The 57,671-nt window shown below is 61.1% G+C and carries 48 protein-coding genes and 1 pseudogene (1 of these 49 running past the window's edge); 28 read left to right on the top strand and 21 right to left on the bottom strand.

The window, feature by feature from the left end; all coding sequences use genetic code 11:
• Nucleotides 1-749, bottom strand: partial view of an aconitate hydratase AcnA gene (acnA, locus tag AC19YT_RS20240; RefSeq protein WP_095107621.1) — the 5' portion only. It extends 1,993 nt beyond the left edge of the window; 749 of the gene's 2,742 nt are visible here — the first part of the coding sequence; its start codon is at nt 747-749; its stop codon lies off the left edge, out of view.
• Between the two features lie 200 nt (nt 750-949).
• Between acnA and rlmM the strand changes: the two genes are divergently transcribed.
• On the top strand, nt 950-2,026 hold the full coding sequence (gene rlmM / locus AC19YT_RS20235) for a 23S rRNA (cytidine(2498)-2'-O)-methyltransferase RlmM (protein WP_095107622.1): 1,077 nt from the start codon (nt 950-952) through the stop codon (nt 2,024-2,026).
• Nucleotides 2,027-2,149: 123 nt separating this feature from the next.
• The gene (gene tusA / locus AC19YT_RS20230; RefSeq protein ID WP_095107623.1) at nt 2,150-2,401 is read left to right on the top strand and encodes a sulfurtransferase TusA; all 252 of its coding nucleotides are present in this window, start codon (nt 2,150-2,152) and stop codon (nt 2,399-2,401) included.
• Here the strand turns inward: tusA and AC19YT_RS20225 are convergent.
• Nucleotides 2,398-3,795, bottom strand: a complete 1,398-nt coding sequence (locus AC19YT_RS20225; RefSeq protein WP_500610882.1) for an MATE family efflux transporter — start codon at nt 3,793-3,795, stop codon at nt 2,398-2,400. The two genes, tusA and AC19YT_RS20225, sit on opposite strands and share 4 nt — an antisense overlap.
• A 158-nt stretch (nt 3,796-3,953) precedes the next feature.
• On the opposite strand from AC19YT_RS20225, the gene pdxB reads away from it, so the two are divergent.
• Entirely contained in the window at nt 3,954-5,096 is a 1,143-nt protein-coding gene (pdxB, locus tag AC19YT_RS20220; RefSeq protein ID WP_500610881.1) for a 4-phosphoerythronate dehydrogenase PdxB, read from the top strand.
• Between the two features lie 75 nt (nt 5,097-5,171).
• Here the strand turns inward: pdxB and AC19YT_RS20215 are convergent, their stop codons facing one another.
• Nucleotides 5,172-5,351 (bottom strand): PA1571 family protein, encoded by a 180-nt coding sequence (locus AC19YT_RS20215; RefSeq protein ID WP_500610880.1) that lies wholly within the window; start codon nt 5,349-5,351, stop codon nt 5,172-5,174.
• Between the two features lie 257 nt (nt 5,352-5,608).
• Between AC19YT_RS20215 and AC19YT_RS20210 the strand changes: the two genes are divergently transcribed.
• A complete protein-coding gene (locus AC19YT_RS20210) occupies nt 5,609-7,381 on the top strand; it encodes an ABC transporter transmembrane domain-containing protein (protein WP_176465055.1) in 1,773 nt (590 codons plus the stop codon).
• A 70-nt stretch (nt 7,382-7,451) separates the two neighbouring features.
• Here the strand turns inward: AC19YT_RS20210 and AC19YT_RS20205 are convergent, their stop codons facing one another.
• The gene (locus AC19YT_RS20205) at nt 7,452-9,380 is read right to left on the bottom strand and encodes a transglycosylase SLT domain-containing protein (RefSeq protein WP_500610879.1); all 1,929 of its coding nucleotides are present in this window, start codon (nt 9,378-9,380) and stop codon (nt 7,452-7,454) included.
• A 212-nt stretch (nt 9,381-9,592) separates the two neighbouring features.
• On the opposite strand from AC19YT_RS20205, the gene AC19YT_RS20200 reads away from it, so the two are divergent.
• Complete coding sequence (locus tag AC19YT_RS20200) at nt 9,593-11,506, top strand: ATP-binding cassette domain-containing protein (protein WP_500610878.1); 1,914 nt, start codon at nt 9,593-9,595, stop codon at nt 11,504-11,506.
• A gap of 73 nt (nt 11,507-11,579) precedes the next feature.
• Here the strand turns inward: AC19YT_RS20200 and AC19YT_RS20195 are convergent, their stop codons facing one another.
• Nucleotides 11,580-12,017: a universal stress protein gene (locus AC19YT_RS20195; RefSeq protein ID WP_095107630.1), complete on the bottom strand. Its 438-nt coding sequence runs from the start codon at nt 12,015-12,017 to the stop codon at nt 11,580-11,582.
• A gap of 105 nt (nt 12,018-12,122) precedes the next feature.
• Between AC19YT_RS20195 and AC19YT_RS20190 the strand changes: the two genes are divergently transcribed.
• From AC19YT_RS20190 to AC19YT_RS20160, 7 genes are all read left to right on the top strand, one after another.
• The gene (locus AC19YT_RS20190) at nt 12,123-12,560 is read left to right on the top strand and encodes a hypothetical protein (RefSeq protein ID WP_500610877.1); all 438 of its coding nucleotides are present in this window, start codon (nt 12,123-12,125) and stop codon (nt 12,558-12,560) included.
• 373 nt (nt 12,561-12,933) lie between these two features.
• Nucleotides 12,934-15,081 (top strand): fatty acid oxidation complex subunit alpha FadB, encoded by a 2,148-nt coding sequence (gene fadB, locus AC19YT_RS20185; protein WP_095107632.1) that lies wholly within the window; start codon nt 12,934-12,936, stop codon nt 15,079-15,081.
• 28 nt (nt 15,082-15,109) lie between these two features.
• On the top strand, nt 15,110-16,285 hold the full coding sequence (gene fadA, locus AC19YT_RS20180; protein ID WP_095107633.1) for an acetyl-CoA C-acyltransferase FadA: 1,176 nt from the start codon (nt 15,110-15,112) through the stop codon (nt 16,283-16,285).
• Between the two features lie 97 nt (nt 16,286-16,382).
• Nucleotides 16,383-16,619, top strand: a complete 237-nt coding sequence (locus AC19YT_RS20175) for a DUF1653 domain-containing protein (protein ID WP_095107634.1) — start codon at nt 16,383-16,385, stop codon at nt 16,617-16,619.
• Between the two features lie 114 nt (nt 16,620-16,733).
• Entirely contained in the window at nt 16,734-19,355 is a 2,622-nt protein-coding gene (gene topA / locus AC19YT_RS20170; RefSeq protein WP_500610876.1) for a type I DNA topoisomerase, read from the top strand.
• A gap of 179 nt (nt 19,356-19,534) precedes the next feature.
• Nucleotides 19,535-20,059: a DUF6586 family protein gene (locus tag AC19YT_RS20165; RefSeq protein WP_095107636.1), complete on the top strand. Its 525-nt coding sequence runs from the start codon at nt 19,535-19,537 to the stop codon at nt 20,057-20,059.
• 132 nt (nt 20,060-20,191) lie between these two features.
• Nucleotides 20,192-20,425, top strand: coding sequence for a hypothetical protein (locus AC19YT_RS20160; RefSeq protein ID WP_176465056.1), 234 nt, complete (start codon nt 20,192-20,194; stop codon nt 20,423-20,425).
• A gap of 65 nt (nt 20,426-20,490) precedes the next feature.
• Here AC19YT_RS20160 and sulA read toward each other — a convergent pair whose 3' ends face one another.
• Entirely contained in the window at nt 20,491-20,958 is a 468-nt protein-coding gene (sulA, locus tag AC19YT_RS20155; protein WP_500610875.1) for an SOS-induced cell division inhibitor SulA, read from the bottom strand.
• Nucleotides 20,959-20,968: 10 nt separating this feature from the next.
• Nucleotides 20,969-21,577 carry a transcriptional repressor LexA gene (gene lexA, locus AC19YT_RS20150; protein ID WP_095107639.1) on the bottom strand — a complete coding sequence of 203 codons (609 nt, stop codon included), beginning with the start codon at nt 21,575-21,577 and terminating at the stop codon, nt 20,969-20,971.
• A gap of 252 nt (nt 21,578-21,829) precedes the next feature.
• On the opposite strand from lexA, the gene AC19YT_RS20145 reads away from it, so the two are divergent.
• The 3 genes from AC19YT_RS20145 (at nt 21,830) to AC19YT_RS20135 (ending at nt 24,450) form a co-directional block, all read left to right on the top strand.
• A complete protein-coding gene (locus AC19YT_RS20145) occupies nt 21,830-22,537 on the top strand; it encodes a TetR/AcrR family transcriptional regulator (protein ID WP_095107640.1) in 708 nt (235 codons plus the stop codon).
• A gap of 164 nt (nt 22,538-22,701) precedes the next feature.
• Nucleotides 22,702-23,700, top strand: a complete 999-nt coding sequence (nagZ, locus tag AC19YT_RS20140) for a beta-N-acetylhexosaminidase (protein ID WP_500597538.1) — start codon at nt 22,702-22,704, stop codon at nt 23,698-23,700.
• Nucleotides 23,701-23,712: 12 nt separating this feature from the next.
• Nucleotides 23,713-24,450, top strand: a complete 738-nt coding sequence (locus tag AC19YT_RS20135; protein ID WP_500610874.1) for an S-methyl-5'-thioinosine phosphorylase — start codon at nt 23,713-23,715, stop codon at nt 24,448-24,450.
• Nucleotides 24,451-24,543: 93 nt separating this feature from the next.
• On the opposite strand, the gene AC19YT_RS20130 is transcribed toward AC19YT_RS20135, so the two are convergent.
• From AC19YT_RS20130 to mfd, 3 genes are read right to left on the bottom strand one after another with little or no spacing between them, the layout of a single operon-like run.
• Nucleotides 24,544-27,231: an SNF2-related protein gene (locus AC19YT_RS20130; RefSeq protein ID WP_500610873.1), complete on the bottom strand. Its 2,688-nt coding sequence runs from the start codon at nt 27,229-27,231 to the stop codon at nt 24,544-24,546.
• A gap of 10 nt (nt 27,232-27,241) precedes the next feature.
• Nucleotides 27,242-27,808 (bottom strand): CsiV family protein, encoded by a 567-nt coding sequence (locus AC19YT_RS20125; protein ID WP_500597456.1) that lies wholly within the window; start codon nt 27,806-27,808, stop codon nt 27,242-27,244.
• Nucleotides 27,809-27,818: 10 nt separating this feature from the next.
• Nucleotides 27,819-31,268, bottom strand: coding sequence for a transcription-repair coupling factor (gene mfd / locus AC19YT_RS20120; RefSeq protein WP_500597455.1), 3,450 nt, complete (start codon nt 31,266-31,268; stop codon nt 27,819-27,821).
• A gap of 168 nt (nt 31,269-31,436) precedes the next feature.
• Between mfd and AC19YT_RS20115 the strand changes: the two genes are divergently transcribed.
• From AC19YT_RS20115 to sthA, 3 genes are all read left to right on the top strand, one after another.
• Nucleotides 31,437-32,900 (top strand): glyceraldehyde-3-phosphate dehydrogenase, encoded by a 1,464-nt coding sequence (locus AC19YT_RS20115; protein WP_095107646.1) that lies wholly within the window; start codon nt 31,437-31,439, stop codon nt 32,898-32,900.
• A 130-nt stretch (nt 32,901-33,030) separates the two neighbouring features.
• On the top strand, nt 33,031-34,032 hold the full coding sequence (locus tag AC19YT_RS20110; RefSeq protein WP_500610872.1) for an FAD:protein FMN transferase: 1,002 nt from the start codon (nt 33,031-33,033) through the stop codon (nt 34,030-34,032).
• A 187-nt stretch (nt 34,033-34,219) separates the two neighbouring features.
• Entirely contained in the window at nt 34,220-35,614 is a 1,395-nt protein-coding gene (gene sthA / locus AC19YT_RS20105) for a Si-specific NAD(P)(+) transhydrogenase (protein WP_095107648.1), read from the top strand.
• Nucleotides 35,615-35,656: 42 nt separating this feature from the next.
• Here the strand turns inward: sthA and AC19YT_RS20100 are convergent, their stop codons facing one another.
• A complete protein-coding gene (locus AC19YT_RS20100) occupies nt 35,657-36,379 on the bottom strand; it encodes a glycerophosphodiester phosphodiesterase (RefSeq protein WP_095107649.1) in 723 nt (240 codons plus the stop codon).
• A gap of 2 nt (nt 36,380-36,381) precedes the next feature.
• Nucleotides 36,382-36,975, bottom strand: coding sequence for a PilZ domain-containing protein (locus tag AC19YT_RS20095; protein WP_095107650.1), 594 nt, complete (start codon nt 36,973-36,975; stop codon nt 36,382-36,384).
• A 94-nt stretch (nt 36,976-37,069) separates the two neighbouring features.
• Here AC19YT_RS20095 and AC19YT_RS20090 point away from each other — a divergent pair, with 94 nt between their 5' ends.
• The 3 genes from AC19YT_RS20090 to AC19YT_RS20080 are packed head-to-tail and all read left to right on the top strand — an operon-like array spanning nt 37,070 to nt 40,308.
• Nucleotides 37,070-38,320 (top strand): lipoprotein-releasing ABC transporter permease subunit, encoded by a 1,251-nt coding sequence (locus AC19YT_RS20090; RefSeq protein WP_095107651.1) that lies wholly within the window; start codon nt 37,070-37,072, stop codon nt 38,318-38,320.
• Nucleotides 38,321-38,327: 7 nt separating this feature from the next.
• Entirely contained in the window at nt 38,328-39,011 is a 684-nt protein-coding gene (gene lolD, locus AC19YT_RS20085) for a lipoprotein-releasing ABC transporter ATP-binding protein LolD (protein WP_176465057.1), read from the top strand.
• Nucleotides 39,012-39,063: 52 nt separating this feature from the next.
• A complete protein-coding gene (locus AC19YT_RS20080; protein ID WP_095107653.1) occupies nt 39,064-40,308 on the top strand; it encodes a lipoprotein-releasing ABC transporter permease subunit in 1,245 nt (414 codons plus the stop codon).
• A gap of 86 nt (nt 40,309-40,394) precedes the next feature.
• Here AC19YT_RS20080 and AC19YT_RS20075 read toward each other — a convergent pair whose 3' ends face one another.
• Nucleotides 40,395-41,753, bottom strand: coding sequence for a heavy metal sensor histidine kinase (locus tag AC19YT_RS20075; protein ID WP_500610871.1), 1,359 nt, complete (start codon nt 41,751-41,753; stop codon nt 40,395-40,397).
• Nucleotides 41,753-42,433, bottom strand: a complete 681-nt coding sequence (locus tag AC19YT_RS20070) for a heavy metal response regulator transcription factor (RefSeq protein ID WP_095107655.1) — start codon at nt 42,431-42,433, stop codon at nt 41,753-41,755. Before AC19YT_RS20070 ends, AC19YT_RS20075 begins: the two co-directional genes overlap by 1 nt.
• Before the next feature lie 154 nt (nt 42,434-42,587).
• Here AC19YT_RS20070 and copI point away from each other — a divergent pair, with 154 nt between their 5' ends.
• Complete coding sequence (gene copI, locus AC19YT_RS20065) at nt 42,588-43,103, top strand: copper-resistant cuproprotein CopI (protein ID WP_095107656.1); 516 nt, start codon at nt 42,588-42,590, stop codon at nt 43,101-43,103.
• A gap of 56 nt (nt 43,104-43,159) precedes the next feature.
• Complete coding sequence (gene queF, locus AC19YT_RS20060) at nt 43,160-43,990, top strand: NADPH-dependent 7-cyano-7-deazaguanine reductase QueF (RefSeq protein ID WP_500597442.1); 831 nt, start codon at nt 43,160-43,162, stop codon at nt 43,988-43,990.
• Between the two features lie 45 nt (nt 43,991-44,035).
• Here the strand turns inward: queF and tal are convergent, their stop codons facing one another.
• From tal to AC19YT_RS20040, 4 genes are all read right to left on the bottom strand, one after another.
• Nucleotides 44,036-44,962, bottom strand: coding sequence for a transaldolase (tal, locus tag AC19YT_RS20055; RefSeq protein ID WP_500610870.1), 927 nt, complete (start codon nt 44,960-44,962; stop codon nt 44,036-44,038).
• Between the two features lie 163 nt (nt 44,963-45,125).
• The gene (gene dusA / locus AC19YT_RS20050; protein ID WP_500597438.1) at nt 45,126-46,136 is read right to left on the bottom strand and encodes a tRNA dihydrouridine(20/20a) synthase DusA; all 1,011 of its coding nucleotides are present in this window, start codon (nt 46,134-46,136) and stop codon (nt 45,126-45,128) included.
• Nucleotides 46,137-46,712: 576 nt separating this feature from the next.
• Entirely contained in the window at nt 46,713-47,090 is a 378-nt protein-coding gene (locus AC19YT_RS20045) for a hypothetical protein (RefSeq protein WP_500610869.1), read from the bottom strand.
• A gap of 2 nt (nt 47,091-47,092) precedes the next feature.
• Nucleotides 47,093-48,544 carry a PAAR domain-containing protein gene (locus AC19YT_RS20040; RefSeq protein ID WP_500610868.1) on the bottom strand — a complete coding sequence of 484 codons (1,452 nt, stop codon included), beginning with the start codon at nt 48,542-48,544 and terminating at the stop codon, nt 47,093-47,095.
• Nucleotides 48,545-48,776: 232 nt separating this feature from the next.
• Here AC19YT_RS20040 and AC19YT_RS20035 point away from each other — a divergent pair.
• Nucleotides 48,777-49,097 (top strand): annotated as a pseudogene (locus AC19YT_RS20035) (DUF4113 domain-containing protein); the annotation flags it as partial.
• 540 nt (nt 49,098-49,637) lie between these two features.
• Here AC19YT_RS20035 and AC19YT_RS20030 read toward each other — a convergent pair.
• Entirely contained in the window at nt 49,638-50,156 is a 519-nt protein-coding gene (locus AC19YT_RS20030) for an RNA polymerase factor sigma-70 (protein ID WP_500610867.1), read from the bottom strand.
• Nucleotides 50,157-50,254: 98 nt separating this feature from the next.
• Here AC19YT_RS20030 and AC19YT_RS20025 point away from each other — a divergent pair, with 98 nt between their 5' ends.
• The 4 genes from AC19YT_RS20025 (at nt 50,255) to AC19YT_RS20010 (ending at nt 55,235) form a co-directional block, all read left to right on the top strand.
• Nucleotides 50,255-51,325: a FecR family protein gene (locus tag AC19YT_RS20025; RefSeq protein ID WP_500610866.1), complete on the top strand. Its 1,071-nt coding sequence runs from the start codon at nt 50,255-50,257 to the stop codon at nt 51,323-51,325.
• Between the two features lie 98 nt (nt 51,326-51,423).
• Nucleotides 51,424-53,802 (top strand): TonB-dependent siderophore receptor, encoded by a 2,379-nt coding sequence (locus AC19YT_RS20020; RefSeq protein ID WP_095107665.1) that lies wholly within the window; start codon nt 51,424-51,426, stop codon nt 53,800-53,802.
• A 93-nt stretch (nt 53,803-53,895) separates the two neighbouring features.
• Nucleotides 53,896-55,047, top strand: coding sequence for a PepSY-associated TM helix domain-containing protein (locus AC19YT_RS20015; RefSeq protein ID WP_095107666.1), 1,152 nt, complete (start codon nt 53,896-53,898; stop codon nt 55,045-55,047).
• Nucleotides 55,044-55,235 (top strand): hypothetical protein, encoded by a 192-nt coding sequence (locus tag AC19YT_RS20010; RefSeq protein WP_095107667.1) that lies wholly within the window; start codon nt 55,044-55,046, stop codon nt 55,233-55,235. Before AC19YT_RS20015 ends, AC19YT_RS20010 begins: the two co-directional genes overlap by 4 nt.
• A gap of 169 nt (nt 55,236-55,404) precedes the next feature.
• Here the strand turns inward: AC19YT_RS20010 and AC19YT_RS20005 are convergent, their stop codons facing one another.
• Nucleotides 55,405-56,025: a tyrosine-type recombinase/integrase gene (locus tag AC19YT_RS20005; protein ID WP_500610865.1), complete on the bottom strand. Its 621-nt coding sequence runs from the start codon at nt 56,023-56,025 to the stop codon at nt 55,405-55,407.
• 87 nt (nt 56,026-56,112) lie between these two features.
• Nucleotides 56,113-57,318: a chromate efflux transporter gene (chrA, locus tag AC19YT_RS20000; protein WP_500610864.1), complete on the bottom strand. Its 1,206-nt coding sequence runs from the start codon at nt 57,316-57,318 to the stop codon at nt 56,113-56,115.
• Between the last annotated feature and the right edge of the window lie 353 nt (nt 57,319-57,671).

Here is a 57,671-nt window from a genome sequence, read left to right as displayed (position 1 = left end):
ATCACTTCCGGGATCAGCATCGACACCGGTTGGCCGAGCATCGCCGCTTCGGCTTCGATGCCGCCCACACCCCAGCCGAGCACGCCGAGGCCGTTAATCATGGTGGTGTGGGAGTCGGTGCCGACCAGGGTGTCGGGGAAGGCGTAGGTGCGGCCGTCTTCGTCTTTGGTCCACACGGTGCGCGCCAGGTATTCCAGGTTGACCTGGTGGCAGATGCCGGTGCCCGGCGGCACGACGCTGAAGTTGTCGAAGGCGCTTTGGCCCCAGCGCAGGAAGGCGTAGCGTTCGCCGTTGCGCTGCATTTCGATATCGACGTTTTGCTCGAAAGCGCTGGCGGTGGCGAATTTGTCGACCATTACCGAGTGGTCGATCACCAGGTCCACCGGCGAGAGCGGGTTGATGCGCTGCGGGTCGCCGCCGGCCTTGGCCACGGCGGCGCGCATGGCGGCCAGGTCGACCACGGCGGGCACGCCGGTGAAGTCCTGCATCAGCACGCGGGCGGGGCGGTACTGGATTTCCCGGTCGCTGCGCCGTTCCTTGAGCCACCCGGCCAGAGCCTTGAGGTCTGCGCCGGTGACGGTTTTGCCGTCCTCCCAGCGCAGCAGGTTTTCCAGCAGTACCTTGAGCGACATTGGCAGCTTGTCCAACTCGCCCAGGGTCTGGGCCGCGTGCGGCAGGCTGAAGTAGTGGTAGGTTTTGTCGTCGATTTCTAATGTTTTTAGGGTGTTCAGGCTATCGAGGGACGGCATTGCATTGACTCCTTTTATCCGCACGGTGGCGGATCCAATGAGACGAACAGAGCCCTTAACCTAGCTCTGTTTGAGGGGTAAGGCTAATCACTGGACTCTACGGGCAAGTTCAAGGTTCCGAACTCCGCTATCATGCGCGGGTTTTCGTGACAGGCTTTGCTACAGGGCAAGTTTGCGCGCCGTATTGCCCAGGAGAATTGATGAACACCCTTTTTATGCACTGCCGGCCGGGTTTTGAGGGCGAGGTGTGCTCCGAGATCGCCGAGCACGCCGCGCGCCTGAATGTGGCCGGTTACGCCAAGGCCAAGGCCGGGAGTGCCTGCGCCGAGTTTGTCTGCACGCAAGACGATGGCGCCGAGCGACTGATGGCCGGCCAACGTTTCGTCGATTTGATATTCCCGCGTCAGTGGGCCCGTGGGCAGTTTGTCGACTTGCCGGAAACCGACCGCATCAGCGTGATCCTTGCCCACATGGCGCAGTTTCCGGTGTGCGGCAGCCTGTGGCTGGAGATGGTCGATACCAACGACGGCAAGGAACTGTCGAACTTCTGCAAGAAATTCGAGGGGCATTTGCGCAAGGCGCTGCTGGCCGCCGGCAAACTGGTGGAAGACGCGAGCAAACCGCGCCTGCTACTGACCTTCAAGAGCGGCCGCGAAGCCTTTATCGGCTTGGCGCCGGCCAACAATTGCGCGATGTGGCCCATGGGCATCCCACGGCTGAAGTTCCCCCGCGAGGCGCCGAGCCGTTCCACCTTGAAGCTGGAAGAGGCCTGGCACCACTTCATCCCCCGCGAGCAGTGGGATGAGCGTTTGCACAGCGACATGACCGGTGTGGACCTGGGCGCCGCGCCTGGGGGGTGGACCTGGCAATTGGTCAACCGCGGCATGCTGGTGACTGCCATCGACAACGGCCCGATGGCCGAGAGCCTGATGGACACGGGCCTGGTCCAGCACCTGATGGCCGATGGCTTTACCTTCAAGCCCAAGCAACCGGTGGACTGGATGGTCTGCGACATCGTTGAGAAACCGGCGCGCAATGCCGCGTTGCTGGAAACCTGGATCGGCGAAGGGCATTGCCGCGAAGCGGTGGTCAACCTCAAGTTGCCGATGAAGCAGCGTTACGCCGAGGTCAAGCGTTTGCTGGAGCGTATCGAAGAGGGCTTCAAGGAGCGCGGTATTCGCGTCGAGATCGGCTGCAAGCAGCTCTACCACGACCGCGAAGAAGTGACCTGCCACTTGCGCCGTTTGGATGTTGTAAAAAAGGCCAAGAGCCGCTGAAATCTTGAATTTTTTGCTGAATGAATGTGGGGGCGGGTAGGCCTGGGATGCGGGCGTCACGGTGAGCCAGGGTGACCGTGTCAATGCCATCGCAGGCCAGCCCGCTCCTACAGGGAGTGAGCCATGAATGACGTGAACGATACCGCCGTGGACGGCACGCTGGACGCCACCGGCCTCAATTGCCCGGAGCCGGTGATGATGCTGCACCAGCACATCCGCGACCTGGCCCCTGGTGGCCTGTTGAAGGTGATTGCCACCGACCCCTCGACCCGCCGCGATATTCCCAAGTTCTGTGTGTTTCTCGATCATGAACTGGTGGAACAGCGCGAAGAGGGCGGGACTTACCTGTACTGGATCCGCAAGAAGCTGTCTTAACTCCGGCGGATGCGCTTACGCGCACTGCGTGTCAGGCGCACCGACAGTAGCAGTGCCGCGCAACTCAAGCCCACGATCAAACCCTGCCACAAGCCGCTCGGGCCGCTGGCGGCGCCGAGCCAATCGGTCAGGCCCAGGGCGTAGCCCACCGGCAGGCCGATACCCCAATAGGCGAACAGCGTCAGAATCATGGTCACCCGGGTGTCCTGGTAACCGCGCAGGGCCCCGGCCGCCGTGACCTGGATCGCGTCGGAGAACTGGAACAGCGCCGAGTAGACAATCAGCATCGACGCCACCTGGATCACGATGGGGTCCGGGGTGTAGATGGCGGCGATCTGTTCGCGCAGCAACAGCATCAGGCTCGCCGAGAGGCAGGCATAGGTCAGCGCGGCGCCCATGCCCACACCGGCGGCGAAGCGGGCCTCGCGCGGTTCGCCACGGCCCAGCGCCTGGCCGACGCGCACCGTCACGGCCATGGCCAGGGAGTACGGGATCATGAACACCAGGGAGCTGAAGTTCAGGGCGATCTGGTGCCCGGCCACCACTGTGGCACCAAGGCTGCCGATCAGCAGGGCGATTACGGCAAAGATGCTCGACTCGGCGAACACCGCGATGCCAATCGGCAGGCCGACGCTTATCAGGCGCTTGATGATTGCCCATTGCGGCCAGTCGAAGCGGGTGAACAGCTGGCTGGACCGGTAGACCGGCGCCCAGTGCGTCCAGCCCACCATGCCCAGGGTCATCATCCACATCACGATGGCGGTGGCCCAGCCGCAGCCGACGCCGCCCATGGCCGGCACGCCGAAGTGGCCGTAGATGAACACGTAGTTAAGCGGAATGTTCAGCGCCAGCGCACACAACCCCAGGATCATGCTCGGGCGGGTACGGCCCAAGCCATCGCTGAAACAGCGCAGCACGAAGTAAAACGCCGTGGCGGGCAGGCCGCTGGCGATGCCGTACAGGTACTGCATGCACAGGCCGATCAGTTGCGGGTCGACCTTCATGGCCCGCAGCACCGGTTCGGCATTGAGCAGCAGGCCGGTTGCCATCAGGCCCACCACCAGTGCCAGCCACAGGGCCTGGCGCACCAGCGGGCCAATCTCGCCGTGTTTGCCGGCGCCGAAGCGCTGGGCGACTTTTGGCGTGGTGGCCAGCAGGATGCCGGTCATCAGCAGGTACACCGGAATCCAGATCGAGTTGCCCAACGCCACGGCTGCCAGGTCGCGGGAGCTGTAGCGCCCGGCCATCACGGCATCGACGAAGCCCATGGCCGTGGTGGCCAATTGGCCGACCATGATCGGCAGCGCCAGGACGAGCAGGTCGCGTAGCTCCATGCGTACCCGGGCGGGGCGGGAAATGGGAGCGTTAGAAGGGGTGTCGGTCACGGCATTCACAGGCAGAGCGTCCAGGGGTAAAGGTGCGCAGGGCCGGGCATTCTACGCCTTGACACAGTGGTCAGGAAAAATCCTGTGTTGGGGATTTGTAAGTCGCTGCCCCGGCATCGATGCCCCGCAAGGCGTGTACACTGCCGGTCCGCCAAAAGGAGCCTGCCATGCTGATTGTCGCTGACGAAAACATCCCCTTGCTCGATGCCTTTTTCCAGGGTTTCGGCGAAATCCGCCGCTTGCCGGGGCGCGCCATCGACCGGGCGGCGGTGGCGCAAGCCGATGTGTTGCTGGTGCGCTCGGTGACCCCGGTGGACCGCGTGCTGTTGGCCGGCAGCCAGGTCAAATTCGTCGGCACCTGCACCATCGGCACCGATCACCTGGACCTTGGCTACTTCGCCGAGGCCGGGATTGGCTGGTCCAGCGCGCCGGGCTGCAACGCCCGCGGGGTGGTCGATTATGTGCTGGGTAGCCTGTTGACCCTGGCCGAAATCGAAGGCGCCGACCTGGCCCGGCGCACCTACGGTGTGGTCGGGGCGGGGGAAGTGGGCGGGCGTTTGGTCAAGGTACTGCGCGGCTTGGGCTGGAACGTGCTGGTGTGCGACCCGCCTCGGCAAGCGGCCGGGGACGGAAGCTGCGTGAGCCTTGAGCAGATCATCGCCCAGTGCGACGTGATAAGCCTGCACACGCCCCTGACCCGCGAAGGCGCCGCGCCGACCTGGCACCTGTTCGACCGTGAGCGCTTGAACCGCTTGCGCCCCGGTACTTGGCTGCTGAACGCCAGCCGCGGCCCGGTGGTGGACAACCGGGCGCTGCGCGAGGTGCTGTTGCAGCGCGAAGACCTGCAAGCGGTGCTGGACGTGTGGGAGGGCGAACCGGCGGTGGACGTTGCCCTGGCCGACCTCTGCGTGCTCGCCACGCCCCATATCGCCGGCTACAGCCTCGATGGCAAGCAGCGTGGCACCGCGCAGATCTACCAGGCGTTCTGCCAGCACCTGGGCCAAGCGCCCCAAGTGCGCCTCGAAGATCTGCTACCGGCGCCCTGGCTGAGCCGCATCAGCCTGCACGGCGACTGCGACCCGGCCTGGGCCTTGGCCATGATCTGCCGTGGCGTTTACGACCCGCGGCGTGACGATGGGGATTTCCGTCGCAGCCTGATGGGCAGCGCCGAGGAACAACGCATCGCCTTCGACCTGTTGCGCAAACACTACCCGCCGCGTCGTGAAATCGACGGCTTGACCGTGCAGATCGACGGCGAGGCCCGCGGGTTACGGCAGATGGTCCAAGCCCTTGGCGCCACCGTGGTTTAACGAGGACTATGCCCGCTGGCTACCAGGCAGAAAAAACCCGGCCATGGGGCCGGGTCGGGAAGAGGGGGCGATGTCTTATTCGTGCTCGGCGGGCTTGGCCTGGCGCAGTTCCAGCTCGCGGCAGGCCTGTTGGATCATGTCTTCGGTGATCGGTACTTCACGACCCTCGGCGTCAATGATCGAGCAGCCCAGGGAGGCATGCTGCGGAATGCGGAACACTTCAATCTGGTCGTTGGTGCGGGTGTGCAAGGACATGGCCTGTCTCCTCATCAGGTTGTGTGCTTAATGTAGAACCGCCAGGTGACCAAGCTGTGACAGCTCCCTGTCGATTGGCCGGGCGGTCTGGTGGAGTCCATCAGAAACTGCCTACAAACTCCAGGGTGATGTTAGATCAATAGCCTCTAAGCTCTAGCGGCGGCGGTCATATTTAACCGGACTCATTGTGATTCACGGAAGTTCCACCCGATTCAGCGGGGCTTGGCGCCGCTGCCCTTTCACGATGGTGCTTGCAGATGACTTCTATGCTTTCTTCCCGTCAACGGCGCGCCCTGCGCCTGGCGCTTCACTTTATCGCGCCCTATCGCTGGCAGGCCCTGGGCGCTTTGCTGGCACTGATCGTCACGGCCGGCATCACGTTGTCCATGGGCCAGGGCATTCGCCTGCTGGTGGACCAGGGGTTCATGACCCGCTCACCGCACCTGCTCAACCAGTCCATTGGACTGTTTCTGCTGTTGGTGCTAGGCCTGGCGGCGGGTACCTTCGCGCGGTTTTACCTGGTGTCGTGGATTGGCGAGCGCTGCGTCGCGGACATCCGTCGCCAGGTGTTCAACCACTTGATTTACTTGCACCCAGGCTTTTACGAGGGCAATCGCAGCTCCGAGATCCAGTCGCGCCTGACGGCTGACACCACCTTGCTGCAATCGGTGATCGGCTCGTCGCTGTCGCTGTTTCTGCGCAACGCCTTGATGGTGATCGGCGGCATCGTGTTGCTGTTTATCACCAACCCCAAGCTCACCAGCATCGTGGTCGTGGCCTTGCCCCTGGTGCTGGCGCCGATCCTGATCTTCGGCCGTCGGGTGCGCAGCCTGTCGCGCCTGAGCCAAGACCGTATCGCCGACGTCGGCAGCTACGTCTGCGAAACCCTGGGCCAGATCAAGACCGTACAGGCCTACAACCACCAGGCCCAGGACGAGCAGCGCTTTGCCGGCACCGTCGAGGCGGCGTTCGATACGGCGCGCAAGCGTATCGTCCAGCGTGCCTGGCTGATAACCCTGGTGATTGTCCTGGTGCTGGGCGCGGTGGGCGTGATGCTCTGGGTCGGCGGCATGGATGTGATCGCCGGGCGGATTACCGGCGGCGAGTTGGCGGCGTTCGTGTTTTACAGCCTGATCGTCGGCAGCGCCTTCGGTACGTTGAGCGAGGTGATCGGCGAATTGCAGCGTGCGGCGGGGGCGGCCGAACGGATCGCCGAGCTGCTGCAATCACCCAACGAAATCCAGGCTCCAAGCACTGATAAGGCCCGGTTGCCGCAGCGGGTCAGCGGTGAGTTGGCGTTGCAAGGCCTGCGTTTTTCCTATCCTTCAAGGCCGGAGCGTTTTGCCATTGATGGCCTCGACCTGCACGTTCGGGCTGGGGAAACCCTGGCGTTGGTGGGGCCTTCCGGTGCCGGCAAGTCCACACTGTTCGATTTGCTCCTGCGCTTCTACGACCCGCAGCAAGGGCAGATTTTGCTCGAAGGCCAGGCCCTGACCCAATTGGACCCGCAGGACGTGCGGCGCTGCTTTGCCCTGGTCTCGCAAAGCCCGGCGCTGTTTTTTGGCAGCGTCGAAGAGAACATCCGCTACGGCAACCCGCTGGCCACCCGCGAGCAGGTGGAAGACGCTGCGCGTACCGCCCACGCCCATGATTTCATCCTGCAACTGCCCGACGGCTACCAGACCCACCTCGGTGACGGTGGCCTGGGCCTTTCTGGGGGCCAGCGCCAGCGTTTGGCCATCGCCCGGGCGTTGTTGGTGGATGCGCCGATCCTACTGCTGGACGAAGCCACCAGCGCCCTCGACGCCCAGAGCGAACACTTGATCCAGCAAGCCCTGCCACGGCTGATGCACAACCGCACCACCCTGGTCATCGCCCATCGCCTGGCCACGGTGAAAAACGCCGACCGCATCGCCGTCATGGACCAAGGCAAACTGATCGCCATCGGCACCCACCAGCAATTGATCGCCAGCAATGCGTTGTATGCGCGCCTGGCGGCGCTGCAGTTCAGTGAGCAGGAGGGGCGATAGCCCAAAAAAAACGCCTGCATTTCTCAATGAAGGCGTTTTTTTACTGCAAGTTTGCAGCTTGCAGCTGCCACTACTGATCGTCGAAATAGCGTTCGTGCCAGTCCACCAGTGGTTGCGGCGAGTTGAGCTTTTGCCCGTAGATCACCGAATAAGACAGCACGTTTTGCACATATTGGCGGGTTTCGTCGAATGGGATGCTCTCGACCCACACGTCAAAGCTCAGGTGGTCGGCACCGCGTAGCCATTGGCGCACGCGGCCGGGGCCGGCGTTGTAGGCGGCCGAGGCGAGGACGCGGTTGCCGTTGAACTGGCTGTGGACCTGGCTCAGGTAGGCAGCGCCCAACTGGATGTTCTTGTCCGGCACCAGAACCTGCTGGGGCGAGGCGAGGGGGATGTTGAACTTGCGCGCGGTTTCCTTGGCGGTGCCGGGCATCAGTTGCATTAGGCCGCTGGCGCCGACGCCGGAGCGGGCGTCGTCCATGAAGGCACTTTCCTGGCGCGTGATGGCGAATACCCAGCTCGAGTGCAGGCCACGCACCTTGGCTTCGCGCACCAGGGTGTCGCGGTGGGCCATGGGGAAGCGGATATCCAGGTCGTCCCAGTATTGCGCCTGGCTGATGGTACGGATGGCCGGGAAGTACCACTTCAGGTCGTAGGCCAGTTTGGCCTGGGCGACCATTTCGTCACGGTTGAAGTGGCGGCTGACGTGGTACCACTCGCGGCGCCCGTCAACGATTTGCCCGCGGGCGTGGAATTCCAGGGCGCGGCGCACGCCCGGGGTGTTGCGCACCTTGTTGACCAATTGCTGGCTGAGCACCAGCGGCTTGTTGTTCAACTGGTAGGGCGATTGGGCGCGGTCGGCGGCCAGGAAGCCATAGAAATCGCGCTCGCGGGAGAGGTTTTTGTACAGCGCCTGCACTTGCGGGTTCTGCGGTTGCGCCAGTTCCAGGCTGCGGGCCTGCCAGTAGCGCCAGCGGTTGGTGGTGGCCAGGTCCTGGGGTAAGCGGCGGGTCAGCTCGTAGGCGTCGTCCCAGCGCGCCAGGCGCAACAGTAGGCGCAGGCGCCATTCGGACACGGTGTTGTCGCGCAGTTCCGGGTCGTACTTGGTCATCACGTCCAGGGCCCGACCATCGAAGCGTTTGGCCAGGGTCAGGCCGATTTCCCGGGCGATGGAGACTTTCTCGTCGCGGGAGAAGTGCATGCTGGCGGCATAGCCGTCGAGCAGGGCCATGGCTTTTTGCGGGTCTTGGCGGGCGAGGCGGCGCAGGCCCAGGCCGACCACGTCGGACATGGCTTCGTCCACTGGGGTGAAGCGTGACGGTTGGCTCAGCAGCTCAGGCTTTTGCGCCACATCCACCAGCAGGCGGCCTTGCGGGGCGAGGGTGGTCAGGCCTTTGACCAGGCTGTTGGCCAGGGGGTAGTTGCGTGCATCCGCCGCGAGTTTGGCGCGCTGCCAGCGCTTTTGCTCGGTGAGCTGGCCTTGGGCCGCCCACTGGCCGAACAGCGCATCGCACGCCACCGGTTGGGTTTTGCCGGTGAGCCAGAGTTTTTCGGTGGTGGCGTAGCCTTGGGCTTTGAGGTTGTGGTTCAGTTGGTATTGGCCGTAGAGGCAGTCCAGCTCGGTGAAATTGAGCTTGGGGTCGTAGTACTTGACGAAGGGTTGCCAGTCGCCCCGGTCGGCCAGCCAGCGCAACCAGCGTAGTTTCATCCAGTTGGCCTGGGGCAGGTCGCCATGTTCGGCGAGGAATTTCTCGATTTCGGCGTTGCTTGCGGTTTTCAGGCGCGCGGTCAGTTCGTCGTAGGCCAGGTAGGGCGTCAGCGGGTAATCGCTCAGGGCCTGGCTGTAGCGAAAGTAGGGGCCTGAATCGCCCTTGGCCAGGGCGCGTTTGGCTTCGTCGTAATACTGGCGTTGTTGGGACAGGTCCGCTGCCTGGGCGGTATGAGCGGCGGTGGCAGAAAGAAGCAGACAAGATAAAAAGTTGACAAGGCGACTGCGCATGAGACGTCCGAACAGAGAAAACGTGGCGAGTGCCGAGGTTGCCAGCACTGATTGCCTGTAGCTTAGCCTTTTGCCAGCAAGCGGCGAAAGCTTTGCCGGCCTGTCGGTCTCAGTTCGCGACATTTGTCGGGCACAGTGCGCCGGCAACGAAATTGCCGGCCTTCTGAGGGCGCAAGTCAGGTAGAATGCGGCCCCGGTTTTTGGAGAAGAACATGACCCTGCTCAAATTCAGCGATGTGTCCCTTGCTTTCGGCGCTATGCCGTTGTTGGACAAGGTGTCCTGGCAGATCGCCCGTGGTGAGCGGGTGTGCATCATCGGCCGCAACGGCACAGGCAAGTCCAGCATGATGAAACTGGTCAAAGGTGACCAGAAGCCCGATGACGGCTCCGTGTGGCGTGCCCCGGGCTTGAAAATCGGTGAATTGCCGCAGGAATTGCCGGTGGCCGACGACCGGACCGTGTTCGACGTAGTGGCCCAGGGCCTGGACGGTGTCGGCGAGCTGCTCGCCCAGTACCACCACCTGAGCCAGAACATCGTCACCGACGCCGACCTGGACAAACTGATGCACGTCCAGCACGACCTCGAAGCCCGCGACGGCTGGCGCTTGCAGCAATTGGTCGATAGCACCCTGAGCCGCCTGCAATTGCCGGCGGACAAGACCCTGGCCGAGTTGTCCGGTGGCTGGCGCCGCCGTGTGCTGCTGGCCCAGGCGCTGGTGTCCGAGCCCGACCTGTTGCTGCTCGACGAACCGACCAACCACTTGGACATCGGTGCCATTGCCTGGCTTGAGGAAGCGTTGAAGGATTTCCAGGGCGCGGTGCTGTTCATCACCCACGACCGTTCCTTCCTGCAAAACCTGGCCACCCGCATCCTCGAACTGGACCGCGGTGGCCTGATCGACTGGAACGGCGACTACGCCAGTTTCCTCGTACACAAAGAGGCGACCCTGGCCGCCGAAGAAACCGCCAATGCGCTCTTCGACAAGAAGCTGGCCCAGGAAGAAGTGTGGATCCGCCAAGGCATCAAGGCGCGCCGCACCCGTAATGAAGGCCGCGTGCGTGCACTCAAGGCCCTGCGCGTGGAGCGCAGCGAACGCCGCGAGCGCACCGGCAAGGCCAATCTGCAGCTCGACACCGCTGACAAGTCGGGCAAGCAGGTGATGGTGCTGGAGAACGTCAGCTTCGCCCACCCGGGGGGGCCGCAGCTCATCAAGGATTTCTCCATGGTGCTGCAGCGCGGCGACCGCATTGGCCTGCTGGGCGCCAACGGCACCGGCAAGACCACCCTGCTCAAGCTGATGCTCAACGGCCTCAAGCCCACTGCGGGCACGGTGGAGGAGGGCACGCGGATCGACGTCGCCTACTTCGACCAGTTGCGCCATCAGTTGGACCTGGAAAAAACCGTGATCGACAACGTCGCCGAAGGCCGCGACTTTATCGATATCGACGGCCAGAGCCGCCATGTCCTGAGCTACCTGGGCGACTTCCTGTTCAGCCCGCAGCGTGCCCGCACGCCGGTCAAGGCGTTGTCGGGCGGTGAGCGTGCGCGCCTGCTGTTGGCCAAGCTGTTCAGCAAGCCAGCGAACCTGTTGGTGCTCGACGAGCCGACCAACGACCTGGACGTGGAAACCCTGGAGCTACTCGAAGAAGTGCTGTTGACCTTCAAGGGCACGGTGCTGATGGTCAGCCACGACCGGGCATTCCTCGACAACGTGGTTACCAGCACCCTGGTCTTCGAAGGCGAGGGCAAGGTCCGCGAATACGTGGGTGGCTACCAGGATTGGTTGCGTCAGGGCGGTTCGCCGAAACTGCTGGGCGTGGCCGAGAGTAAATCCGGCAAGGCTGACCTGAACTCGGCGGTGGTAGCCGCAGCGGCGCCCGCGCCCGCCCAGGAAGCGCCGGTGGCGAAGAAGAAGCTCAGCTACAAGTTGCAGCGCGAGTTGGAAGCCCTGCCAGGGGACATCGATGCCAAGGAGCAGCAGATTGCTGCGCTCGAAGCTGAGATGGCCGATTCGGGCTTCTACCAGCGTCCTGCCGCCGAAACGGCCAAGGTCATTGCCCATCTGGAGCAATTGCAGGCCGAGTTGGAGGTGTTGGTGGAGCGTTGGGCCGAGCTGGATGCCTGATCGATCTGCCTGAATCAAAAAAGCCCGGCCTCACTTCAGTGGGGCCGGGCTTTTCGTATGGGCTAGCGCGGGCTCAGCTTTTTACCAGCCTGACCGCCAGTACGTCGCAGGGCGCGCCGTGCAACACGTCATTGGCGGTGGAGCCGAGCAGCAGCGCCAAGCCATGGCGGCCGTGGCTGCCGACCACGATCAGGTCGCAACCCTGTTCCTTGGCCAGATGATGGATTTCCTGGCGCGGCTGACCGTAGGTCAGGTGGCTGTTTTCCTTGGACAGCTCCGGGTACTTGGCCATCAGGCGATCCAGGCGCTCCTTGGCCTGGTCGAACTGCTGTTGCTGCAATTGGGAAAGATCCATCGGTACGTCGCCGCCGAAGGCCATGGCCATGGGTTCGACGATGTGCACCAGTGACAGCTTGGCGCTACCACTGACTGCCAGTTCGCGGGCGCGCTTAATGACCGGGTCGCATTCTTCGGTGAGGTCGACGGCGACCAGAATGTGTTCATAGTGCATGGGGGAGACCTCCAAAGGCTTGCGATAGAAGGGAAGTATGGCTGGTTTCAAGCGGATGGCTTTGCGTCAGGTCAAATCCGCTCATCAAGAATCGGGGGTACACATATGACGGTCTGGATAGTGGTGTCAATCCTTGCGCTGATTCTCAGCCCGCTCGCCTGGCTGCGGCCTTCACGCCAGCAGAGCGGTCGCATGGCCTTGCGCATGGAGGCTCGGCGCATAGGGCTGGCCATGCAATTGGCCCCGCAGGAGTGGCCGCACTGGATGTCGCCGGAGCCGCCCAACCCCTGTGCGCAGTACCATCGCCCCCGGCGCAGTACCCAGCGCCCCTGCTGGAGTTACTGGCAGTCGGCGCCGGGTGTGTGGGTCAACCAATGGCGCGAAGTGTGCGAGGACGAGGCGATGCTGGTGCATTTGCGCACCTTGCCGGCCAATGCCTACAAGGTCGAGGCAGATCAGCAGATGATTACCCTGTATTGGGGCGAGAAGGGTGAGGCGAGCGTCCTGCAGGCCATCGCCGCTGTACTTAAAGCCCTGGCCTGAATTCGATGTTTGGCCGCGCCTGTCAGGTGCAGCGTGGTTTAGGGCGACTTTTCTAATTATTGACTCTATGAATGTTCCGGCATATGCCGCAGGGCGGGCATCCCTGCGTGCTGGCGAAATGACCGTAAAGTCGCGTTCTAGCCCGTGTTTTGGGCGATTGACAATTGTTCGAAATTCCTTGAAGGTGGCGTACCCAAATCAAACGGGCGTATGAATTGAGCGTTTGTATTACAGAGCGTTCCTACGAAACCCGACTATCGCGTTGGCGGGTGTGCCTGGCGGATTGGCGTAGCATCGACGGTGACGTCAGTGCCGAGCCAGAAGTTAGCTTCCGACGTGTACTGTTCAGCTTCCATATCGTGGAGATCAGTTGATGATTTACGAAGGTAAAGCCATCACGGTTAAAGCTCTTGAGAGTGGCATCGTCGAATTGAAATTCGACCTCAAGGGTGAGTCCGTCAACAAGTTCAACCGTCTAACCCTGAACGAACTGCGTCAGGCAGTAGACACCATCAAGGCAGACGCTTCGGTCAAGGGTGTCATCGTCACCAGCGGCAAGGACGTGTTCATCGTCGGCGCCGACATCACCGAATTCGTCGACAACTTCAAGCTGCCGGATGCAGAGCTGGTTGCAGGCAACCTCGAAGCCAACAAAATTTTCAGCGACTTCGAAGACCTGAATGTTCCGACCGTTGCCGCGATCAACGGCATCGCCCTGGGTGGCGGTCTGGAAATGTGCCTGGCGGCGGATTACCGCGTCATGGCCAGCAGCGCGAAAATCGGCCTGCCGGAAGTCAAACTGGGCATTTACCCAGGCTTCGGCGGTACTGTGCGCCTGCCGCGCATCATCGGTGCCGACAACGCTATCGAGTGGATTGCCGCAGGCAAGGAAAACCGTGCCGAAGACGCCCTGAAAGTCGGTGCCGTCGATGCAGTCGTGGCCCTGGACAAGCTCCAGGAAGCCGCACTGAACCTGGTCAAGGGCGCCATCTCGGGCCAGTTCGACTACAAGGCCAAGCGCCAGCCAAAACTGGAAAAGCTCAAGCTCAACGCCATCGAACAAATGATGTCGTTCGAGACCGCCAAGGGCTTCGTGGCCGGCCAGGCTGGCCCGAACTACCCGGCGCCGGTCGAAGCGATCAAGACCATCCAGAAAGCCGCGAACTTCGGTCGCGACAAAGCCCTGGAAGTCGAAGCCGCAGGCTTCGTCAAGCTGGCCAAGACCTCTGCCGCGCAGAGCCTGATCGGCCTGTTCCTGAACGATCAGGAACTGAAGAAAAAAGCCAAGGCCTATGACGAAATTGCCCGCGACGTGAAGCAGGCTGCCGTTCTCGGCGCCGGCATCATGGGCGGCGGCATCGCCTATCAGTCGGCGTCCAAAGGCACGCCGATCCTGATGAAGGACATTAACGAGCACGGTATCGAGCAGGGTCTGGCCGAAGCCGCCAAGCTGCTGGTTGGCCGCGTAGACAAAGGCCGCATGACTGCCGCGAAAATGGCCGAAGTGCTCAACGGCATTCGTCCGACCCTGTCCTACGGTGATTTCGGCCACGTCGACCTGGTGGTCGAGGCAGTCGTCGAGAACCCTAAAGTCAAGCAAGCCGTACTGGCCGAAGTGGAAGACAAGGTCAAGGAAGACACCATCCTGGCGTCCAACACCTCGACCATTTCCATCAGCCTGCTGGCCAAGGCCCTCAAGCGTCCTGAAAATTTCGTCGGCATGCACTTCTTCAACCCGGTGCACATGATGCCGCTGGTGGAAGTGATCCGTGGCGAGAAGTCCAGCGAGCTGGCCGTGGCCACTACCGTTGCCTACGCCAAGAAAATGGGCAAGAACCCGATTGTGGTCAACGACTGCCCTGGGTTCTTGGTCAACCGCGTGCTGTTCCCGTACTTTGGCGGTTTCGCCAAGTTGGTCAGCGCTGGCGTGGACTTTGTGCGCATCGACAAGGTCATGGAAAAATTCGGCTGGCCGATGGGCCCTGCCTACCTGATGGACGTGGTCGGCATCGACACCGGCCACCACGGCCGTGATGTTATGGCCGAAGGCTTCCCGGACCGCATGAAAGATGACCGTCGCTCGGCCATCGACGTGCTCTACGAAGCCAAGCGCCTGGGCCAGAAGAATGGCAAGGGCTTCTACGCCTACGAGACCGACAAGAAGGGCAAGCAGAAGAAAGTCGCCGACCCGTCGGTTCTGGAAGTGCTCAAGCCAATCGTTTACGAGCAGCGTGAAGTGAGCGACGAAGACATCATCAACTGGATGATGATCCCGCTGTGCATGGAAACCGTGCGTTGCCTGGAAGACGGCATCGTCGAAACCGCTGCCGAAGCCGACATGGGCTTGGTCTACGGCATTGGTTTCCCTCCGTTCCGTGGCGGTGCGTTGCGTTACATCGATTCGATGGGTGTAGCGGCCTTCGTCGCCCTGGCTGACCAGTACGCTGATCTGGGCGCGCTGTACCACCCGACTGCGAAGCTGCGCGAGATGGCCAAAAACGGCCAAAGCTTCTTCGGTTAAGCGCCCAACGACTAGAGCGAGAATATTTATGAGCTTGAATCCAAGAGACGTCGTGATTGTTGACTTCGGTCGCACTCCGATGGGCCGCTCCAAGGGCGGCATGCACCGCAACACCCGTGCCGAAGACATGTCGGCGCACCTGATTAGCAAGCTGCTGGAACGCAACGTCAAGGTCGACCCGAACGAAGTCGAAGACGTGATCTGGGGCTGCGTCAACCAGACCCTGGAGCAAGGCTGGAACATCGCGCGCATGGCGTCGCTGATGACCCAGATCCCGCACACGGCGGCCGGCCAGACCGTCAGCCGCCTCTGCGGTTCGTCGATGAGTGCCCTGCATACCGCAGCGCAAGCGATCATGACCGGCAACGGTGATGTGTTTGTGGTCGGTGGCGTGGAGCACATGGGCCACGTCAGCATGATGCACGGTGTCGACCCGAACCCGCACATGTCCCTGTACGCGGCGAAAGCCTCGGGCATGATGGGCCTGACCGCGGAAATGCTCGGCAAGATGCACGGCATCACTCGTGAAGCCCAGGACGCCTTCGGCGTGCGCTCCCACCAGTTGGCCCACAAGGCCACGGTGGAAGGCAAGTTCAAGGATGAAATCATCCCGATGCAGGGTTACGACGAAAACGGTTTCCTGAAACTGTTCGACTACGACGAAACCATCCGTCCCGAAACCACCCTGGAAAGCCTGGCGGCCCTCAAGCCGGCCTTCAATCCAAAGGGCGGCACCGTGACGGCCGGTACTTCCTCGCAGATCACCGATGGTGCTTCGTGCATGATCGTGATGTCGGCCCAGCGTGCCCAGGACCTGGGGATCCAGCCTCTGGCGGTGATCCGTTCCATGGCCGTGGCGGGTGTGGACCCGGCGATCATGGGCTATGGTCCAGTTCCGGCAACGCAGAAAGCCCTTAAGCGCGCCGGCCTTGGCATCAACGATATCGACTTCTTCGAGCTCAACGAAGCCTTCGCGGCACAGGCCCTGCCCGTGCTCAAGGATCTGAAAGTGCTCGACAAGATGAACGAGAAGGTTAACCTGCACGGCGGCGCGATCGCCCTGGGCCACCCATTCGGTTGCTCCGGTGCGCGTATCTCCGGCACGTTGCTCAATGTGATGAAGCAAAATGGTGGCACCTTCGGGGTGGCGACCATGTGCATTGGCCTCGGTCAGGGCATCTCCACCGTGTTCGAACGCGTTTAAGCGATCGGTTACGGAAGCCGGGGCCATGTGCCCCGGTTTTTTGTTTTTAGTCGTTTTTTTACTTTTTATTTTTGATCGTTTGCGTGAGGGCCGAAGCATGTCTGTCCAACCTGGGCTCTATCAGCATTACAAAGGTCCGCAGTACCGCGTTTTCAACGTGGCGCGGCACTCCGAGACTGAAGAAGAAGTGGTCTTCTACCAAGCGCTGTATGGCGATTGCGGCTTTTGGGTGCGCCCCTTGAGCATGTTCCTGGAGTCGGTCGAAGTTGACGGCGAACAGGTCCCGCGCTTTGCTTTGATTCAGGCCGAACCCAGCCTTTTTTCACAGGCTTGAGGGCGGTGCGGGCAAAACCCTGCGCTTGACCTCACCTTGTTGCCACTATATATAGCGGTGCCGCGTCAGGCGCCAACCGCCTTTCACTTCTAGAATTCAGGAATTTTCTGATCCATGGGCAAATCGCTGGTCATTGTGGAATCCCCGGCTAAGGCCAAGACCATCAACAAGTATCTGGGCAACCAATACGTGGTGAAGTCGAGTATCGGCCATATCCGAGACCTGCCCACCAGCGGTTCGGCTAGCGCCAGCAAAGAGCCTGCTGCCAAGCGTGGCAAGGCCGCCGCTGGTGAAGCGCCTGTGCTCTCGCCCAAGGAGAAGGCGCGCAAGCAGCTCGTCTCGCGCATGGGCGTGGACCCCGAACACGGCTGGAAAGCCCAGTACGAGATCCTTCCGGGCAAAGAGAAGGTCATCGAAGAGCTGCGCCGGCTCGCCAAGGATGCTGACACCATCTATCTCGCGACGGACTTGGACCGCGAGGGGGAAGCCATTGCCTGGCACCTGCGCGAAGCCATCGGCGGCGACGACAGCCGCTACAAGCGTGTGGTGTTCAACGAAATCACCAAGAAAGCCATCCAGGAAGCCTTCTCCAAGCCGGGCGAACTGGACATCGACCGGGTCAACGCCCAGCAGGCGCGGCGGTTCCTCGACCGTGTGGTGGGCTACATGGTTTCGCCACTGCTGTGGGCCAAGATCGCCCGTGGCCTGTCGGCTGGCCGGGTGCAATCGGTTGCGGTGAAGCTGGTGGTCGAGCGTGAGCGTGAGATCCGCGCGTTCATTCCCGAAGAATACTGGGAGGTCCACGCCGACCTCGGCACCGCCAAGGGCTCCAGCGTGCGCTTCGAAGTGGCCCGCGAGAACGGCGAAGCCTTCAAACCGCTGAACGAAGCCCAGGCCATGGCCGCGCTGGAGAAACTCAAGTCTTCGGCCTTCACCATCGCCAAACGTGAGGACAAGCCGACCAGCAGCAAGCCGTCGGCACCGTTCATCACCTCCACGCTGCAGCAGGCCGCGAGTAATCGCCTGGGCTTTGGCGTGAAGAAGACCATGATGATGGCACAGCGCTTGTACGAGGCCGGCTACATCACTTATATGCGTACCGACTCGACCAACCTCTCGGCCGATGCCGTGGCGATGGCGCGTACTTACATCGAAGGGGAATTCGGCGGCAAATACCTGCCGGAAACCCCGAACGTCTACAGCAGCAAGGAAGGCGCCCAGGAGGCTCACGAAGCGATTCGCCCTTCGGACGTCAACACCGACCCGAGCAAGCTGTCGGGCATGGAACGTGACGCTGAACGCCTCTACGAGCTGATCTGGCGCCAGTTCGTCGCCTGCCAGATGCTGCCGGCCAAATACTTGTCCACCACTGTCAGCGTCGCCGCCAGCGGCTTCGAGCTGCGTGCCAAGGGCCGCATCCTCAAGTTTGACGGCTACACCCGCGTGATGCCGCAAATGGCCAAGCCAGGCGACGACGACGTGCTACCGGATATGGCTCAGGGCGATGTGCTCAAGCTCATCAAGCTCGACCCGAGCCAGCACTTCACCAAGCCACCGGCACGTTACTCGGAAGCGAGCCTGGTCAAGGAGATGGAAAAGCGCGGTATCGGCCGCCCGTCGACCTATGCGGCGATCATTTCCACCATCCAGGATCGCGGCTACGTGGCGCTGCACAACCGCCGTTTCTATTCGGAGAAGATGGGTGACATCGTTACCGAGCGCTTGTCCGAGAGTTTCTCCAATCTGATGGACTACGGCTTCACCGCCGGCATGGAAGAGAACCTCGACGACGTGGCTCAGGGCGAGCGGGACTGGAAAAGCGTGCTTGACGAGTTCTACGGCGACTTCAAGAAAAAACTCGAAGTCGCGGAAAGCCCGGAAAACGGCATGCGCGCCAACCAGCCGGTCATGACCGACATCCCATGCACCACTTGCGGGCGGCCGATGCAGATCCGCACCGCGTCCACCGGGGTGTTCCTGGGTTGCTCAGGCTACAGCCTGCCGCCGAAAGAGCGCTGCAAGGCCACGGTCAACCTGGTGCCGGGCGACGAAATCGCTGCCGACGACGAGGGCGAGTCTGAATCCCTGGTGCTGCGCGGCAAGCACCGCTGCCCGATCTGCAGCACCGCGATGGATGCGTACCTGCTGGATGAAAAGCGCAAGCTGCATATCTGCGGTAACAACCCCGATTGCAATGGCTATGAGATCGAAGAAGGCACCTATCGGATCAAGGGTTATGAAGGCCCCAGCCTGGAGTGCGACAAGTGCGGCAGCGAGATGCAGCTCAAGACTGGCCGTTTCGGCAAGTTCTTCGGTTGCACCAATGCCGCATGCAAGAACACCCGTAAACTGCTGAAAAGCGGCGAAGCGGCACCGCCGAAGATGGACCCGGTGAAAATGCCGGAGCTCAAGTGCGAGAAGGTTAACGACACCTACATCTTGCGTGACGGCGCGTCTGGCTTGTTCCTGGCGGCCAGCCAGTTCCCGAAAAACCGCGAAACCCGTGCACCGCTGGTGATGGAAATCGTGCCGCACAAGGACGAGATCGATCCGAAGTACCACTTCCTCTGCGCGGCCCCACAGAAGGACCCGGACGGTCGTCCGGCCGTCATTCGCTACAGCCGCAAGACTAAGGAGCAGTACGTGCAGACCGAAGTGGATGGCAAGCCGACAGGCTGGCGCGCGTTCTACGAAGGTGGAAAATGGAAGGTTGAAGACAAGCGCCAGGGCGCGTGACGAAGGCGGGCGGCTGACCTCTCTGTCGGTGCGCCTCTGCCTGATTCGTCCTGGTAGCAGAAAGCCGCATGCGAACCCTCGGGTTGGCCTGCGGTTTTTTTTGGCTTGCGGCGGCTGTGACTGATCCGTGACACTGTTAAGCCAGTACTACGCCCTATTTCGCTGTGGAGAGTGCCGTCATGGCCTTTGAGCTCTATACCCGTACCAATCAGAAAATATACTTCGCCGGGCTGTCGCTAGAGGCGCTGGCCCGGGCTGAAGAGGGGCGGGCGATGAACTCCCTGGCGCTGATCCAGGCAGGTCGCGAGTCCGCGTTGTTTCACCTATACGGGGCCTTACTGGGGTTGTGCCATGAAATTGCCGGTTTCTACCGTTTGCCTCAAGCCAATTCCCCGCGGGCGGAGTTGTTGCTGACCCGAGAGGTGCTAGAGGCGGTGGCTATTCCGGAAATGGCAGAAATGGTGGAGTTGGCCAACAACCCCGAAACCTGGCTGGCGAAGTTGTTGGCGGCTCATGCCGCGTTGTTCCAGCCGCCCCGGGCGCCGCATAAGCCCAAGGGCGACGTCACTCAGCCGTTGATCGTCGCGGTTAATCTCGATGAAGAGCTAGGGCCTGAAGAATTGAGCCGTGAAGAACTGGAGAGCTGGCGGCAACACCTTAAAAGCCTGGCTATTCGCTTTCGCGACGGGCTTAACGAGTGCTAAGCGAGTTAGAGCCAAGCTAGGGTTTTGCCTGACTGGGGAAACAGACCAGTCGCTCATGCATTAGTCGCAACACCAAGCGCATCCGGGCCTATGGCTGATACAATGCCGGCCTTTCGTGGAGAGCAAATTTTTATGCCAACGTCCTTTCTGGAAATTGTTGAGTTGCCTGACGGCCGTATAGAGCTGCGCCGGGCTGAGGACGAGGGTTCTCTGGTGACTTTGGATTTTTCTGAAGATGCCAAGGTGTTTCTGCAAGGCCAACATGTCGAAGTAGCCAAGGCGATGTTGAGTGTTGGCGTGCAGATGGCAGGCCGTCTCGCTGAAGGTGAGCTGGAGAAGGAAAGCGGGCCGCGGGTGCTGCACTGAGTCCGTTGGTCGGTTTCGCTTCTGTTGCGTCACCCCGGCTTCTCCATTCGTGAGAAGCCTCGTCATCAACCCAGGCGAATGTTCAGGCTTTGTGCATCCCCGGTGCGGGCGGCACTGATAAGTTGCTGGCGCATGCTCGATGGCAGCGGGTTGAGCCAACTGACGACGGTGTGGCTACGGCCCAGGCGCAGGGCCTCGCACGTCAATTGCTGGGCGCTTTGCATGCCGCGCGGTTGCAGTAGCAGGATGCGTTCGCGGTTAAGGCCGGCATCGCGCAGCCAGGCCTGGGTCAGGCTGGCGGGTGGGGCGATCAGGGTCAGCCAGCGAGCGTCCTGATCCTGGCTCAGTTGCCTGAGGATCGGCGCCAGTAGGTTCAGGCAGTTCCCGGCTGCTCCACGCAGCGACAGCTCGCTAAAGACTTCGGGCTCGGCGCTCCAGGGCGATTCGACCACGTCTTTGAGGATGGGCGCTTGCGCCATGAAGGCTCCGAACAACGGCAGTTGAGCTTGCTGTGAGGTATAGGGGAACTGCATAAAGCCTCCTTTAGCGGCGAATGACGCCGACACTCAAACCTTCGATCACCAGTTCCTGATCTTTCAGGTTGACTTCGATAGGGGCGAACTCGGGGTTCTCAGCAATCAGCCAGACTTTGCTGCCTTCACGCTTGAACCGCTTGACCGTCACTTCGTCGCCCAGGCGGGCGACGACAATCTGGCCATTACGAGCTTCGCGGGTGGTGTGTACCGCCAGCAGGTCGCCATCGAGGATGCCGACGTCCTTCATGCTCATGCCGTGTACCCGCAGCAGGTAGTCGGCGCGAGGGTGGAAGAAGGTCGGGTTGATGTTGCAGGACTCTTCGATGTGCTGCTGGGCCAGGATCGGCGCGCCAGCGGCAACACGACCGATGATCGGCAGGCTCGACTCGTCGGTTTCGGCTTCGAAACCAGGGATACGGATACCCCGTGAAGCGCCCGGGGTCATTTCGATAGCGCCCTTGCGTGCCAGGGCCTTGAGGTGTTCTTCGGCGGCATTGGGGGACTTGAATTCCAGTTTCTGCGCGATTTCCGCCCGGGTAGGGGGGAAGCCGTTTTCTTTGAGGCAGTCTTTGATAAAGGCCAGGATCTCGGCTTGGCGTGGCGTCAGTTTTATCATGTCGATCGCTCTGTCTTTTTATACAGTGACTGGGATTATATACAGTGAAGGCGTCTTGGCAATCCTCCTTTTTTCGGCGCCCGCCGAACGGTTGAATAAGGGCGCACGCTAGGGTTGTCGTAGCGAGGTCCTACAGGGTTTTCCTTGTGTGATTAAATAGGTGACTGGTCGGCCGGAAAACGGACAGGCAGGCTTGACAAGACATAAGCTGAAACGTATGTTTCAAACAAGTGTTTGTCAGGTAGAGTAACCATGGCCCAGTCGGAAACCGTTGAACGCATTCTTGATGCTGCCGAGCAGTTGTTCGCGGAAAAAGGGTTCGCTGAAACTTCATTGCGCCTTATCACCAGCAAGGCCGGGGTCAACCTGGCGGCGGTGAATTATCATTTCGGCTCGAAAAAGGCGCTGATCCAGGCAGTGTTCTCGCGCTTCCTGGGGCCTTTTTGCATCAGCCTGGACCGGGAGCTGGAACGCCGCCAGGCCAAGCCTGACAGCAAGCCAAGCCTGGAAGAACTGCTGGAAATCCTTGTCGAACAGGCCCTCGTGGTGCAGCCGCGCAGCGGCAATGACCTGTCTATCTTCATGCGTTTGCTTGGCTTGGCCTTCAGCCAGAGCCAGGGCCACCTGCGGCGTTACCTGGAGGACATGTACGGCAAGGTGTTCCGCCGCTACATGATGCTCGTCAATGAGGCCGCGCCGCGGATCCCGCCGATCGAGTTGTTCTGGCGCGTGCACTTCATGCTCGGTGCTGCGGCGTTCAGTATGTCCGGCATCAAGGCCTTGCGCGCCATTGCCGAGACCGATTTTGGCGTCAATACCTCGATTGAGCAGGTAATGCGCCTGATGGTGCCATTCCTCGCGGCTGGCATGCGCGCCGAAACCGGGGTCACTGACGACACCATGGCCAGCGCCCAGTTGCGGCCGCGGGTCAAGTCCACGCCGGCGCCTGCCAAGGTTTAGTGGCCGGTGGGTGGGCGCGGCGGCTGACATCCGCTAAGCTTGCCGCCCATGTCGACTCCCGTTCCAGACTCTCTCCTTACCCTGCACCGACCCGCGCCCGCCGAGCTTCGCTCCTGGCGGCGCAGTCGTGTGCCCGTAATAAAGGAATCGCTATGACCGGTGCCCTGCAAGGCTCCCTGATGGTGGATGTGGCCGGTACCTGGCTGACCTCCGAAGACCGTCACCTGTTGCGCCAGCCCGAGGTGGGCGGCCTGATTATTTTTGCGCGCAACATTGAGCACCCACGCCAGGTGCGCGAACTCAGTGCCTCGATTCGCGCCGTACGCCCGGACCTGCTGCTGGCAGTGGACCAGGAAGGCGGCCGCGTCCAGCGCCTGCGTCAGGGTTTTGTGCGCCTGCCGGCGATGCGGGCAATTGCCGACAATCCCAACGCCGAGGTGTTAGCCGAGCACTGTGGTTGGATCATGGCCACTGAAGTGCTGGCTGTTGGCCTGGATTTGAGCTTCGCCCCGGTGCTCGACCTCGATTACCAACGCAGCGCAGTGGTGGGGAGCCGTTCGTTCGAGGGCGACCCGCAGCGTGCCGCGCTGCTGGCCGGGGCCTTCATTCGCGGCATGAACAGCGCCGGCATGGCGGCCACGGGCAAGCATTTTCCCGGCCACGGCTGGGCGGAGGCTGATTCCCACGTGGCGATTCCCGTCGATGAGCGCAGCCTCGAGGAGATCCGCGCCAATGACCTGGTGCCGTTCGCCCGTTTGAGCCAGCAACTGGCCGCCGTGATGCCGGCCCACGTGATCTACCCCCAGGTAGACAGCCAGCCTGCCGGGTTCTCGCGCCGCTGGTTGCAGGACATCCTGCGGGGCGAGTTGCAATTTGATGGGGTGATTTTCAGCGATGACCTGTCGATGGCCGGTGCCCATGTGGTGGGCGATGCGGCCAGTCGGATCGAGGCCGCCCTATCTGCCGGTTGCGACATGGGCCTGGTATGCAATGACCGGGCGGCGGCCGAGTTGGCCTTGTGCGCGGCCCAGCGCCTGAAGGTCACGCCCAGCCCGCGTATCGCGCGGATGCGCGGCCAGGGTTTCGCCGGCACCGAGTACCGCCAGGACCCGCGCTGGCTCGCAGCCATTGGCGCCCTCAAAGACGCTCAATTGATTGATTAAAGGAAACTTGCAATGACGGTTTACGCGATTATCGGCGGCACCGGGCTGACTCAGCTCGAAGGTTTGAACATCCGCCAGTCGTTGCCGCTGGATACGCCCTACGGCGCGCCGTCGGCCGAGATCCAGGTGGGCGAATACGCTGGGCGCGAGGTGCTGTTCCTCGCACGTCACGGCCATCCGCATCGTGTTGCGCCCCATCAGGTCAACTACCGCGCCAACCTGTGGGCGTTGAAGCAAGCCGGGGCCGAGGCGATCCTGGCGGTCAATGCGGTCGGTGGGATTCACGCGGCCATGGGCACCGGGCATTTCTGTGTGCCGCACCAAGTGATCGACTACACCAGCGGCCGCGAGCACACCTACTTTGCCGATGACCTGGAACACGTGACCCACATCGATTTCAGCTACCCCTACAGCGAGCCGCTGCGCGAGCGTCTGATCGCGGCGCTGGCCGCTCAAGGTTGCGCCTACAGCAGCCATGGCGTGTATGCCTGCACCCAAGGGCCGCGCCTGGAAACCGTGGCCGAGATTGCGCGCCTGGAGCGTGACGGTTGCGACATCGTGGGCATGACTGGCATGCCGGAAGCAGCCCTGGCCCGTGAGCTGGGCCTGGACTATGCGTGCCTGGCCCTGGTGGTCAACCCGGCGGCGGGCAAGTCCATGGCGGTGATTACCATGGCGCAAATCGAGCAGGCGCTGCATGACGGCATGGGCTTGGCGAAGGCGACCCTGGCTCGGGTGTTGATGGCATAAGTGCAGTTCGGGAGTGTGGCGCGCCTATCGCGGGCAAGGCCCGCTCCCACAGGCTACGGTGCTCGATCTGTGGCGCGATAGACGCGCCACAAACTAATGCTTGGCTTTATCCGGTAGCGGCGCGAACAGCGCTTCAATGTCGTTGTTTTGCAGCTTCCAATCCCCGGCCTGGCGCCCGTCGAGCACGCCTGCGGCGAGGTCGGACTTTTCTTTTTGCAGGTGCTGGATTTTTTCCTCCACCGTGCCCCGGGCGATCATCTTGTAGACGAACACCGGTTTTTCCTGGCCAATGCGGTAGGCACGGTCGGTGGCCTGGTTTTCCGTGGCCGGGTTCCACCACGGGTCGTAGTGGATCACCGTATCGGCTTCGGTCAGGTTCAAGCCTACGCCGCCCGCTTTGAGGCTAATCAGGAAGATCTGCAACTGGCCGCTCTGGAAGGCCTTGACCGGCGTGCGGCGGTCGCGGGTCTGCCCGGTCAGCAGGGCATAGGCGACGCCGCGTTTTTTCAGTTCGGCTTCAATCAGGGTCAGCATTGAAGTGAACTGGGAGAACAGCAGAATCCGCCGCCCCTCCTCGAACAACTCTTCAAGCATTTGCATCAGGCTATCGAGCTTGCCCGAGGTGCTGCCCCGGGTGGGTGGGGCTTCGTTAACCAGGCGCAGGTCGCAGCAGACCTGGCGCAGCTTGAGCAGCGCTTCGAGGATGATGATTTGGCTGCGGGCCACGCCTTTGCGGGTGATCTCGTCGCGTACTTTTTTGTCCATGGCCAGGCGCATGGTTTCGTAGACGTCCCGCTGGGCTTCGTTGAGGTCGACCCAATGGATGATCTCGGTCTTGGGTGGCAGTTCAGTGGCCACCTGCTCTTTGGTGCGGCGTAGCAGGAACGGCTTGATGCGCCCGTTGAGGTGCTGCAAGCGCACTTCGCTGCCGCGTTTTTCGATGGGCACGCGGTAGTCGCGGTTGAAGGTCTTCACGTCCCCCAGCCAACCCGGCAGCAAGAAGTGGAACAGTGACCAGAGTTCGCCCAGGTGGTTTTCCAGGGGCGTACCGGACAGGCATAGGCGTTGCCGGGCGTTGAGGCTGCGGGCAGCTTCGGCGGCCTTGCTGGTGGGGTTCTTGATGTACTGCGCTTCGTCCAACACCAGCACATGCAGCGGCTGGGCGGCCAGCACTTCGATGTCCTTGGGCAGCAGGGCGTAGGTGGTGAGGATCAGGTCGTACTCGGCCAGTTGGGCGAAGTGCTTCTTGCGCCCGGCGCCATACAACGCCAGGACCTTGAGCTGGGGCGTGAAGTGCGCCGCTTCGTCGAGCCAATTGGGGATCAGGCTGGTGGGCATCACTACCATGCACGGCCGGTCGAGGCGCCCGGCGTGCTTTTCGCTGAGCACGTGGGCCAGGGTTTGCAGGGTTTTGCCCAGGCCCATGTCGTCGGCGAGGATGCCGCCCACCTCCAGTTGGCGCAGCGACTGCATCCAGCTCAGGCCTTCGAGTTGGTAGGGGCGCAAGGTGGCGTTGAGGCCATCGGGCGCGCGGCAACTGTAGTCTCTGATGTCGCGCAGGCGTTGGGCGAAGGTGCGGATGTGTTCGCCGCCTTCCCACAGCAGGGGCAACTCTTGCAGCGGGTTGAGCCGCAAGGCATCGGCTTTGCTCAGGCGCAGGCGGGTTTCGCCTGGTTCTTGCAGGTAGAACTCGCCGAGGGTGGCCAGCACCGGTTTCAGGCGCCCGAAGGGCAGGGCCACTTGCAGCGGGCCGCTGTCGGTAGGGGGCCGGTTGGGGATGTTCACCAGGATCAACTCGTCGTCGCGGCGTTTGGCCAGGCGTTCGGGGTTGAGCAACTCGGTGTGGGAGCGCATCAGGTTGAGCAGGATCGGCAGCAGGCTCAGGCGCTCGCCGTTGACGATGATGCCCAGTTCCAGGTCGAACCAATCACGCTGCGGCGCCTCCTCGACGCTGGCGTACCAGTCATCGACGGCGGTCAGGTCGAAGCCGAAGTCGTCCTCTATCTGCAACTCCCAGCCTTGTTCGCGCAGGCTGGGCAGTTGGTTGAGGGTGAAGGTCAGCCAGGCGCTGTCGTTGACCATCTCGAACAATTCGCCAGCGCTTTCGGGCAGGGCTTTACTTTGCCGGGTGGCGATGCGAAACCCCAGCAGCCTGAGCTGTTCGCGGTAGTGCTTCTCGGCGTCGAGTTGGCGCTTGATGCGCAGGGTCTGCTGTTCCTGGCGGATCAGGATATCGGCGTTTTTCTGCCCGCTGACGTATTCGCCCTGATAGTTGAAGGACAGCGCGGCGCGGTGCTGGATATAGCGCTGCATTTTGCCGTTACGCGGTTCAAAGGCGCTGAATTCGACGCTGGCCAGCCACAGGCGCGGCACCGGTTGCACGTCGTCGAGCAGCACTTGCGGCGGGGCGGCGGGGCGGCGGTTTTCCAGGACCGTCTGGAGTTTTTCCAACAGTTGGGCGTCTTTGGCGGTGGCGGGGAAGGCCAGGGTTTCTTCGACTTGCAGCAGTACCGCGGCGCAGTGCTTGCAGTTGACCCGCACGGGGCAACTGCACGTGGCGTCCACCATCAGTAGGGTATTTTTCGCGGATTCGCGCAGGTTGATGGTCTGGCGGTAGACGTTGCCGCCCGAGCCTTCGCAACTGGCAGTGATGGTGCTGTCGCCGACCTGGACGAAGCGCACGCGGTTTTCCAGCGCGTAGCGGCGCCCGCGCTCAAGGCTCTGTTCTTTGAAGCGACTGACCCAGGACGGTGCCAGGGGTTTGGTCAGGGTCGCGGGCATGGGCACTCAGTCAGTCCGGGATTTCAACGGGGGCTTGGCTGCGGGCGGGGGCGGATAGCGAGGTGATTTTTATCAGCAGGCCCAGGTGGCCGTTGTCGAGAAAATTCAGTTGGCCGTTCTTGGTGTGGCTTTGCTGGCTCAGGCTTTCGCTGGCAGTAATCAGGCCATTGCGGTCGATCTGGTTGACCCAGAACTTGGCGTTGACGTCGGTAAAACGCCCTAGTTTCAACTCCAGGGTGCCCTGGATCGGGAACTGGCCGAACTGCCCGGCACCGTCGCTGATCGCCACTGTGCTCGGCGCCTCGCCCAGAGGCTGTTGCCAGGCCTTGTGCAGCAGCACGCTGTAGTCGGTGCTGGCCTTGAGGTTTTCGACTTCTTTGTTGAGGCTCGGCGTGCGCAGGCTGGCCGGGTCAACTGGGCGGGCAGCGGCGGCCCAATCCTCTGGCGCGGGGCGGCTGAGGATGGTGGGTTCGGCGTTCTGCCGCACCAGGATCATCTCGATCTGGTACAGCTCATCGGCCAACGCCAAGGGGGCGACCAGGGTCAGCAGCAAGGTCAGTGAGGCAAACAGGCGCATGGCACGTCCTTCAAGCAGTTTTCGGGGCGAGGCGCTCGAACAGCGCCTCCAATGTGTTGAAGCGCTCTTCGGGACGTTCCATTGGCACCATGAATTTGAACAGCGTAGCGCCTTCAAATTTGTAGCGGTTGGGCTGGCCCTGGATGAGTTTTATCAGCACCAGCGGATCGACCGGCGTCTGCGGTTCGAACTCGATACGCCCGCCCTGTGGCCCGGCGTCGACCTTCTTGATGCCCAGTTGTTCGGCTTGCAGCTTGAGCAGGGTCAGGCGCACCAGGTTCTTGGTCGGCTCAGGCAGCAGGCCGAAGCGGTCGATCATTTCCACTTGCAGGTCCTTGAGGCCCTCTTCGTCGGTGGCCGAGGCGATGCGCTTGTACAGGATCAGCCGCGCATGCACATCTGGCAGGTAGTCCTCGGGAATCAACGCGGGCAGGCGCAGGTTGATTTCCGGGCCGCCGCCCAAGGGTTGGTCGAGGTTCGGTTGCTCACCCTTGCGGATGGCCTTGACCGCCCGTTCGAGCATTTCCATGTAGAGGGTGAAGCCCACGGCCTGGATCTGCCCGCTCTGACCGTCGCCCAATAGCTCGCCGGCACCACGGATTTCCAGGTCGTTGGTGGCCAGTACGAAACCGGCGCCCAGGTCCTGGGTATTGGCGATGGCCTCCAGGCGTTTTTGCGCATCCGCAGTGACTTGCTGGCGCGGTGGCGTGAGCAGGTAGGCGTAGGCCTGGTGGTGGCTGCGCCCCACGCGGCCGCGCAATTGGTGCAGTTGCGCCAGGCCGAACTTGTCGGCGCGCTCGATGATGATGGTGTTGGCGCTGGGCACGTCGATGCCGGTCTCGATGATGGTCGAGGCGATCAGCACGTTGAAGCGCTTGTGGTAGAAGTCGCTCATCACCTGTTCGAGCTCGCGTTCGCGCATCTGCCCGTGGCCGATACCGATGCGTGCTTCGGGCACCAGTTCGGCGAGGTCTGCGGCGCATTTCTCGATGGTTTTTACATCGTTGTGCAGGTAATAGACCTGGCCGCCACGCAGCAGCTCACGTAGCAGGGCTTCTTTGACGGTGCTGTTGTTCTGCTCCATGACGAAGGTGCGCACCGACAGGCGCCGTGCCGGCGGGGTGGCGATGATCGATAGGTCGCGCATGCCCGAGACGGCCATGTTCAGCGTGCGCGGGATGGGCGTGGCGGTCAGGGTGAGGATGTCCACCTCGCTACGCAGGGCCTTGAGCTGTTCCTTCTGGCGCACGCCGAAGCGGTGTTCTTCGTCGATGATGACCAGGCCCAGGTTTTTGATCTTGACGTCGTCCTGCAGCAACTTGTGGGTGCCGATAACGATGTCGATCTTGCCTTCGGCCAGGTCGGCGACGGCGGCGTTGACTTCCTTGGTCGATTTGAAGCGGCTCATCACTTCGACGGTCACCGGCCAGTCGGCGAAGCGATCGCGAAAGCTGTTGTAGTGCTGCTGGGCGAGCAGGGTAGTGGGCACCAGGATCGCCACCTGGCGGCCGCCGTGCACGGCGATGAACGCGGCGCGCATGGCCACTTCGGTCTTGCCGAAGCCCACGTCGCCGCATACCAGGCGATCCATGGGCTTGGGCGCGAGCATGTCGGCGCGCACGGCTTCGATGGTGGTTTGCTGGTCCGGGGTTTCCTCGAAGGGAAAACCGGCGCTGAACGTTGCGTAATCGGCCTTGGGGTCGGCGAACGCGTAGCCTTCGCGGGCGGCGCGGCGGGCGTAGATGTCCAGCAGTTCGGCGGCCACGTCGCGCACCTGCTCGGCGGCTTTGCGCTTGGCTTTCTGCCAGGTCTCAGACCCCAGGCGATGCAGGGGCGCGAGGGCATCGTCGCTGCCGGTGTAGCGGGCGATCAGGTGCAGGCTGGCCACCGGCACGTAGAGCTTGGCGCCCTCGGCGTATTCCATGGTGAGGAATTCGGCGGCCTGGTTGTCGATTTCCAACGTGGCCAGGCCCAGGTAGCGGCCCACGCCGTGGTCGATGTGCACCACCGGCGCGCCTTCGCGCAGCTCGGTGAGGTTCTTGATGACCGCGTCGTTGTTGGCGTCGGCGCGTTTTTCCCGGCGCCGGCGCTGCATCACCCGTTGGCCGAACAGCGGGCTCTCGGCGATCAACGCCAGCGCCGGGTCGTCCAGCAGCAGGCCATCGTCCAGAGGGGCGATGGTGATCGCCAAACGGTGTTTGCTGGCGACGAAATCCGGCCAGTTATCAACGGTTTTTGGCCGCAGCTTAAGGCGCTCAAGCAGCTCCAGCAGAACTTCGCGGCGCCCGGCCGACTCGGCGGTAAACAGCACGCGCCCGTTAAAGTCTTCAAGGAACCCGGAAAGCGCCGCCAAGGGCTCGTTGGCCTTGGCTTCGATGGCCAGGTTGGGCAGGGCCCGGGCGGCGAACCGCTCACGCCCGGGGCCGGTGTCCACGTCCTGCTGGCTGGCGACCACCCGGGGCCAGTTCTTGAGGCGCGCGAAGCAGTCTTCGACCGGCAGGAACAATTCGGCCGGCGGCAGCAGCGGGCGCGATGGATCGACGCGGCGCTCTTCGTAGCGGTTGCGCACATCGTTCCAGAAGTTTTCCGCCGCTTGCTCGATGCCCGGCAGGGAGAACACCTGGGTGTCCTGCGGCAAGTAGTCGAACAGGGTGGAGGTTTCGTCGAAAAACAGCGGCAGGTAGTACTCGATGCCGGCGGGAGTGATGCCGCTGCTCAGGTCCTGGAAGATCGGGCAGCGGCGAAAGTCCACGTCAAAGCGCTCGCGAAACCGTGCCTTGAACCGCGTCACCGCGTCTTTTTGCAGGGGGAACTCGCGGGCCGGGAGCAAGCGCACGGAGTCGACCTTGTCGATGGAGCGCTGGTTTTCCGGGTCGAAGGTACGCAGGGTCTCGATTTCGTCATCGAACAGGTCAATGCGGTAGGGCAGTTTGCTGCCCATCGGGAACAGGTCGATCAGCGCCCCGCGTACCGCGAACTCGCCGTGCTCGTACACCGTGTCGACGCAACGGTAGCCGCTGGCCTCCAGGCGCGTGCGCATCTGTTCGACGTCGAGTTTCTGGCCGATGTCCAGCACGAGGCTGCTACCCAGCAGGAACTTGGTCGGCGCCAGGCGATGTAGGGCCGTGGTGATAGGCACTACCAAAACCCCGTGGCTCAGCTCCGGCAGCCGATACAGGCTGGCGATGCGCTGGGAAATGATGTCCTGGTGGGGCGAAAACAGGTCGTAGGGCAGGGTTTCCCAGTCCGGGAAGTGCAGCACCGGCAAATCGGGGGCGAAGAAACCCAGTTCCTGCTCCAGCCGTTCGGCGCTTTGGCTGTCGGCGGTCAGTAGCAGGGTGAAGCGCTTGGCAGCGCTGGCAGCCTCGGCGATGGCCAGGCTCAGGGCGGCACCGGGCAGGTTGCCCCAGTGCTGTTTACCTGCGGCAGCAGGGAGATGCGGTAGACGCAGAACAGGCACGGAAGGTTGAGCTCCAAGCGTTGCGACAAAGCCTGCGATTGTAGCGGGCGAAGGTGCCGGCTGTCAGTTGCAGACTGGCTCCAATCGAGCAAAACCATGGTGCGACAGGCGCGCATTGATCCGCGCCCGACTCGGCGGCATAATGTAGCCCCTTTTTTCTGCCCCTACATGTGGAAGGTTCCCGTGACTCAGAAGCCCGACCAGTGTCTTGGTGAATGGATCGACCGTGAAGCACTCGCAGAAGCGATGATTCCGCTTATCGGCCAGCTCTACCGCAACAACAATGTGGTGAGCTCGATCTATGGCCGCAGCCTGATCAACCGGTCAGTCATCGCGATTCTCAAAGCCCACCGCTTTGCTCGCCATCGCCAGTCCGACGACAGTGAATTGTCTGTCCACGAGACTTTCCCCCTGCTTAAAGCCATGAGCGAGCTCAAGCTCGGCGCTGCTTCGGTAGACCTGGGCAAACTGGCGGTCAAGTTCAAGACCCAGGGCAACGGCCGTACCGCCGAGCAGTTCGTGCGTGAAGAGCTGGCCGATGTGGTTGGCCAGCAAAACGCGTCGGCGCGCAAAGGCACTGACGTGGTGTTGTACGGCTTCGGTCGTATCGGCCGCCTGCTGGCGCGCATTCTGATCGAGAAAACCGGTGGCGGCGATGGCCTGCGCCTGCGTGCCATCGTGGTCCGTAAGGGCGCCGAGAATGACCTGGTCAAACGCGCCAGCCTGCTGCGTCGCGACTCGGTCCATGGCCCGTTCGACGGCACCATCACGGTCGATGAAGCCAATAACACCATCACCGCCAACGGCAACCTGATCCAAGTGATCTACGCGAAGAACCCGACCGAGGTGGACTACACCCAGTACGGCATCAAGAACGCGTTGCTGGTGGACAACACCGGTGTATGGCGTGACGCCGACGGCCTTGGCCAGCACCTGACGTGCCCGGGCGTTGACCGCGTTGTGCTGACCGCGCCTGGCAAGGGCAAGCTCAAGAACATCGTGCACGGCATCAACCACGGCGAAATCACCGCCGACGACAAGATCATCTCGGCCGCTTCCTGCACCACCAACGCCATCGTGCCGGTGCTCAAGGCAGTGAACGACAAGTTCGGCATCGTCAACGGTCACGTGGAAACGGTTCACTCGTACACCAACGACCAGAACCTGATCGACAACTTCCACAAGGGCGATCGCCGTGGCCGTAGCGCCGCGCTGAACATGGTCATCACCGAAACCGGTGCGGCCACCGCAGCGGCCAAGGCCCTGCCTGAGCTGGCCGGCAAGCTGACCGGCAACGCGATCCGCGTGCCAACGCCGAACGTGTCGATGGCCATTCTCAACCTCAACCTTGAGAAAGCCGCCACCCGCGAAGAGATGAACGAGTACCTGCGCTACATGGCGCTGCACTCCGATCTGCATAAGCAAATCGACTACGTCAATTCGCAGGAAGTGGTATCCACCGACTTCGTTGGCTCGCGCCACGCCGGTGTGGTGGACGCTGAAGCGACCATCACCCAGGACAACCGCGTTGTCCTGTACGTGTGGTACGACAACGAGTTCGGCTACAGCTGCCAGGTCGTACGCGTGATGGAAGACATGGCCGGGGTTAACCCGCCTGCCTTCCCACGCTAAGCCCAGGGTTTAGCCGCTGTTGAAAACGCCCCGACTGGTTCGGGGCGTTTTTGTTTGTGCCGTTCGTGGCGGGCCCATAAGGGCTGGTCTGTTTTGCAAGGGGAGGGGGGAAGTCGTGGGGCGAATCACGATGGCAGGGGTTTTTCTGGCGTTGGCCGTTGTTGCGGGCTGCGGCCCGGACGAGTCGTTGCAGCGCTTCGGCGGCCCGACCATGGGCAGCACCTACAGCATTCAGTATGTGCAGCGCGGTGGTGTGCCTTCAGTGGGGGAGGTGCAGCGGCAGGTGGGGCGAATCCTCGCTGAGATCGACGAGCAGATGTCCACCTACCGCAGCGATTCGGACATCGAGCGCTTCAATGACTTGCCCGCCAACAGCTGCCGCGCGATGCCGGCGCCGGTGTTGGAATTGGTGCGGGTCGGCGAGCAGCTGTCGGCTCAAAGCAATGGTGCTTTCGACTTGACCATCGAGCCCTTGCTCAACCTGTGGGGCTTCGGGCCGCAGTCGCGGGGCGAGCAGGTGCCGGATGCCCAGGCCCTGGCGCAGGTCCGCCAGCGTGTCGGTCACGTTCATTTGCGCATCGAGGGCGAGCAGTTGTGCAAGGACGCGCCGGTGCAGGTGGACTTCAACAGCATCGCCGCCGGCTACGCAGTGGACCGCATTGCCACGACGCTGCAAGGGCTGGGCATCGGCAGCTACCTGGTAGAAGTCACCGGTGAACTCAAGGCTGCCGGCCACAAGCCTGATGGCTCGCCTTGGCGGGTGGCCCTGGAAGAACCTCGGGATGACCAGCAAGTGCTGGAACGTATCATCGCGGTCGATGGCTTCGGGGTGTCCACCTCGGGGGATTACCGTAAATACTTCGAGCGCGACGGGCGCCGCTACTCTCACACCCTCGATGCCCAGACCGCCGCGCCAATCCAGCATGCCCTGGCCTCGGTGACGGTGCTTCACCCGCAAGCATTGATGGCGGATGGCTTATCGACATTGCTGTTGATTCTCGGGCCGCAACGGGGCTGGGAATATGCAGAGAAAAACGCCATCGCCGCATTTTTTGTGATTCGTGCCGATAACGGTTTTGTCACCCGCAGCAGCGCGGCGTTTGAGCGCATGAGCACAAACCTGGCCCCTTGACCTTGATGTAGTGCAGGCAAAAGTAGCCTACGACACGACCAAGGGTTAATGTGCGCGGCGTTGAGGCTTCTATAGACTGTGTCCGGGTTCTAGCTTGACCCCCAATTTGTTCCTTCATGCCGCTGGCCGCGGCATGATTTAGCCGCAGGCGCCGCAGTGGTGCCTCGGCCTGTTCTGAGGAGTACGCATGGCTGTCTACAACTACGACGTGGTGGTGCTGGGTTCCGGCCCTGCTGGAGAAGGTGCGGCAATGAACGCCGCCAAGGCCGGCCGCAAGGTGGCGATGGTTGACAGTCGCCGTCAGGTCGGCGGCAACTGCACCCACCTGGGGACCATCCCGTCCAAGGCCTTGCGTCACTCGGTACGGCAAATCATGCAGTTCAACACCAACCCGATGTTCCGGGCCATTGGTGAGCCGCGCTGGTTCTCGTTCCCCGACGTACTCAAGAGTGCCGAAAAAGTCATCTCCAAGCAGGTGGCGTCCCGCACCGGTTATTACGCCCGCAACCGCGTTGACCTGTTTTTCGGCACCGGCAGCTTTGCCGACGAGCAAACGGTGGAAGTGGTCTGCGCCAATGGCGTGGTGGAAAAACTGGTGGCCAAGCAGGTCATCGTTGCCACCGGGTCGCGCCCGTATCGCCCGGCCGATATCGATTTCCACCACCCGCGTATCTACGATAGCGACACCATCCTGAGCCTGGGCCACACGCCGCGTAAGCTGATCGTGTACGGCGCCGGCGTGATCGGTTGCGAATACGCCTCGATCTTCAGCGGCCTCGGCGTGCTGGTGGAACTGGTGGACAACCGTGGCCAGTTGCTCAGCTTCCTGGACTCGGAAATCTCCCAAGCCCTGAGCTACCACTTCAGCAACAACAACATCACCGTGCGCCACAACGAAGACTACGACCGGGTCGAAGGCGTGGACAACGGCGTGATCCTGCACCTCAAGTCCGGCAAGAAGATCAAGGCCGACGCCTTGCTCTGGTGCAACGGCCGTACCGGCAACACCGACCAGTTGGGCCTGGAAAATATCGGCATCAAGGTCAACAGCCGTGGCCAGATTGAAGTGGACGAAAACTACCGTACCGCGGTGCCGAACATCTACGCCGCGGGCGACGTGATCGGCTGGCCGAGCCTGGCCAGTGCCGCTCACGACCAGGGCCGCTCGGCCGCTGGCAGCATTGTCGATAACGGCAGCTGGCGCTTCGTCAACGACGTGCCGACCGGGATCTACACCATTCCGGAGATCAGCTCGATCGGTAAAAACGAGCAGGAGCTGACACAGGCCAAGGTGCCGTATGAAGTCGGCAAGGCGTTTTTCAAGGGCATGGCTCGGGCGCAGATCGCCGGTGAACCGCAAGGCATGCTCAAGATTTTGTTCCACCGCGAAACCCTGGAGGTGCTGGGGGTTCACTGCTTCGGCTACCAGGCTTCGGAGATCGTGCACATCGGCCAGGCGATCATGAACCAGCCGGGCGAACTCAACACGCTGAAGTACTTCGTCAATACCACGTTCAACTACCCGACCATGGCCGAAGCCTATCGGGTAGCGGCGTACGACGGTCTCAATCGGCTTTTTTGAGCGGCTCCGGCCGGTGGCCTGAGCCGGCCGGGGAGACCGATTTCAGCTATTCCCAAGGGTGGCAGTGGCCAAACCGGGAAAGTCTGTAATCAGGCTATCTACGCCGAAGTCGGCGAGCCTGCGCATCAGCGCGGGTTCGTTGACGGTCCACACCGACACATGCAACCCCTGGCGCTGGGCCTTTTCCAGGCGTTCAGGGGTGCAGAGTGTCCAGTTCAACGCCAGAATCTCGCAGCCATAGCCCTGGGCGACCTTCAGCGGGTCGAGCCAGGCGTACTCGGCTACCAGCCCCCGGGACACGTCCGGTGTGAGGTCCAGGGCGGCCTTGAGCACTTCCCGCGAGCCGGAGGTGATGGTGACCCTGTCCAGCAGGCCGAAACGCTGGGCCAGTTCCCGAATCGCTAGCACGGTGGTGGCCGCGCGGGTGCGTGATGCGCTCTTGACCTCCAGTTGCCAGTGCTCGAAATCGCATTGCTCGAACAGCTCCTCCAGGCGCGGGATCGGACAGGGCGTGATCCAGCCCGGGCCACCCTTGCGCGCGTCGTAGCTGGTCAGGTCGGCAGCCGAATGCTCGGCCACTTTGCCGCGCCGGTCGGTGGTGCGCTTGAGGGTCGGGTCGTGGATCACCATCAGTTCGCCGTCGCGCGACAGGTGCAAGTCCAGCTCGCAGCGGCGCACGCCGTGCTTGAGGCACTGCTGGAAACTGGTCAGGGTGTTTTCCGGTGCTTCGCCCTTGGCGCCGCGATGGCCGTAGATGAGGGTCACGTTTATTCCTTCTGGGTGACGGACGATTCGTTCTGTTCTCGGGCCAGGCGTCGTTCCTGGGCCTGTTTTTGCAGGATGTAGCGTGCCAGCAACTGGCGTTGGGCGTCGCTGATGAGTTCGAACTCGGTGCCGACCTCGAACTGCGCCCCTTTAGCGGCACAGTGGGTGACCCGGGCGCGTAGCAAAAGGCCCAGGGCCTGGGGCATCAACACGAGCTTCACCGACAGCGCGGTGCCGAGGGCAAACGCATTAGGGGCGCTGAATTCGATGCCGCCCTCGGAAATCACCACCGGTTGCGGTTCGCCGATCTGCCCGAGCACGGTCAGGGCCACGACCTGGCTGAGCAGGTCGATGCGTTTGTTAAGCACTTTGAGGTAGCTGGCGGTGTTGCGGTCGCGTTCGCTGATTTGCCGGAGTAGGTGTTGCGACTCGAACTCGCTCAGGTGCAGTTCGCTGAGTAGGTTGAACAGGGGTGACGCATCCTGCAACACATCCTGGCCCGCGGCTTCGGGGGCGGACAGGGGCCGAATTTCCAGTGCGATCGTGTCCTCGATACGGTAGTATTCGCGGCGATCTTCTTCATCTAATGTCGACATGGCGAACCCATGGTAGCGGCGGTGGTCTGAGTGTAAAGCTGGTTATCGACCCCCGCCACAAGGACGTTCCTTTTCCCTCCGAACAAGCCCCGACATGTTCAGACCTCTCTTCGTATTTATTGGCACGCGTTATACCCGCGCCAAGCGTCGCAATCATTTTGTATCGTTCATTTCCCTGACTTCGATGATCGGGCTCGCCTTGGGCGTGGTCGTGATGATCGTCGTGCTGTCGGTGATGAACGGTTTCGACCATGAGATGCGCACCCGCGTGCTGGGCATGGTGCCCCACGCCACCATCGAGTCCGGCGAGCCCATCGGCGACTGGCAAAGCGTGGCCGCCAAGGTCAAGCAGAACCCGCAGGTGCTGGCGGTGGCGCCCTTTACACAGATGCAGGGCCTGCTGACCAACAATGGCAAGGTGCAGAAAGTTCTGCTCAATGCCATCGACCCGGCCCAGGAGCGGCAGGTGTCGATCATCGATCAGTTCATGCAGCAGGGCCAGCTCGATGCGCTGGCCCCCGGCAGCTTCGGCATCGTCATCGGCGACAAGGCCGCCGCCAAGCTCGGCGCCGTTATTGGCGACAAGCTGACCTTCGTCGCCCCGGAAGTCACCGTGACGCCGGCGGGCATGTTCCCGCGCATGAAGCGCTTCACCGTGGTCGGCATCTTTCATGTCGGCGCCGGTGAGATCGACGGCTACCTGGGCCTGACCAACCTCACCGACCTGGCGCGTCTGCACCGCTGGCAGCCGGATCAGGTGCAGGGCCTGCGGCTGAAATTCGACGACCTGTTCCAGGCCCCGCGCACGGCGTGGAACATCGCCCAGCAGTTGGGCGAAGACCGCTACTACGCCCGCGACTGGACCCGCTCCCACGGCAACCTCTACCAGGCCATCCGCATGGAAAAAGCCATGATCGGCCTGCTGTTGCTGCTGATTGTCGCGGTGGCGGCGTTCAACATCATTTCCACCCTGGTGATGGTGGTCAACGACAAGAAGGGTGACATCGCGATCCTGCGCACCCTCGGCGCCACGCCGGGGCAGATCATGGCGATCTTCATGGTCCAGGGCACGGTGATCGGTGTCGTTGGCACCTTGATCGGCGCCGTGGTGGGCATGTTCGCGGCGTTGAACGTCAGCGCGGCCATCGCCGGTGTCGAAAGCCTGATGGGGCACAAATTCCTGAACGCCGACGTGTACTTCATCGACTACCTGCCTTCGCAACTGATGGCCCAGGACGTGTTGATGGTCTGTGGCGCGGCGTTGGTTCTGAGTTTTCTCGCCACCCTGTATCCGGCCTGGCGTGCGGCACGCACCCAGCCTGCGGAGGCGCTACGTTATGAGTGAGTCGGGCATGAGTGAAAAAGCAATCCTGAGCTGCCGCAACCTGGGCAAGTCGTATGAAGAAGGGCCGGAATCGGTGGTGGTGCTGTCCGGCCTGCAACTGGAGCTGCACCCCGGTGAGCGGGTGGCGATTGTCGGTACGTCTGGTTCGGGCAAGAGCACCTTGCTCAACCTGCTGGGCGGCCTCGATACGCCCACCGAGGGCAGCGTCTGGCTGGCCGGTGAGGAGTTGTCGGCCCTGGGCGAAAAGGCCCGTGGCCAGTTGCGCAACCGCTCTTTGGGCTTTGTCTATCAGTTCCACCACTTGCTGCCCGAGTTCACGGCGCTGGAAAACGTCTGCATGCCGTTGCTGATCGGCCGCACCGCGATCCCCGAGGCGCGCCAGCGTGCCACGGCGTTGCTTGAGCGCGTCGGCCTCGGCCATCGCCTGGAGCACAAGCCCTCGGAGCTGTCCGGCGGCGAGCGCCAGCGTGTGGCGATTGCCCGGGCGTTGGTGAACAAGCCGGGGCTGGTGATGCTCGACGAGCCTACCGGCAACCTCGACTCGCACACCGCCCAGGGCATCCAGGACCTGATGCTGGAACTCAGCACCTCGATGCGCACCGCGTTTCTGGTGGTGACCCACGACATGAACCTGGCCCGGCAGATGGACCGTGTGTTGCACCTGCAGGAAGGCCGCCTGAGCGCGATCTGATTCAGCACCCGGCGCGTTGCCGGGTCGTTCACTTTTTTACGGTGCCTCGCCCATGTTCAGACCGTTATCGATCTTTATCGGCACGCGCTACACCCGCGCCAAGCGGCGCAACCGGTTTGTCTCGTTCATCTCGATGACCTCCATGATCGGCCTCGCCCTGGGCGTACTGGCGATGATCGTGGTGCTGTCGGTGATGAACGGTTTCCAGCGGGAAATGAGCTCGCGCATCCTCGGTATGGTGCCCCATGCCACCATCGTCGGCGTCAACCCGATCGACGACTGGCAACCGGTGGCCGCTGCCGCCCTGAAAAACCCCGAAGTCACCGCTGCGGTGCCGTTCACCGAGATGGAAGGCATGCTCTCCTACAAGGGCGCCATGCAGCCGATCCAGATCAGCGGCGTTGACCCGGCGCTTGAAGGCCAGGTGTCCATTGTGGCCAAGCACATCGTCCAGGGGCGCCTGGATGCGCTGCAACCGGGTGAGTTCGGCGTGGTGGTAGGGGAAATCACCGCGCGGCGTTTTCGCCTCAATGTCGGCGACAAATTGACCCTGATCGTGCCCGAAGTCAGCAGCGCACCGGGCGGCATTACACCGCGCATGCAGCGCTTGAATGTGGTCGGGGTGTTCAAGGTCGGCGCCGAGCTGGACGGTTCCATGGCGTTGATCCACGTGGCCGACGCCGCGCAGATGCAACATTGGCAGCCCAACCAGGTGCAAAGCGTGCGCCTGGCGGTGAAGGACCTGTACGCCGCGCCCAAGGTATCGAGTGACGTGGCCGCGAGCCTCGGCGCCGCCTACCGGGCCGATGACTGGACCCACACCCAGGGCAGCCTGTTCAGCGCGATGAAAATGGAAAAGACCATGATCGGCCTGCTGTTGCTGATGATCGTTGCCGTCGCCGCGTTCAACATCATTGCCACGCTGATTATGGTGGTGAACGACAAGGGCGCCGACATCGCCATCCTGCGCACCATCGGCGCAACACCGCGGCAGATCATGGCGATCTTCATGGTCCAGGGCACGGTGATCGGGGTCGTCGGCACCTTGATCGGCGGCATCCTCGGGGTGATCGCGGCGCTCAACGTAAGTGAGTTGGTGGGTTGGCTGGAGCGGGTTTCTGGGCAGCACATCTTCAGTTCCGACGTGTACTTCGTCAGCAACCTGCCCTCGGAACTGCAAGGCGCGGACGTGGCGCTGATCTGCGGCGCGGGTTTCGTCCTGAGCTTTCTGGCGACGGTGTACCCGGCCTGGCGCGCGGCGAAAATCGAGCCGGCCCATGCGTTGCGTTATTCCTAAGCCCTGACGCGCTGGAGGAGCCTGTGCTATCGCAAGCAGGTTCTCCAGCGCAACATCGCCTCCCACCGTCAGGCATCCGTTCTAACTTACACCTGCTTAGGCAACTCAATCACAAAGCGCGTCCAGCCCTGCTGCGACTCGCAACGAATCTGCCCGCCATGGGCGCGGATGATCGATTGGGTAATCGCCAGCCCCAGCCCCGCATGTTCACTGCTGCCTTCGCGGCGGGCAGGGTCGGCGCGATAGAAGCGGTCGAACAGGCGCGGCAGCAGCTCGGGCGGGATGCCGGTGCCGCTGTTTTCTACGCTCAGGCACAGCTCTTTGCCCGTATCCGCGATCAGCACCCGCACCTCGCCGCCGGCGGGGGTGAAGCGTAGGGCGTTGTCCAGCAAGTTGGAAAAGGCCCGGCGCAGCATGTTGCGATCCCCGGCGAACGGTGCGCTGCCTTCGCGGCTCAGGGCGACCTGGGCGTCTTCGGCCAGGGGCGCGAAAAACTCCAGCAGTGCATCGATTTCCGCACCCAGGTCCAGGGCCTGATGCTTGGGGGTGAGCAAGCCGTGGTCGGCTTTGGCCAGGTACAGCATGTCGTTCACCAGTTGCGCCATCCACTGCAACTCTTCGAGGTTGCTGTGCAGCGCCTCGCGATAATCCTCCAGGCTGCGCGGCCGGGTCAGGGTGACCTGCGTGTGGGTCAGCAGGTTGGACAGCGGCGTGCGCAGTTCGTGGGCGATGTCGGCGGAGAACGCGGACAGGCGTTGGAAGGCGTCGTCGAGGCGCCCGAGCATGGCATTGAAGCTGTGGGCCAGGTCCGCGAGCTCCGCCGGCATTTGCGCGTCTGGCAGGCGTTGGGCCAGTGAGTTGGCAGAGACGCTGGTCGCCACCTCGCTCATGCGCCGCAGCGGGCGCAAACCGCTGCGGGCGGCCCAGGCCCCGAGCAGCGCCGTGGCCAGCGCCGACAGGCCGACCGTCAGCCAGATCAGGTGCTGCATGCGTTGCAGGAAGTGCTGGTGGTGGGTGATATCCAGCACCAGGCTCAGGCGCGGCGAATTTGCCTGGTGGGTTTGCAGCGCCGTGTTGTAGACCCGGTACGCGGTGCCAGCGCTGTCTAGGCTGTGCAGCCCGGGCGCGGTCGGCAGGTCTGGGGGCAGGGCGGCGCTGTCGAACCACCGCTCGCCTTGGGCGCTGCGGATGTGCAGCGCCAAGTCCGGTTGATGATTGAGTTCATCTCGCAGCCGGCCGAGGCGTTCGTTCAACTGAGCGGGGCTTTCGGCGCCCTCGAGGATGCTGCGCAGCGCCACCAACTTGCTGTCCAGCAGTTGCTGGTCGAGTTCGATGAAATGGCCCTCGCTGGCGCGGCTGAACAACACCCCGGCCAACAGCGATACCACCGCAGTGCACGCGGCGAACAGCAAGGCCAAACGGCCGCTCAGGGATAAGCGACCCATCACGGTGCGCGCTCTTCGAGGACGTAGCCCATGCCGCGCACGGTGTGGATCAGCTTGTTCGGGAACTCATCGTCGATCTTCAGCCGCAAGCGGCGGATGGCGACTTCGATCACATTGGTGTCGCTGTCAAAATTCATGTCCCAGACCTGGGAGGCGATCAGGGATTTGGGCAGCACCTCGCCCTGGCGGCGCAGGAACAATTCCAGCAGGGCGAACTCCTTGGCGGTCAGGTCGATGCGCTGGCCGTTACGCTCCACGCGGCGGCGGATCAGGTCCAGGCGCAGGTCGGCCAGTTGCAGGCAGGTGTCCTGCGGCGCGGCGCTGCCACGGCGCAACAGGCTACGCACCCGGGCCAGCAGTTCGGAGAAGGCGAAGGGCTTGACCAGGTAGTCGTCGGCGCCCAGTTCCAGGCCATGCACGCGGTCTTGCACCGCGTCCCGGGCGGTGAGGAACAGCACCGGGGTATCGAGCCCGGCGCTACGCACAGCCTGGAGAATTTCCCAGCCGTCGCGCCCGGGCAACATCACATCGAGAATCAGCAGGGCGTAGTCGCCGGTCAGGGCCAGGTGCTGGCCGGTGGTGCCGTCGGCCACCAGTTCGGCGTTGAAACCGGCCTCGCTCAGGCCTTGGCGCAGGTAGTGCCCGGTTTTTGGTTGGTCTTCGACAATCAGCAGTTTCATGGGCAACCCGTGGTCAGTGGCGTCAAGCGTTATACCGCGTCTGGCGGCGCGGGCAGGCAAGCTGACAAAGTTGTCATCTGAGCGTCAGTTTGCTGGCAGCGGCGCGGCGCTAGAGTTTCCCACAAGCTGAACCTCATCTTGTTGGAGTGTGACCATGTTTTTGCGAAATCCCCTGTGGCTGGCCGGTTGTCTGTTGCTCGTGAGCTTTCCAGTCTGGGCCTCGCCCGCCCATACCTACGACTTCGGCCAGCCCGCGCCGGCGGCCAGCGCCACGCGCAGTATCGAGGTGGTGATGGGCGACATGACGTTCAACCCAGCCTCCCTGAGCATCAAGGCCGGTGAAACCGTGCGCTTCGTGCTGGTCAACAATGGCCGCTTGCTCCATGAGTTCAACCTCGGCGATGGCGCCATGCACGCCCGCCACCAGCAGGAAATGCTGCAAATGCAACAAAGTGGCCAATTGACCCCCACCGCCATGAAGGCCATGGACCACGCCAGCATGGGCCACGGCCAAATGAAGCACGACGACCCCAATAGCGTGCTGGTGGAGCCGGGCAAGACCGGCGAACTGACCTGGACCTTCAACAAGGCCACGGACCTTGAATTCGCCTGCAATATCCCAGGGCATTACCAGGCCGGGATGGTGGGCAAGCTCAAAGTCGGCCAGTAAGCACGGCGTGGATAAACCCGATAGAATCGTCGGGTTTTTTCAGTCAGGTTTCCGCCATGCATCCCGCAGCCGAACATTCGCCGCTGGGCAAGTCCAGTGAATACATCAGCACCTACACACCTTCCTTGCTGTTCCCGATCCCTCGTGCGGCGAAATGGGCCGAGCTGGGCCTGAGCGCCGAGACCCTGCCGTATCAAGGTGTGGATTTCTGGAATTGCTTCGAGTTGTCCTGGCTGCTGCCGTCGGGCAAGCCGGTGGTGGCCATTGGCGAGTTCAGCGTCCCCGCCGATTCGCCGAACATCATCGAATCCAAGTCGTTCAAGCTGTACCTCAACTCCTTGAACCAAACGCCGTTTGTCGATCAGCAGGTGTTGCAAACGACCTTGCAGGCTGACCTCTCGGCCGCCGCCGGCAAACCGGTGGGCGTACGTATCCGCAGCCTGGCCGAGGTCGAGGCCGAAGGCGTCGTCGCCTTGCCCGGCGTGTGCATCGACGATCTGGATATCAGCGTCAGTAACTACGAGCAACCGCGCCCGGAGCTGCTGCGCTGCGACGCTGCGCGGGTGATCGAGGAAAGCGTGCACAGCCATCTGCTCAAATCCAACTGCCCGGTCACCCGCCAGCCGGATTGGGGTAGCGTCGCGGTCGAGTACCGCGGTGCGGCCCTGGACCACGCCAGCCTGTTGGCGTACCTGGTGAGTTTTCGCCAGCACTCCGACTTCCACGAGCAGTGCGTGGAGCGGATCTTCCTCGACCTGCAACGCCTGCTCAAACCGGAAAAACTCACGGTGTACGCCCGCTACGTGCGCCGCGGTGGCCTGGACATCAATCCCTACCGCAGTACCGAGGCGGTAACGCTGCCCAACGCGCGCCTGGTGCGCCAGTAAACAAAAGCCCCGCACAGAGCGGGGCTTTTTTGTGGCCAGTGTCAATCAGAGCTTGGCGGTGAGCAGGGCTTCGAGCTTTTCCTGGTCGCGGGCGAACTGGCGGATGCCCTCGGCGAGTTTCTCGGTGGCCATCGCGTCCTCATTGGAGGCCCAGCGGAACTGGCTTTCGCTCAGGCTCTGGCGGGCTTCGCCGGTATTGCCGGGGGCCAGTTTGCGTTCCAGTTTGCCGGTGTCGGCGACGAGTTTTTCCAGCAGGTCGGGGCTGATGGTTAGGCGATCGCACCCGGCCAGTTGCTCGATCTGATTGAGGTTGCGAAAGCTCGCACCCATGACCACGGTCTGGTAGCCATTGGCCTTGTAATAGTTGTAGATGCGCGTCACCGACTGTACGCCCGGGTCATCGGCGCCGGTGTAGTCACTGCCGTTGGCTTTTTTGTACCAGTCGTAGATCCGGCCCACGAACGGCGAAATCAGGAATACCCCAGCGTCGGCGCAGGCCACGGCTTGGGCAAAGGAAAACAGCAGGGTGAGGTTGGTCTGGATGCCTTCGCGCTCCAGTTGTTCGGCAGCGCGGATACCTTCCCAGGTAGAAGCGATCTTGATGAGCACACGATCGCGGCCAATGCCGGCTTTTTCATAGAGTTCGATCAAACGATGGGCACGCTTGAGCATGGCGTCCGTGTCGAAGGACAGGCGCGCATCCACCTCGGTAGAAATACGCCCCGGGATCACCTTGAGGATTTCCTGCCCCACGGCCACCGCAAAACGGTCGCTGGCCAGGCCGACGTCACCTTTGCAGTCGCTGACGCAGGCATCGAGCAATGGGGCATAACCGGCAATCGCCGCCGCTTTGAGCAGCAACGAAGGGTTGGTGGTGGCGTCTACCGGTTTGACGCGCGCGATAGCCTCGAAATCGCCCGTGTCGGCGACAACGGTGGTGAACTGCTTGAGTTGATCCAGCTTGGAAGTCATGTGCGTGCTCTATCCGGTGGGTTCGACGACATTACCCGAGGGCCGGCAGCCACTCAAGGGTACTGATTCATAACGCCATCACGGTCGCCAGGGCCGTGGCGCCATGAAGCCATCCTGACGGATTCGATGCTCAATCGCGCCGCAGGTTCAATACCGGTGCAGCCTAGCGGCCTTCGAGCAACTGCGCCGCCTGGTCCAGCAAAACCAGAGGCTCCTTCGCCTTATGGATGTCCACCGACAGCAACTGGCGGAACCGCCGCGCCCCGGGGAACCCAGTGCCCAGGCCCAGCACGTGGCGAGTGATATGGTGCATGGCCCCGCCAGCCTCCAGATGCGCCGCTATATAAGGACGCAACTGCGCCAACGCCTGTGCCCGGGAAACCACCGGTGCCGTGCTGCCGAACAATTGCTGGTCCACCTCGGCCAGCAAATAGGGGTTGTGATACGCCTCGCGGCCGAGCATCACACCGTCGAAGCGCTGCAGGTGCTCATGGCAGGCCTCCAGCGTCTTGATCCCGCCATTGAGAATGATCTCCAGCTCAGGGAAATCAGCCTTCAACTGCGCCGCCACCTCATAACGCAGGGGCGGGATATCACGGTTTTCCTTGGGCGACAGCCCTTCCAGAATCGCAATCCGCGCATGCACGGTAAAACTGGTACAGCCGGCATCCCGCACCTGGCCGACGAAATCACGCAACTGTTCATAGCTGTCGCGGCCATTGATACCAATGCGATGCTTGACCGTCACCGGAATCGACACCGCGTCGCGCATTGCCTTCACACAATCAGCCACCAACGCCGGGTGCGCCATCAGGCACGCGCCGATCATATTGTTCTGCACCCGATCACTGGGGCAGCCCACATTCAAGTTCACCTCGTCATAACCCGCCGCCTGCGCCATCCGCGCACACGCCGCCAAATCCCCCGGCACACTGCCGCCTAACTGCAGGGCTAACGGATGCTCAGCCTCGTCATGGCGCAAAAACCGCTCATGATCGCCATTAAGCAACGCGCCCGTGGTGACCATTTCGGTGTAGAGCAGGGCGTTTTTGGATAAAAGGCGCAGGAAAAATCTGCAATGACGATCGGTCCAATCCATCATCGGGGCAACGCTAAAGCGTCTGGACAGCTCGGGCCTTGTGTTTGCTGCTCTGGAACGGGGTTCTTGTGCCATTTTGCTCTACGTCTTTACAGCATGTTTTGGGGCGTTTTCAGGCGGTGTCAGCCATATCGCCCGGGTTCGGACTAAACGCGACGGGTTGCAAGTCTACCAAGAGAGCTAGGGCTTCGCCCGCGCAAGACCGAAGTCAGTGGTGAGTTGGTGATAATGAACAGGGAGCCAGCGGCGTTGGGAGGGTTGTTCTGATGATCCTGGGTACGGGTCTGATCTGCTTGCTATGTGATTTTGGTAGAGCGTTACTGTGGTCACGCAAACGAAGGACAAAACCGATGGAAACGGCTGACCAATACATGAGTGTTTTCCCCTCTGAAGTACTTGCCGCAGTGGCTCGCGGGGAAGTGGATCTGAACGAATTGGCCAGGGTTGTATTGGCTGGCCGGGGCCTGGATCAGCAGGCGAGGTGGGTGGGTTTTAAAGAGGCTGCTCGGCTTCAGGAACACGGATACTAACCTGAAGATTGTAATGGTATGTGCAAGAGCAGTGGATCTGCTCTTGGCAGTGATGTTAAGGGGGAGGGAATTTCTGGGAGGGCGTTAAAACCAGTCACTGTAGATGACTGGTTTGTACTCTTCAATTTGTCCAGTTCATATATTGTCCTATGCCCCAAGTCACAAACATAAAAGCCACGCTGAACGCCAAAAAACCGTACTGACGGGTGATTGTTTTCTTTAGTTCTTTGGGGAAGTTTTCAATGTCGCTGAGATCGGCTCCGCCATCTCTCAAGTAGAGTTTTGGAGCCGTCAAAATGCCAGAGACAGCTCCCATCATAAACAGTCGTCCGAATGGATCATTTCCCATTAGTGGTCTTCTGATTTGAATGGCGCGGCAGTTTGAAAGGTGTTTTAGGATTTCATCCATCTTTGTGTAGCTGGTGTGCAGCCATAAACCCAAAGATAAAAATACGGATATGAACATAAGTGTCAGGCTATAGAAGTATAAGTTAGGCAAGGTCACTGGCTCATTAAGTAAAGTTGTTCGCCATAAGTTTCGCCGACAGCTTCTCCAATCTTTCCCCCTGCTAGCGAAGCGCCGCCTACGACGACAAGCCCACAAATAATACCGCCGACAACAAATGTTCCTGCGCCAATTGCTGCACATAGGGTGGTAGATGCTGCACCGGAAACCAATGCACCGGCTATTGCTCCGCCTGCCAATCCTCCTGTGAATTTTCCGCTTTCTGTGAATTTCACCTTTTGACAGTCCTTCTTCCGACCCACCTCACAAGCCTCCCGAACTTTCAGCACCGACGCGGATGCCCCCAGCCCAATGCCAATCCAGCCGCCTGCATTTATGTACTTACTGGCCTTGGCGACGCCATCAATGTGGGTGGAATACCCCGGAATACTTCCCGGTGCCCCTGCCTTGCTCCAGTGGTGCACCAGGCTACGGCTAGAGATGCCCAAGGCGTTTTTCAGCTTGGGGTGATCGGGTATCCCCACACCCTTGCGCACAAGCGGGCCAAGGCTATTGTCCAGTTGAGACATTAAAAGTTTTCGGTGCGTAAAGAACTCGGAGGTTTGCAATTTTCCATGTTGTTGGAATGTTCGCTGATGCAGTGCCTCTAGTTCCGTCAAGGTCAATTTCAAGTTGTCCAAGTGCTTTGAAAACATGACCTCTCCAATACCGATGGCCGTCGCTCCCTCGGATAGAAAGTGTTCAATCTCGTCGTGATGGCGCGCCATAAAAGTCGACTCATCATCACTTAGCGGCTCTAGGGCATTGGTAACCCTCTGCGCAGCCTCCATCAGTAGCGATTCTTCTCGGGTGCACTGGAAGTTCTGTGGGTCACTCAATACAACCATTTGGCCGGGCTTGGCGAAGTTCGACAGATGGGGGTTCAGCGTGCGGAACTTAGCCAATACTGCGGCATTGGGGTGTGGGAACAGAAGCGCCTCTAACTCTGCTCGAGGCATTGGGTTTTGCACGATGTGGAAGCCTGGTTCCGCAGCTTCAGTCGGTGTTGCAGCGGGTGTTTTGGACGCTGATGTAGCGCCCGTAAACCTTTGGGTCGGCAGCTCTCGAATCAAGTCGCCCTGGTAATCGCCGGCGTTCATGGCCTGTGTCCAACTGCGCGACGCCTCCTGGGCCTGGGCGGCATGTTGCGGGGCGATAGCCGTGAGGCTTTCCTCCACGCTCATCCTGCTTTGCGTCGCCAGCAGTCGGTTGCTACCCAGAGGGCAGCCGCATTGCACGACATGCCCTTCGCTCGCCACCGCCAGCCCCCCAACCGTAAAGGAGTCATGCCCCTCAGCGATGTAACCCACGGTCTTGCATCGTGGGCACGTCACCAGATCGCCAACCCTGGCGACCGGGGGACCGTACAGGGTTGTGGATGCCGCTGAAAAAACCACTTTCCCGCCAGTGGTGGTCGGGTCTCCCTCTCTGACAACGTAGTACTCCATGGCAAATCCTTGTTATTGGAATGAGCCAAAAAGGCTAACAAACAGGGTGCTTTCAGTAATGTCGGACGCTTCCCGATTGCGCTGCTTAAAAGGCCTACAGTTTTTGGAGGTGAGCGCAGATGTTCTCCTACGCGGCTGAGAACTTAAGGGCACAGCCAGTCGGCGCAGCGATAAGGTGCGGTGGTAGGAATACGTTGGTGGTGCGGGGGCTTGCTTGAAGCCATGCCACATGGATGATCGCCTGCTGACGATGGCGGCAGTGGGTGCGCTTGATCGCATCTTTTAGGCCAGGCTTCAACTACAGCAAGGCGGAGGTGATGCTCATGGATCTCCGGCAGCCAGGTGAGTACACCGACGATCTGTTTGCGAGATCGCAGCCGGCAGAGTCGACGCGGATCATGGCTGTGCTGGATCAGATCAATGAACGTTGGGGCACGGGAACGCTTCGATCCGCGAGTGTGCCAGGCAACCCTGAGGGGGTATGCAGCGGGAGATGATGAGTCAGAGTTACGCCACGAAGCTTGACCCGCTTTGGGCTGTGAGCTGTAAGTAACTCCTGTCAGCTGTTGCGAGTAGCTGTTTTCGGCCGATTGTGTTGAAAAAGTCGGTTTTCTCAAACTGCCAAAAGACTGATCGGTGAAAGCGCCTCTTTTACGCACTGCTACGTGAAATCTGAGTCTGAATGCCTTTACGGCGATTCAAGATTTCAATCTCATGCGCGTACTTTTCTGCCGTGAAAACCACATCCGACTTTTTCAACAGAATCGGCCAATAGCAGCCATTCATGGACGACTTTTATCGACCGAGGCTGTGTAAAAACACTTTCGTGCAGATACAGCAATCAAAATCCGCGCGAAAACCACGTTCCTACGCAAAATCCAGGTCTGCTGACCAACCGAACGTCTGCAGATTTAACCTAGAAGCGAGGCCTTCAAAACGGCGCCTGCGTTTTTACACAGCCTCGACCTTTAGCTGCCGGTCAGCACAGGCATAGTCCGGCAGTAGCGTCGTTAAGGAAAGTTCGTTTCTGAGGATAGGCAGGTGTTGCAATCGTCTCAGGTTGGCGGCGTTTTGCTGCCAAAGTTAAATGGCGTTAAAGCGCTTTCTGCCGACAGTGCAGCAGGGCCTCGCTTATCATGGCATGGACCAATGAGGGAGAAACGCCGAGGATCTTTGCGATTTCATTCTGTTTCATGCCGTGGATGCGGCACATTTCGAACGCATACCGGGTGCGTTCCGGCAAATCGGACAATGCGTCGGAAACCCTTTCCAGTACTTGTTGATCCGACACCAATGCTTCCGGTGTATCCGCCTGGGGGCAGGACATTTCGCTGCTGTCATCTTCGTGGACGATCCAGCGCTCCTCGAACTGACGGCGACGGTAATGGTCGATGGACAGGTTGCGCACGATGCGCGTGAGGTATGAGGCTTGCGACTTGATCAGCCCACTGGTGTCAGCCCCACCCATTTTCAGAAACGCTTCATGGACAATGTCTTCGGCCTGGCTGCGACATCCGGTAATTCGTGCCGCGAGTCCAATCAAGCGCTGACGTCGCTCAAAGAACACCTCAAGCAATTGGGTATCGCTCCCCGCCGTATTAGGCTTTTGCATGATGCACCTGAATTGTTTTAGGAATCTGCCAGCGAGGGTCGTGAATTTATTCTTATTAAGAATTATTTGCAATCACTGCCCAAAGTCGTTCAGCCTGAGTGCCATCAATTAACGCCGAGGTTAATTTCAACGGCGTGCTGGAACTGAGCCAAAACCGCAGGACATGGAGTAAGCTTGCCGAAATTTTCCTTCTGCCAGCCAAGATGACCAATTTTCCCTGCCCGCAGAAAACCACTAGCGAAATAGCTGCCGACTGGTGTGTGCGACTGCATTTCAGTGAGTGCACGGACGCTGATCGTGCCGAGTTCCGGTGCTGGTATGATGCGGACCCTGCCCATGCGCTCGAGTACACGAAAATGTGCCGAGTATGGGAGGTGAGCGAACAATTGCCGACCAGCCTCGATGTCGACAGATCGGGGCGCTCGCGTTGGAGCCAGCCATTATTCTGGATGGCGCGTGCGGCGGTGGTGTTGGCGGCGGTGGGGGGCGTCTGGGGTACAGGCTGGTCAGCGGGTCTGCTGCCTGGCAGTGTTCGCTATTTCACCGCGCAGGAAGTCCGTCGACAAGTTGAGTTGCCTGATCACAGTCAAGTGCAACTCAATCAGCGTACTGGGCTTGTCTACCTCGGTTTTCGCGATCAACGCCAGGTACTGCTACGTGATGGCGAGGCTTTTTTTGATGTGGAGCACGATCTTGAAAAGCCGTTCGTGATTCGTGCTGAAAACGCCACTATCAGAGTCACCGGTACTCATTTCAATGTCTGGACCGGACAAGAGCTGACCACGGTTACCGTCACCCAGGGCTCGGTGCTGGCTTCGAGCGACAAAGGCAGCCCTGATAACAATCAGGGCACGGTGCTCACCGCCGGCATGCAGGCAACATTCAGCCCTGGTCATCTGGCGCAATTGGCTCGCATCGATCCCGCCAGGGCCGCTGCCTGGCGCGATGGCAAGCTGATGCTCGATGGGGTCAGCCTGCGCGAAGCGCTGCCCCAGATCAACCGCTACCTTGACGTACCGTTGAAGCTGGCGAGCAGCGAGGTCGGTGACCTGCGCATCGGCGGCACCTACAACATCAGCGAGCTTGACCAACTGGTCGTCGGGCTGCCGAAGATACTCCCGGTAAAGTTGCGCCACAGCGATGAGGCGACCCTGTTGTTCAGTCGCTGAAACCTGCCCACTGGATTTCTTTTTCGTGATTTCCTGAACAAATCACACGCTCATTCGTCGATCCGGCATGCCCTTAACATCAAGCTACCGGAACCATTATGAGCGCCTATCCACTGAATCGACCCGCCCTGCAACTGCGCTGCTGCATTGCCGCCGCCATTCTGGGCCTCACATTGGTGACAGCGGTACCGGCAATGGCCGAGCCGGCCCGAGTCAACATCCCTTCGCAGGCGCTGTCGTCGGCGCTTTCCGATCTGGCCAGGCAGACCAACCTGCAGATCATCTACAGTGAGGACACGGTGTCCGGGATTCGAAGTCGTGACGTCGCCGGAGAGATGGAGCCGGAGGCTGCACTTCGCCAGTTGCTGGGCGGGTCAACAATTGTCTACCAGATCGAAGGTAATCATGTGACCTTGCAGGGTCGCAGTGACGACTCGACGATGGCATTACCTGTCACCAGCATCGTCGGTCAGGCCTACAGTTCTGTAAGTCCTGACGACGGCTATATCGCCAAGCGCGCCTCTGCTGGCACCAAGACCGACACGCCTCTGGTTGAAACGCCATACTCGGTTTCTGTGGTTACCCGTGAGCAAATTAAAGCCCAGCAGCCCAAGACCATCGCCCAAGCCCTGCGTTATACGCCGGGCGTCAATGCCGAAATCTCCGGTCCTCAGTTCGTTACCGACCAGTTGACCATTCGCGGTTTTCAGCAGGGCACCGGACGCATGTTGCGTGATGGAACGCGCACCTTCTTGCCCGAGTTTCTCGGCTGGGACGCCCCCGAACCTTATGGCCTGGAACGAATTGAAGTGCTGCGCGGTGCCAGTTCGGTACTTTACGGAGCTTCCGATCCAGGTGGACAGATCAATCTGGTGACAAAGCGCCCGACGATCGAGCCACTGCATGAAGTGCAGTTGCAAATGGGCAACCACAACTATCAGCAGGGCGCCTTTGATCTGGGGGATGCACTGGACGAGGAGGGCATCTGGAGTTACAGGCTGACTGGCCTGTTCCGGGAAGCCGATGCCCAGACCGACCACATTACTAACCGTCGTCAGTACATCGCCCCAGCCATCAGCTACCGTCCCAGCGACAACACCGAGCTGACGTTCCTGGGCGAGTACCAGAAGCAGACCGGCAACTTCGCCAACCTGCTGCCGGCCGATGGCACTGTGTTTCGCGACCCTCGTGGACGCCTGGACCGCGACACCTACGTGGGCGACACCGCGTCTGACTTCATGACCAACGAAAAGACTTCTCTGGGCTACGTGTTCGAACATCAATTCAACGAAGTCTGGACGGCGCGACAGAACGTGCGTTACAGCGACTATCGCCAAGCCAGTTCCGAGATCGCCATTTTCGGGCCAGCGGGCGACCAGTACTCGCGCTACAACGATCAGCGCAAGGGCGACGGTCATCTGTTCACTATGGACAACCAGATACAGGCCAACTTCGCCACGGGCCCGCTCGAACACACGCTGTTGACCGGCGTCGACTACAACAACGGCAAGTTTGATCAGGAGCAATCGCTGAACTTCATCTTGGAAAGCTTCGACGTGTTCAATCCGGTCAACGGGCAGCCATTGACCTTCGTTCCGTTCAGCGCCGCCAGCTACGAACAGAAAATGTCGCAAACCGGTGTCTACCTGCAGGATCAGTTTAAAGTTGACAAGTGGGTGTTCCTCCTGGGCGGTCGCTACGATTGGGCCAGCAACCAGAAGGACGACCGCGCTCCGCAAACCCAGAAGGATGAGAAGTTCAGCGGTCGCGCCGGTATTGTCTACCTCTTCGACAATGGCCTGGCTCCCTATGCCAGCTACAGCGAATCGTTCCTGCCGGTCATGGGCTTTACCGCTAACAATTCGCAACTTAATCCGGAAATCGGCAAACAATACGAAGTGGGCCTCAAGTACGAACCGCCAGGGACCAACAGCCTCTACACCATTGCCTGGTTCGACCTCACCAAACAGAACGCCACCGAGAACGTTGGCGGCTTCTCCCGCCAGGAAGGTGAGGTTCGTTCCAAAGGTGTGGAGTTCGAGGCCAAGACCGAAATCACCCAGGGTTTCAATCTGATCGGCAGTTACACCTGGAATGATGTTGAAGTCACTCAATCGGAAACCGGCAACAAGGGTAATACGCCGTTTCGGGTGCCAGAGCACATGGCGTCGCTGTGGGGTGATTACATCGTCCAAAGTGGCTCGCTGGCTGGCTTGCGTCTGGGTGCTGGCGCCCGTTACGTGGGCAGCACATTCGGCGATTCGGCCAACAGTTTCAAAGTGGACAGCTATTCCGTGGTCGACGCACTGGTCAGCTATCAACTCGGCAAGGTCGATGCTTCGCTGGAGGGCGTAGAAGTGTCGTTGAACGCCACGAACCTGTTCGACGAAGAGTACGTGGCCGGTTGCTTCAGCACCGTGGGCTGCCAGTACGGACAGCAACGTACTGTCTACGGCACGGTGAGTTACAACTGGTAAGTCCGGGCTGGCCAGATACAGTTTTTTGTACCTGGTCGCCGGCCGTGTCCGGCAACTCTCGGCAAGCGTGGATCTACAGGAAAAGTACCGAACATGACCGCCCGATTCTTGCGCAACTGGTATCTGGTGCATAAATGGACCAGTCTGATCGCCACCCTCTTTTTGTTGTTGCTGTGCCTGACGGGGTTGCCGCTGATCTTTCATGAAGAGATCGAGCACTACTTCGAACCGCACCCGGAACTGCGCCCGCTGACTGCCGAAGCGCCACGAATCGACTACGACAAGGTGACTGCCAGTGCCTTGGCAGCACGGCCAGGCGAAGTCGTGCGCTTCGTCGGTTTCGACCCGCAAGATCCGCTAGGCATGGTGATCACTGCAACAAGCCTGGTGCCTCCTCCGCTTGACGGTCACTCTCAGCCGTTCGATACGCGCACCGGCGAGCTGTTCCCGCCGGAGCCGCCGGATAATGGTTTCATGAACCTGATGCTGCGCCTGCATACCGATTTGTTCGTCGGTCTGCCCGGTTATCTGTTCCTCGGATTCATGGGGCTACTGCTTGTAGCGTCGCTGGTTTCCGGTGTGGTGGTGTACACGCCGTTCATGCGCAAGCTGGACTTCGCCACCGTGCGCAGCGGGCGTAGTGAACGACTGAAATGGCTGGACCTGCATAATGTGCTCGGTATCGTCACGCTGGCTTGGGTGGTGGTGGTTGGCATTACCGGCGTGATCAATACCCTGGCGCTGCCCATACAAGGCATGTGGCAGACGGGCCAGCTGGCGGATATGACTGCGCCCTATAAAGACGCACCACCACTGGAAAGCCTCGGTTCCTTGCACAAGGCGCTGGAATCCGCTCGAAACGCGGCGCCTGACATGGAACCGAGTTTCGTGGCGTTTCCGGGTACTCAATTCAGCAGCAAGCATCATTACGCGGTGTTCATGCGCGGTACCACGCCACTCACCGCGCGCCTGCTCAAGCCGGCCCTGGTGGACGCGCGAACGAGCGAGCTGACTGACATGCGCGAGATGCCCTTGTATGTGAAAACCTTGCTGGTCTCGCAACCCTTGCACTTTGGCGATTATGGCGGCTTGCCACTGAAGATCATCTGGGCACTGCTCGACGTGATTACCATCGTCGTCCTGGGCAGCGGTCTGTACCTCTGGTTGGGCCGACGCAAAGTAACATTGGAAAAGCGCCTTGCTGACCTGAATGCCAATGGCGTGGGAATGGAGGGCAGGGCATGAGGCGCGGCCTATGGATGATATTTCGTTGGCCGCTGTTGCTGGCTCTGCTGAGCTTTCTCGGGCTGTTTTCGGCACTCATCGGCGATGAGTTCTACGATCTGCTGTCGTGGCTCAGCCTCGGCGTGCCATTGCTGCTGGTCGGGGTGGTGTGGATACGCATGCGTCATGTAAATCGGCCACGTTCGTGATCGTACTCGGCGCTCTGCTGGGAGAGCGGGGGCGGAACAGCCATTACTTTTTTGTCTTCCCACTGAGACCGGTGCGCCTCTGTTCAGGGGCCGATGGATTCAGGCTTGGCCTGACTGTCGGGTTCTGGCCGGTTAGCGACGGTCTGACTTCGACCGTCGCTATACATGGTCAAACCTCAGTCTGTTCCGCCATTTCCAGGGCGTCATCGACCTCAATTCCCAGGTATCGCACAGTGCTCTCCAGCTTCGTATGGCCGAGCAGCAACTGAACCGCAGGCAGGTTCTTCGTCCTGCGATAGATCAGTGATGCTTTCGTACGTCTCATTGTGTGTGTGCCATACATCGCTGGATCAAGGCCTACGGCTTTCACCCAGCCTTTGACGATACGAGCGTATTGACGAGTAGATAGATGGTCTGAAGTATGCAGCCGGCTAGGAAAAAGGCAGTCCTCGCTGTGTAGCTGGGCCCGCTGTATCCAGGCCGCGAGGGCAGACCGTGTTTGCTCAGTGATCTCAAACTGCACAGGCCGCTGCGTTTTCTGCTGCATCACCATGGCTCGTGATGATACGTGCTCGCCATGAGCGACATCGCGCACGCGGAGTTTGGTTAAGTCGCAGGCTCGAAGCTTGCTGTCGATGGCCAGATCGAAGAGAGCCAGATCTCGGGTTCTTTCCGCCATTTGAAGCCTTACTCGGATGGCCCAGATATCGCTCAGTCGGAGTGGGGGTTTCTGCCCGACCAATTTTCCTTTGTTCCAGTGCTGACGGCTGCAGGTAGCGATGATGTTCACGACAAGTCCTCCACGTGGTGAAGGACAAGGATGACTAATCAGAGCAACGGTCGCTAACCGGCCAATTGCGGACATCAGCGGTTAGCCTCACAGAGCTATATTCAACAGCCCGCCCAGGACGCCGCTGCCGAGTACAACCAGCCACGGCGGCAACTTCCAGAACATCAACGCAACTAGTGCCACGAGGGCCAGACCAAAGTCCTGTGGGGCGTGAATCGCACTCGTCCATACCGGCTGATACAGAGCGGCAAGCAACAGACCCACCACAGCCGCATTGATGCCCAGCAGTGCCGCTTGGGTGCCGCTGTTCCGGCGCAGACGCTCCCAGAACGGCAAGGCGCCCACCACTAGCAGGAAAGCAGGCGCGAAAATCGCCAGCAGGCAGATCAGGCCTCCAAGCCAACCGCTGGGCTCCTGGTTCATCGAGGCGCCGAGAAATGCTGCGAAGGTGAATAGCGGCCCCGGGACGGCCTGAGCTGCGCCATAGCCTGCCAAGAATGCATCGTTGTCGACCCATCCAGAAGGCACGACTTCAGCCTGCAATAGCGGCAGCACCACATGTCCGCCACCGAAGACCAGCGAGCCGGTACGGTAGAAAGCGTCCACCATCGACAGCACCTGACTTGGGAGCAACTTTGCCAGGAGCGGCAGCCCGAGCAGAAAGGCAAAGAACAGGGCCAGCCAGAATAGGCCAGCGCGACGCCGGATGCTAATGGGCAGTGGATCATGGGATTCGTCCGGCTGGGGCTTGAACAGCAACAGGCCAATGATCGCGGCAATAAAAATGACTCCCACTTGCCCTAAGGCGGACGGCATGAGCAGCACGAAGCAGGTCGCTGCCACCATGATGGATATACGCGGCGCGTCGGGGCACAAATTTCGCGCCATACCCCATACCGCCTGTGCGACCACCGCCACCGCTACCACCTTCAAACCGTGCAGCACACCAGTGGGCACGGCATCGCCATAGCTGGCGATGCCCAGAGCGAAGAGGATCAGGGCAGTCGCGGAAGGTAAGGTGAATCCCAGCCACGCAGCCAGTGCGCCGCCATAGCCTGAGCGAGACAGCCCAAGCGCGATGCCAACCTGACTGCTAGCAGGCCCCGGTAGAAACTGGCAAAGGGCGACCAAATCCGCATAACTGCGCTCGCTTAGCCACTGGCGACGCACAACGAATTCATCCCGGAAGTACCCCAAGTGAGCGACTGGGCCACCGAAAGAAGTCAGACCCAATCGCAGAAAGATTAAGAAAACAGTCCAGTGGCTACGGTCAGCCTGGAGCGTATCGGTCATGTTCGTTTGATCCATCATTGGCAAATTCACCAAACGATAATCGAAAATCGTAACGGAATATGATGAGTCTAGCTGCGCAACCTGATGATGCAGAGGCCTACTGAACCTTGCCGCCTAGCGGCTTGAGCCCAACCGCATCAACCGCGGAGAGAAAGCTCCAATAGCTCATCAGCGTTGACAAGTGACCGCTTCTGGCCGGGAGACGCCTGTCACGACAGGCAGGAACCGGCCCAGAGTGTGTAAAAACGCACCGGTAAACCCTTGCTATGATTTCCGAGAATCTCAGCGTATGGGACGCCCATGAAACGGTTTATCCAGGGTGAACACCGAGGTCAAAGCACCTTACTTCCCGA

The sequence above is a fragment of the Pseudomonas sp. MF08875 genome (assembly GCF_059862525.1).
The sequence above is the reverse complement of the archived record's forward strand: the minus strand, read 5'-3'. Positions and strand labels throughout refer to the sequence as shown.

Bases quoted from the DNA above. Each gene is read 5' to 3' on its own strand.
- AC19YT_RS20010 (WP_095107667.1), top strand. From the start codon at position 55,044: ATGAGGCGCGGCCTATGGATGATATTTCGTTGGCCGCTGTTGCTGGCT.
- lolD (WP_176465057.1), top strand. From the start codon at position 38,328: ATGAGTGAAAAAGCAATCCTGAGCTGCCGCAACCTGGGCAAGTCGTAT.
- lexA (WP_095107639.1), bottom strand. From the start codon at position 21,577: ATGATAAAACTGACGCCACGCCAAGCCGAGATCCTGGCCTTTATCAAA.
- AC19YT_RS20080 (WP_095107653.1), top strand. From the start codon at position 39,064: ATGTTCAGACCGTTATCGATCTTTATCGGCACGCGCTACACCCGCGCC.
- AC19YT_RS20190 (WP_500610877.1), top strand. From the start codon at position 12,123: ATGACGGTCTGGATAGTGGTGTCAATCCTTGCGCTGATTCTCAGCCCG.
- AC19YT_RS20020 (WP_095107665.1), top strand. From the start codon at position 51,424: ATGAGCGCCTATCCACTGAATCGACCCGCCCTGCAACTGCGCTGCTGC.
- AC19YT_RS20200 (WP_500610878.1), top strand. From the start codon at position 9,593: ATGACCCTGCTCAAATTCAGCGATGTGTCCCTTGCTTTCGGCGCTATG.
- AC19YT_RS20160 (WP_176465056.1), top strand. From the start codon at position 20,192: ATGCCAACGTCCTTTCTGGAAATTGTTGAGTTGCCTGACGGCCGTATA.
- dusA (WP_500597438.1), bottom strand. From the start codon at position 46,136: ATGGCACAAGAACCCCGTTCCAGAGCAGCAAACACAAGGCCCGAGCTG.
- AC19YT_RS20215 (WP_500610880.1), bottom strand. From the start codon at position 5,351: ATGTCCTTGCACACCCGCACCAACGACCAGATTGAAGTGTTCCGCATT.
- topA (WP_500610876.1), top strand. From the start codon at position 16,734: ATGGGCAAATCGCTGGTCATTGTGGAATCCCCGGCTAAGGCCAAGACC.
- tusA (WP_095107623.1), top strand. From the start codon at position 2,150: ATGAATGACGTGAACGATACCGCCGTGGACGGCACGCTGGACGCCACC.
- fadA (WP_095107633.1), top strand. From the start codon at position 15,110: ATGAGCTTGAATCCAAGAGACGTCGTGATTGTTGACTTCGGTCGCACT.
- AC19YT_RS20165 (WP_095107636.1), top strand. From the start codon at position 19,535: ATGGCCTTTGAGCTCTATACCCGTACCAATCAGAAAATATACTTCGCC.
- AC19YT_RS20070 (WP_095107655.1), bottom strand. From the start codon at position 42,433: ATGAAACTGCTGATTGTCGAAGACCAACCAAAAACCGGGCACTACCTG.
- AC19YT_RS20110 (WP_500610872.1), top strand. From the start codon at position 33,031: ATGGCAGGGGTTTTTCTGGCGTTGGCCGTTGTTGCGGGCTGCGGCCCG.
- AC19YT_RS20015 (WP_095107666.1), top strand. From the start codon at position 53,896: ATGACCGCCCGATTCTTGCGCAACTGGTATCTGGTGCATAAATGGACC.
- AC19YT_RS20095 (WP_095107650.1), bottom strand. From the start codon at position 36,975: ATGTCGACATTAGATGAAGAAGATCGCCGCGAATACTACCGTATCGAG.
- AC19YT_RS20125 (WP_500597456.1), bottom strand. From the start codon at position 27,808: ATGCGCCTGTTTGCCTCACTGACCTTGCTGCTGACCCTGGTCGCCCCC.
- AC19YT_RS20030 (WP_500610867.1), bottom strand. From the start codon at position 50,156: ATGCAAAAGCCTAATACGGCGGGGAGCGATACCCAATTGCTTGAGGTG.
- fadB (WP_095107632.1), top strand. From the start codon at position 12,934: ATGATTTACGAAGGTAAAGCCATCACGGTTAAAGCTCTTGAGAGTGGC.
- pdxB (WP_500610881.1), top strand. From the start codon at position 3,954: ATGCTGATTGTCGCTGACGAAAACATCCCCTTGCTCGATGCCTTTTTC.
- AC19YT_RS20175 (WP_095107634.1), top strand. From the start codon at position 16,383: ATGTCTGTCCAACCTGGGCTCTATCAGCATTACAAAGGTCCGCAGTAC.
- AC19YT_RS20195 (WP_095107630.1), bottom strand. From the start codon at position 12,017: ATGCACTATGAACACATTCTGGTCGCCGTCGACCTCACCGAAGAATGC.
- AC19YT_RS20115 (WP_095107646.1), top strand. From the start codon at position 31,437: ATGTGGAAGGTTCCCGTGACTCAGAAGCCCGACCAGTGTCTTGGTGAA.
- AC19YT_RS20210 (WP_176465055.1), top strand. From the start codon at position 5,609: ATGACTTCTATGCTTTCTTCCCGTCAACGGCGCGCCCTGCGCCTGGCG.
- copI (WP_095107656.1), top strand. From the start codon at position 42,588: ATGTTTTTGCGAAATCCCCTGTGGCTGGCCGGTTGTCTGTTGCTCGTG.
- AC19YT_RS20040 (WP_500610868.1), bottom strand. From the start codon at position 48,544: ATGGAGTACTACGTTGTCAGAGAGGGAGACCCGACCACCACTGGCGGG.
- sthA (WP_095107648.1), top strand. From the start codon at position 34,220: ATGGCTGTCTACAACTACGACGTGGTGGTGCTGGGTTCCGGCCCTGCT.
- sulA (WP_500610875.1), bottom strand. From the start codon at position 20,958: ATGCAGTTCCCCTATACCTCACAGCAAGCTCAACTGCCGTTGTTCGGA.
- AC19YT_RS20075 (WP_500610871.1), bottom strand. From the start codon at position 41,753: ATGGGTCGCTTATCCCTGAGCGGCCGTTTGGCCTTGCTGTTCGCCGCG.
- AC19YT_RS20130 (WP_500610873.1), bottom strand. From the start codon at position 27,231: ATGCCCGCGACCCTGACCAAACCCCTGGCACCGTCCTGGGTCAGTCGC.
- rlmM (WP_095107622.1), top strand. From the start codon at position 950: ATGAACACCCTTTTTATGCACTGCCGGCCGGGTTTTGAGGGCGAGGTG.
- AC19YT_RS20135 (WP_500610874.1), top strand. From the start codon at position 23,713: ATGACGGTTTACGCGATTATCGGCGGCACCGGGCTGACTCAGCTCGAA.
- AC19YT_RS20145 (WP_095107640.1), top strand. From the start codon at position 21,830: ATGGCCCAGTCGGAAACCGTTGAACGCATTCTTGATGCTGCCGAGCAG.
- AC19YT_RS20090 (WP_095107651.1), top strand. From the start codon at position 37,070: ATGTTCAGACCTCTCTTCGTATTTATTGGCACGCGTTATACCCGCGCC.
- queF (WP_500597442.1), top strand. From the start codon at position 43,160: ATGCATCCCGCAGCCGAACATTCGCCGCTGGGCAAGTCCAGTGAATAC.
- chrA (WP_500610864.1), bottom strand. From the start codon at position 57,318: ATGACCGATACGCTCCAGGCTGACCGTAGCCACTGGACTGTTTTCTTA.
- tal (WP_500610870.1), bottom strand. From the start codon at position 44,962: ATGACTTCCAAGCTGGATCAACTCAAGCAGTTCACCACCGTTGTCGCC.
- AC19YT_RS20205 (WP_500610879.1), bottom strand. From the start codon at position 9,380: ATGCGCAGTCGCCTTGTCAACTTTTTATCTTGTCTGCTTCTTTCTGCC.